Here is a 57,671-nt window from a genome sequence, read left to right on the forward strand (position 1 = left end):
CGTTGCAGCCGGGCGAGCCCAAATGCGGGTTTCTGGAAAGCGGCTGGCAGGAAGGCCTGTTTCAAACCGATCTACCCATGCAGACGGTGTGCATTATGCCGTTGGGGCAGTCGCGGGTTTGGGGGGCGCTGGCATTGGGGGCGAGCAACGAACGCTTTCATCCCGAATTGGGCACCTATTTTCTGAATGTGATGGGGCAGATGATTTCGGCCCGGCTGGCGAGGCTGTTTGCCTGATGCGGGGCGATGCGTGGTCGGCGTTTTCGGCCGTCAGTATTCGCAAAGGGCAGTCGCCCCTAACGCGCCAGAACTATGCCCGTGACCTGACCGCCTTTGTGCGTTTTTATCTGGCCTATCATGGACAGCCTTTGCCGCAAGCCCCGGCGCAGGACGCGCAAGGCAAAATGGACCAGGTCTGGTTGTTACAGACCTTTGGCGACTGGGCGCAAGTGACGGCCACCGACGTTCAGGCCTTTGTGGCCGAACGCATGACCCGTGGCATCAGCGCCCGCACGGTGGCGCGGCAGCTTTCGGCCTTGCGTGCTTTTTACCGGTTTCTGCTGGACCAAACCATTGTTACCCACAACCCCGCCGCCGACGTCAAAGCCCCCAAACAACCCAAGCCGCTGCCCAAAAGTCTGGATGTGGATCGCACCGGTCAGCTGCTGGATCAGCCTCTGGAAACCTGGCAGGACGTGCGCAATCAGGCCATTTTCGAATTGCTGTATTCGTCGGGTTTGCGTCTGGCCGAATGCGCGGCGCTGGATTTGCAGGGCGTGCTGGACAGGCTGGAAGAAGGGCTGCTGGAAGTGAACGCAGGCAAAGGCAATAAGGACCGTCTGGTGCCGGTGGGGGAAAAAGCGATTCAGGCTATCCGCCAATGGCTGGCGATCCGCGCCGATTACGCCAAACCGGATGAAACCGCGTTGTTTGTGAACCGTTTTGGCGGGCGTTTGCACGCGCGCTCGATTCAACAGCAACTGAACCAGCGTGCGCAGAAATCGGGGCTGCCGATGTCGGTTTCGCCCCACCGATTGCGCCATGCCTGCGCGACCCATGTGTTAGAATCCAGTGGCGATTTGCGCGCCGTGCAGGACCTGTTGGGCCATGCCAATCTGAGCACCACTCAGATATATACCCAGCTGGACATGCAGCACCTGACCAAGGTGTATGACCGGGCCCACCCGCGCAGCAAAAAACCGAATTGATTGAAAGTTGAGGCGATTATGAGCGAACACACCGATGCCAACACCTTTTACGGCACCACCATTTTATGCGCCAAACGCGGAGACCAGATGGTCATCGGCGGCGATGGGCAGGTGACACTGGGCCATGTGGTGATGAAAGGCAATGCCCGCAAAGTGCGCCGACTCTACCACGGCAAAATTCTGGCCGGTTTCGCCGGGGCCACCGCCGATGCGTTTACCTTGTTTGAGCGTTTTGAAGGCAAGTTGCAATCGCACAACGGGCAATTGATGCGCGCGGCGGTGGAAATGGCCAAAGACTGGCGCACCGACCGGGCCTTGCGCAAGCTGGAAGCGATGATGCTGGTAGCCGACAACGACAACATGCTGCTGATTTCCGGCACCGGCGACGTGATCGAACCGGCGCATGACTTCATCGCCATCGGTTCCGGCGGCAGCTACGCCCATTCCGCCGCACAAGCCCTGATGGACAACACCGAACTGTGTGCCAGAGACGTGGTCGAAAAAGCGCTGAACATCGCCGGCGACCTGTGCATTTACACCAACCACAACCTGACCATCGAAGTGCTCGATGGCGAATCGCATGAGTGAGCCATGAGTGCCGAATCTGAGAACCCTTTACTGACCGACACCGAATCCGGTTCCTGTGACCGCAAACGAAGCCGAGCCGAAAAAGGCTTTGAAGGCGTATTGTGGAACAGCCGTTTTGTGGTGTTGCTGGCCGTGATCGCCAGCTTGATCATGGCGTTCGGCATTTTTTACATGACCAGCATCGACGTCTATTACACTCTGGCGCACCTGACCCATTATCACGAACTGGCGGGCGCAGACAGAGCCGAACTCAAGGCGCAAACCGTGGCGCATGTGGTCGGCGCGGTCGATGGGTTTCTGCTCGGTACCATCATGCTGATCTTTTCTCTTGGGCTGTACGAACTGTTTATCAACAAAATACAGGCCGCCGAAGGCCAAATGGGCGCCAGTCAGATACTGATCATCAACACGCTGGACGACCTGAAAAACAAGCTGGCCAAAGTCATTCTGCTGATCCTGATCGTGATGTTTTTCGAACAGGCCCTGTTCCTGAAACCCACCACACCGCTGGAACTGCTCTACTACTCACTGGCCATCGTCCTGATCGCACTGGCCCTCTACTTCTCGCAGAAAGCCTACAGTAAATAGGCCCAAAACCCGACCCACTTTTCACCAGGCCTGGTGAAAAGTAAGGGAGGAATGTAACCGATGTGTGTGCGTAGACACCTATTGAGCAATATTTGTCGATCAGCGAGTTTTTTAATCAATCATCAATGGCAAAACGCATGTGTGCTTTTCTGAGTTAAGCCCATAGCTGTTTGGATTGCAATCGATCAAGTCAAAGTTTTCAATCACCTCTCTTTTTACAATCAAGCTAAAAGCCTGGTGGGTTGAGTGACTCTTGAGCATAAAATAAGGCAGCTGTTGTTCCTCCGCTTGTTTGATGCGGGTAAACCGGGTTTTTTGTGTTCGGGATTTTCTTGATGAGATTCGGTACCGGCTGTTTTTGACCCCTTGTCCTAAGAAGTTTTCGGGGACTTTCTTTGGAAAAGAAAGGCGACCAAGGTTTTCGATCTCCATTTCATGCAATTGGCTTCCAAGAGCGATCATGTCATCCATGGAGTTACCAAAAACACGAATGCACGTAAAGAGTGCCCTTGAAAAAGGAAGGTCAATGGCATAACGCCCTGCCTCTTTTTTAAAGCATGAATGCAATTTGGTTAAAATTTTTGATGATTGGTGAGGAAAGCTTGCTGCGCCTTTGTCACCCGGTTTTACATCAATGTCGATATAAACGTTTGGTTTCATGGGACAGCTCCATTATTTTTCTGAGTAAACGCCGCCGCGAATCAGGCTTGCGATCATAAACATGCCTTCTTTTGAATCCGGGTCAATCTCGTTCAGGCGTTTGGCATAACTGAACGCAGAGGTTTTTTTCGAAAGGGGGCGCATGAAGTCTTGAATATCCAAGCTGGCACCATTGGGTTCAACCGGAATCGGTCGGCCAATTTCATCAAAGTCGTCATACCATGTGTCAAATGTTCTGAGCGCGTTTCCGATTTTCTGATCTCTGATCGCTGCCTGCCCTTTTTCCGAAACACCATGTTCGTCGGTGACGACTGCGGTTTGGAGATAATAAAGTGGGCGGGCAAAGCCTTTCTCCTTGTTTTCGAGATAGTTTTGGGAAGGGTAAACTTCAAGCGCACCCTGAACTGGAAAAGTGACGCGTGCCGATACTCTGAGTTTGGGCATATGGTTTTTACCTGTCAGCGCAAGTTCGATGACACGACCAAGCACCTTTTCTTCGTCATTGACGTTTTCAAAAGACGTTAGTGGGATATCCAGTGCGTCAGCTGAACACAGCTTTTCTGAGCCATTTAATACGGTTATTTCAACGTGACTGGCCAAAGTGCGGTTGCGCCACAACCAGCGTCCATTAAGGATGTTTCGAGCGAAACGGTTCGCAATTTCCTTCATTCCATTTGATTGACAGGCACGTTCAATGAATTCTTCCAGGCTTTTCTTGAACGACTTGAACTCTTCAGGCTTTAATTCTTTTCCAGGCGAAGAAGCAAACAAGGTTTCTTTCAGTGGCAGGAAAGAAAGATCGAAATTAACGCGCATGGCAACCGAATCAGGATGCATTTTAGCGGTATCCGTTTGCTGGATATTGGAAGGGTCGCGATCAGAACTTTCGCCTTTGGCATTGGTTTTTCCGCCCTCTTTATTCACGTTTTGGGTTCCGCGAATGCCATGTCTGACCACCATCAATGGAGACGTGGTGCCATCATCAAATTCATTGAGCATGACCGCATCGGTGATAATTGTCCCGCGTTTAAATGAAAGTACTCCGGGCAGCTTTTTAAAGGTTTCTGGTTCTTTCATGGTCTGTATCCTTTATGGTTGTTTGAACGTGTTGGTTAGAGAAAAATGCGATTGATGATTTTCGAGGGCCCAAAAAGACAGGCCTTTTTCTTTAATCAGTTCACTGTTGACACTCTTGTATTGCGCAAGAGAAATCATGGGTTCACAAAAGGCATGCAGGCAGGCATCTCTGGCACCTGGTTTGTGGTTTGGTTCGCTGATGAGGGCGTAACCGGCGACGAAAGGCGTAAGCCATCCGTTATCCTTGTTTTCGTCAAAAGGTTCGGCCATAGCTTTAACAAACGCGTCGATCGATGCCTTGTCACCAAGCATGTCAGACTTATCAATCAGGCAAAATCCAGAACGAAAACGAATCTCTTTCAGCGTTTCAGCGCTTTGTATCTCGCCATGCGAAATAATTTCACCGCCAGCAAAGCGGCCCTGCCGGAAAAAATATTCAATTTCATCAAAATCGGCCAGAGAGTCACCAATATCAATAATCAGGCTTGCTCTCAAGTGCCCACTTGCGGTTGGTTGCATTGACAGGGAAGGGCCTTTTGCGTTTGCGGCATAGTCTCCCTTGTTGATGAAGGCGGCCCCTTTTCTTTGATGGGGCATGAATTTCCAGTTCTGTATTTCGCCCAAAGGTTGAATGTCATGATGAATGTAACTGACCGACTCAACATTAAGATCGCAATGGTGAGCCAGGGCCTGTCCCAATAACACGGCAGGCATGACAAAAGCCGAGTTGATGGTCAGATAGCTGGTTTGCATATTCACACGTTGAGCGCGTATATTTGGTATGTATAAATAACTCATAACGTGACGATCCCCTCTATTCGCTCTTTAAGGCCTGCTACGCTTGGCGCTTCAACCATTTGCAATTTTGCATTAATGGTTTTGGCCATAGTGCTTGCAAACTGCGATTTCCATGCATTGTCTCGAAGTTCGGATACGATTAATTTTCTTTTAAAATCATCTACGTTTGAATGCAGAAGCTCGTTTGGCTCCTGAGCTGGCTCAGGCAACGAGTCAGAATGTTCTGCCAGCGAAGACAAGGCAAGGTCCGCTTCCTGAAGGAGGGGGCTAACCATGTTTTTGATTAACCGATTTTCTTTTTCTCTCAAGGCAAGGTTGTTGCCAGGGTTCTTTTCCCGAAAAGCCGCAAACGCTTTCACTGCATCGTTTGGGATAAAGGGTTCCAGCCCTTTGTAGAAAAGACGGTAAAGCTTTTTTTTGTCAACACTGGCTTTCGGGGCCGAGGTGTAAAGCTGGTTAAGCAGCCCCCCGATGCTGATGAGATAGCCCGCGTTTTGTTTGTTTGCCCCTCCGAAACCAAGCTCTGACAATCGAAGGTATTTGTTGGATGTTTCGTTTCGATTCTTGTTGTTGTTACGAATCGACTGATTGAATTTTCTGGACAAATCTGCGCACGGGAGTGGTGTTAATGAAATGTACTCATTACAATGACCGAAGTTCACAGGCATCAGTAATTGTCTTAAGCGAGGGTCAAGGCTTGGTGTATCGCTTTCATAGGGCGATGAAAGCGCATGCAAATATGCGTCTTTATAAACCGGGTTTGTGGAATTTTCCCTTCCGGTCAAATCTTTTATCGCGATCGTAATTGGCTTGACGCCACTGTTTGTTTGATAGTCAGCCAGGATTTGTACAGTCCCTATTAAGTGCAGGCTAGAAATGTAAGGGCCACTCAGTTTCTGGTCAGGGCAGACTCGCACGCCACCTTTTTGACAATTGGAGTTTACGTATTTGAAAGAATGGGTCACTACTTCGTTGATGACACGCTGTTCTTGTTCACTGAGCTTGTTCATGACAGGAAGGGTCCTCGGTTGCTGTGATAAAACCATTAAAACACAACCAGAATGAAAAATACAATAACTTAAAATATAATGGTGTAATTTTTAATAAGCGCTCCAGAATGAGCGCCCGTCCACCTGCATGGTGGTTAATCCATAACCTCAAAAATAATTTTCTAAGCCGATCATTCAAAAATGGTCGGTTAACCGAGGCAACAGGAAAATAGCAAGGTTTCCCCATGTTTGCAATTTTTAGTTCACAGTGCAGAGGAAAATCGATCAAGCGCACCAGAAAAATTTTGGATGCTTATGCATCTCGGGTTGGTCAGTTTACTTGGCAGACACCGATTACAGAAAAAGGATTGCAAGAGATTTACCGTCAGCTAAGGAAGAGTGCCAGCAAATCCACGGCGGTCAGCTGTTTGATTAACCAAGGAAGCAAGGGGCTGAAGCTGGCTTGGACAGTCGGAAAGAAAGGCGTATTTGATCAATATGGCCGGGTTGCCATCGGCACAAAAAAAGCAAAGAAAGAGGTGCCTGAGTGGGTGTCCATCTTGTCTCTTGCGGTAAAGTCAGCGGGTCTTGTGCATGATTTAGGCAAGACCACACGTTACTTTCAGCACAAGCTTCGAGAAAACCAGATCAGTAAAGATCCGATCCGTCATGAATGGATGAGCTTGATGCTGATGCAAAACATAGCGGATCAAGTGACATTGGAGCAAGCATACAATCGTTTGCCTGCGGTGATTGGTAAAAGACAGGAACCATCATGGTTCAAAAAAGGGATTCAATCGTCCGATGAATTAATTGAGTTTTTTGTTGCAACCCATCACGGCCTGCTGGCACCGATTGATCCCGGTATTCAATTTCCAAGCGCCTCAGAGTCACACATACGCGAAAACAGTGAACGTGCTCAAAAGGCCCATAAACGTTTATTTACAGCTGATTCTGGGCTTGAGCCCGTCATCAGCCGGTTTGTGAAAACCAGGCAAAGATTGGCCGAAAGGTTAAAAAATAAGAAGGTGTCAGACCTCGATCATTATTACAGGGCGCTTGCGATCATTGGTCGTGTCGCCTTGATTTACGCTGATCATAAGGTTTCTGCGCAAAAGCCCGGGCTGGCGGTCAGTGAAAAGGAATTTTGGGCAAAGTCGAAAGGGCCACAAATCCAATCTCTTGATTGGCATCTAAAAGAGGTGGCATTTAATGCGGCAAACAATGTTTACCATTTGTCCAGACTATCAAGTCAGCTTGATCACTTAACCCCGATTGCCCAATCAAAAATCCTGAAACCTGCACCTTCGAATACAGCGTTTTCATGGCAAAATCCAGCCAGTCATTTTCTGGAAAATCTGGGGCAAGCCATTGAAAAACACACCCCCGTACTTGTTATGAACACAGCGGAAACCGGCACAGGCAAAACGCTTGGTAATGTCAAAGCGCTCTGTGCCCTGAACCAAGGCAAAGGCATGGGGTGTCGAATTTCAATTGGCCTGAACCTGAGAAGCCTGACACTGCAAACAGGTCATGCCATTTCTGGCATGACGGGCATCAATGAAAGCGAGATGGCCGTTATTATTGGTGATGATGATTATGCAGACCTTCAAAAAAAATCCGATGACACGTTTAATGATGAAGACGAGAACCCCGTTGAAGTGACTGATGACGTGCGTGGGGGCGAAGGCTTTGATTTGCCCGAATGGTTGAGCTTTATTGCAAAAGACAAAAAACAGGCCTCATTGCATGGCGCACCGTTATTGGTTTCAACCATAGATTACCTCGTGGCTTCTGGTGAGCCGTATCAGCAAGGGCGGCATGTGAGTGCATTTATTCGAATTGCTGGTAGCGATTTGATCTTGGATGAAATTGATGGTTATGAGCCGAAGGCTCTTATCGCCGTGTGTCGTGTGATCCAGATGGCGTCGCTGATGGGACGCAACGTAGTTTGTTCATCTGCTACCCTCTCAAGGCCGGTCGCCAATACGGTTTATGCCGCCTTTAAAAAAGGCGTTTTAATGCGACAAGCCATGACAGGCCAAAAAATTGATTTGACCGTGGCTATGATTGATAACCGGTTGGAACCGAGACTGCTTCCATTGAAAAAGGACGCATTTCCTGATCTGTATGAAAATTATTTGAAACACTTTCTATCCAAGATACCGGCCCCGAACAAGAAACCCATGCTGGTTGATATGAAAAAATCCGCGCAGGGATTTCTGGATGCCATCGATACGGCTGTCGAAGCATTGCATAGCAATCAATGTCATGAAGTGGCAGGTAAAAAATTGTCAGTGGGGCTAGTACGCATTGCAAATGTCAAGCCAGCTATAAAAGTAGCCAGAATGCTGGCAAAAAACAATAAAAACAGTCTGGTTGCCTGTTATCACGCAAATGATTTTGTGATCAATCGTTATCACAAAGAGCAGGTTTTGGATGAAATCTTGACCCGAAAGGGGAAAGAACCAAATCAAAAGCTCCATGAAAACACTGTCATAAAAAGCTTGTTGGCGCAGACAGAACATGACCATGTAAGGCTTATTGTGGTGGCCACGCCTGTTGAAGAAATCGGGCGGGACCATGACTTTGATTGGGCTGTTATCGAGCCTTCCAGCACTTCCTCGATCATTCAGACAGCCGGGCGCGTAAATCGACACCGCAATGTGCTAACGGAAAAGGCAAATATTGGTATTTTGCGTTTTAACTATGCCACTTGTGTCAATCGGTCAGAGGTCTTTGTCATGCCAGGGCTGGAGCAGGAAGGTTCACACCCCAATCATGATTTGCTAGAGATATTGAACTGGAAAAAACTTGATTGCATCTCAACCAGAATGCGGTTTGACCAAAGCCATAAATTCAGCAAATATGATGACTGGTCGATTGAAAGAACAACGAATCCACACTTGAGTAAAGGGGTGTTTTCTGACAAGACGCCCTATATGACACAGGGTGCCTACAAAGCAGCAAAGCTTAGGGAACAGAACGAAAAGGTTCGCTACCGGCTGGATGAGAATGCCGTTTGGTTGCAATGGCGTATTGTCGATAACAAATTTGGCAAGCCATATTTTGGCTGGCAAAAAGATGCGGCCTCTCAGCCGGCAGAAGTGATTGAAAAAACAAGCAATGATTGGCTCTCTTTGTCATTTTCACAAATGAAAGATTTATGTGCCGAACTTGATGTCCCGCTTGAATACGGCCTGTCAATCGAGCTTGCTGAATACAATCCCACAGATGAAATTGTGTTTGACGAAAGCTTTGGTTGTTTTAGACGACGTGTTGGAGAAGCAGAATGAAAAGTCAGCAGAAACCCAAAGAAATCTTGCTCTCAAAAAGAGCGAACATTTTTTATCTTGAGCATTGCAAGATCATTCAAAAGGATGAAAGGCTTGTCATTCTGGGGGAAACAGGGGCCGAGGTCGAGCACTATTATAATTTGCCGGACAGGAATACCATGTTCTTACTGCTTGGGATCGGCACCTCCATTACAAACTCAGCTGCCAGAAGGCTTTCCGAGTCAAATGTGATTTTTGGCTTCGTTGGTAATGGAGGAAGTCCGGCGTTTACATTTTCCGATTTTGTTTTTATGCCGACTGCAAGTGAATACAGGCCTACAAAATACATGCAGGATTGGGCAACGATTTTTTTTAACGAAGAGAGGCGCTTAGCCGTGGCCAAAAAGCTGCTTGAAGATCGCTTGTCTCTGGTCGGTCAATATTGGCAGAGTTTTTTGAGTGACAGTGAGGCCCAACAGCTCAAGCAATATGTAAGCTCAATCTCAGCATCTGAAACAAATGAAAAGCTTTTGCTGACCGAAGCAAAAATTGCCAAAAATCTTTATAAAACCATCTCGCAACACCATGGCATGAACGGATTTAGAAGAAAGTCCAGGCTTCCTGAAAATGATTTCGATGAGTTTTCTTTGGTTAACGGCATGATTGACCAAGGAAACTACATTGCTTATGGGTTTGCTGCAGCCGCGCTGCACACACTTGGAATCAGTTTCGCTTTTCCGATTCTGCACGGAAAAACAAGAAGAGGTGGTCTCGTTTTTGATGTGGCAGACCTTGTCAAAGACGCAATGGTATTACCAAAGTCATTTGAGCATGGCATGGCCGGTTCGAGCAACCAAGAATTTCGTGAAGATTTGATGAGGTTTATGCACGAAAATCAAGTGATGGACCTGATGATGGATTTTGTGATGGACTCCGCTAAAGTGTTGCACTAACCCTTTTTATATTGGTTTTTTGAGATCTTTAAAAATCAGCAACTTATGACTCCATGCCTAGAAGATGGTGTTTTGCCATAAAGATATCAAAACTTCTTTTTTATCAAAGTTTTGTTTAAACTAAGGAACTGTTAACCGTCACGCAGGCGGCTTAGAAAAAGGTTATTTTAATGCCGCCTTTATGATAAACGTTAACCGTCACGCAGGCGGCTTAGAAAGGTATGGCCCTGTTTATCCTCTTTTTTATCTTGTTAACCGTCACGCAGGCGGCTTAGAAATTTTGCGCGCGCGCCCACTCTTGCCCTGCATCGTTAACCGTCACGCAGGCGGCTTAGAAAATGCGCAGACGAAACCGCAAACGAAAAAAACCGTTAACCGTCACGCAGGCGGCTTAGAAAACCGGCGGCGACACCTCCACCGGCGGCGATACGTTAACCGTCACGCAGGCGGCTTAGAAAATGCCGATGATGATCTGTACAGCCTTCATTGTGTTAACCGTCACGCAGGCGGCTTAGAAAACCAGGCCTGGTTAAAAGTGCCGACGAAATGGTTAACCGTCACGCAGGCGGCTTAGAAAATGCCGACGATGATCTGAACCGCTTTCAATGTGTTAACCGTCACGCAGGCGGCTTAGAAAAATCATAGCCGTTTGGCACCTCGGCAAAAATCGGTTAACCGTCACGCAGGCGGCTTAGAAAACGACAAACACCAGCACCGCCGCAATCGTCGCGTTAACCGTCACGCAGGCGGCTTAGAAAAAATCGTCCAGCCTTGCAAAGCATCACGATGAGTTAACCGCCACGCAGGCGGCTTAGAAAAAGGCGTTCACCATCCTTTTCAATTGATGATCGTTAACCGCCACGCAGGCGGCTTAGAAAAATCGGAACGAGCGCAAGACATTGACCCCGCCGTTAACCGCCACGCAGGCGGCTTAGAAAAAAGCGATATGCGAACGGCGATGCAAGAGCTTGTTAACCGCCACGCAGGCGGCTTAGAAAATCTGCACCAACGCCGCCGAAACTTCAACGGTGTTAACCGCCACGCAGGCGGCTTAGAAAATATACATCTTAGTGCCGTCAGGCTTAAAGAAGTTAACTGTAATGGTCAAGTTTTTTTGGAAGCGTTCTAAGCCGCATTGGCCATTTCCTGCCGCTTCATGTTTGGCGTCAAGTAACCTATGGCGGAATTTAATCTGCGATAGTTGTAAAATCGAATGTATTGCTCAACAGCCGTCACGACAGATTGGTGGTTGATAAAACTCAGATCGTTTAAACGCTCGGTTTTCAGGTTGCGAAAGAATCGTTCCTGAACGGCATTATCCCAACAGTTGCCCCGTCGGCTCATGCTGGGGGTAATTTCGTGCCATGCCAAAGCATTGGTAAAGATTGTGGCGCTGTATTGCACGCCCTGATCTGAGTGAAACATCAGGTTTCTGGTATTAGGCTGTATTCGGGTAATGGCATCCGTCAATGCCTGTTTGGCCAGATGAGCATCTGGCGTTGTCGACAGAGCGTGACCGACAACTTCTCTGCTGCCCAGATCCATCACAGTAGCCAGGTAACTCCAGCCTTGATGCGTTCGAATGTAGGTGATGTCACCAACCCAGTGGGTGTTCACGGTGCCGGGATTAAATTGACGGTCTAAAAGGTTGGCGGTCGTCGGGTGTGCATTGCCGCCGCGGTAGTAATGGGGCTTTTTAGGTGCCTTGGCAACCAGTCCCTGTTCTTTCATCAACCGACTGATTTTAAAGTGCCCCACCTGCATCCCGTCCAGCGCCAGAGCGATTTTCATGCGTCGGCGACCATAGGTGCCATGGGTCTGTTCATGAAGCCTGTGCATCGCTTGGATGACCTCTTGATCTGATCGGTTGGCGGGTTTCGTTTGCATCTGGTAATAGTAGGTCGAGATCGCCACGTCAAACAGCCTGCACAGCTGGTGAGTGGTCAGTTTTGGGTCTGCCTTTTTCATCTGCCCAATCACTGTAATGCTGGATTGTCGCGAATGAAAAAGGCGGTGGCCTTTTTTAACAGGGCATTGTCCCGCTTGGCGTCAGCCAGTTGCTGTTCCAACTCCTGAATGCGTCGATGCTCTTCGGTCAGCGCGGTTTTGCCTTCAGGGATCTCGCCGTTAAGCTCCTGACGGTATTGTCGTTTCCAGCGAGTCACCGCCGAGGCACAGGCACCGGACAATTCCATGATCTGTTTGTTGGTATAACCATCCTCGATCATGAGCTTGGCATATTCCAGTTTTTGTTTTGGACTGATGTTGAGTCGTCCTTTGCGTTTAGATCCTGTTTTTGACATTGTGGTCTCCTGAATAACAGTTTGGGAAGGCTATCACAACTTCCAACTTTATTAGACCATTACAAACCGCCACGCAGGCGGCTTAGAAAACGATGTGCTGCTGGAAGTCAAATATTTCATCGTTAACCGCCACGCAGGCGGCTTAGAAATGACCTTCCGAGTCGCAAAAGCGTTCCAGAATGTTAACCGCCACGCAGGCGGCATAGAACTTGAGCGCAAATGGCCTGAGGGCGGGCAATGCGTTCATTGCTACGCGGGGTAGTAAGATTGGACGTTACCTTTGTAATGCTTTTATTTTGATATGATCGTTTGTATTGTTTTTTGTCCGTATAAATTGCCATAATGTTTACCCATGATTTTTTGGGGAGATGGGTTTGATATTTGTTCACTGCGATGATTCCAGAGAGGAAGAGATAAGTTGGCTTGAAACCAAACTGGCTGAAAAAGCCATTGCGCCGAAATACATTGAAAAGGCGAAGCGTCAGTTATACATGCTTCAGAAAGGCCTTCAGGGCGAGAAGGAGGTGGAGTATATCCTCAGGCACACATTTTCAGATCGTTGGGTGTGCATCAATAATTTGAGTTTGTTTTTGGAGGATGGTCGCCAAAGTCAGATTGATCATGTGGTTATCAGTCCGTTAAAAGAAGTTTACTTGATTGAAACAAAAAACTTTACCAATGATGTAAAGGTGGACGTTGACGGGCACTTTTCCTATAAAGATAAAAAGACACGGACTTGGAGAGGTTTTCCGTCTCCACTGGCCCAAACCGAACGGCATGAGGGAGTGTTTCGAACGGTTTTGGACGATGCCGGGATTCAGATGGATGCGTTTTATCATTACGTCGTGGTCGGTTTTGGCGCAAATTTGTCTAAGCCCAGAAAAGGGTTTGAAAATGTTTGCCGAGCTGAAGATCTGAAAAAACTCTTTGTCGATCAGAAAACGGGATTGGTGAATTTGATGAAGAGCGTTGGAACCCTGGCGAAATCTACGGTGTCGCCACTTTCTTTTGAAGGAGAAGCCAGGCTGCTTGCGCAAGAATTAGAAGCAATGGTAAAAAAACATCACAAGACAACGGTGAAAGATTTGTCTTTTATGCTGAAACCTCAGCCAAAGATTGAGAAGGCCGAATCTGAGTCGGTCAAATCAGTTGAACGGCTGTCCATGTCCAAGTTATTAAGGGAGCTGAAATTACCGAAAGAGGCTTTTATCCAGAAACTGACCGATTTGGGCTACATTGCCATGCAGGACAATGGGTTTATTGAGCCTACCGTTGCTGGCAAGGCGTTTGGCATAAAGCTGAGTAAAAATAAATACGGTTGGTATTGTTTGTACCCAGTACAAGAAACCGTAGAGATTTTTAAATAATCACCGTTTCATGCCTTGTTTAAAGGCATCGTTTATCGGTATCAAATTCACCAGGCCTGGTAAAAAATACCCCGGGGTTGCCGGGGCGAATGAGGAAATCAAATGTTTCGAGTGAGTGTCACTCTGTTTGGTTTTCGAATTCGATCAGGTCGTTGAAGGCGTGCCAGCTGGCGTAACCCAGCAGGGGCATGATCACGACCATGAGCAACCCCATTGTTGCCAAGCCCAAGGCGACCAGCACACCGATGGTCAGTGCCCATGCGGCCATAGCGGCTTTGTTTTCTTTCACGACTTGATAACTGAGGATCATGGCGGAGATCGCGCTGACTTTTGAGTCTTTGAGCATCAGCGGTATGGTGACGACGCTGATGGTAAAGACAATGGCGGCAGCGATGAGGGCCAGAATCAGAAAATAGCCGCTAAAGGCAATGCCAGCCTCAGAGCCGATGAAGCCCATGATTCCGGTGCTGGTGTCAACAATCATTAAGTTGCCGGATTGGGCAACGGCGGTGATCATGGGAACGAAGTTGATAAAAACGACCACAAGCACAGCCAGCGATAATGCAAACAGCACAAAGTTGGCTGTGTTATGACGCCAGGCTATCATCGATTTCAGCAGGTTGGGTTTGTGGCCTTCTTGTAATTGTTGGGAAATGGCATACAAGCCTGTGGCCAAAAACGGTGAAACCATCAAAAATAAGGTACCCGTTTGAAAGATCATGATCGGTTCGGCTTGATAAGCTGCGTACACAAGCATGACGGCCAGCGTCATGACCAGTCCGTAAAACAGTGAGGCGACTGGTGCGTGTGCCATGTCCGTCCAGCCCTGCTTGAGCCAGCTTCCGATGTCGCGCATTTCACGGTCTTTGGAAACGAGGTGTTCGCCGTTTTCGGTAATGTGGTGATGCACGTTTGGATGAGAAAGTGTGTGTGCCATCGTAACCTCCTTGCCTGTTTAAGGCGTTGAAAGACCAGATGATTCAGAAAAACAACCTGGTAATTTCCGACTGGCCATTGGGGTTACTTTTATTTGTACGGATTGCCGGGCGGTTTTAAAAATCGAATTTTTTTATAAGATGCATAGATGTTTTTTGGGCTTTTTTGGGGGCTGTGATTTTGCTGAGATTTTCATGTGTTAGTTTATACCTTTGGCGAGAAGGCTGGATGCTCTGACTGGTGTTGACCTGTTTTTCCGGCTTAAGAAAGCATATTTTTTGATCTCAATGCAGGACTTTCTTGTATCGTTCGAGTTTCGTGTGTTTGAGGGTATAAGCCGTTCCTGATTAACTTGTTGTTTTTTGGTGCCTAAGAGATGATTTTGATAAGATGGTTTACAAAACCATAAGGATCTTATGTGATGTCTGGTCGAATATTTTTTCTCATTTTTGTGTTTCTTGTCCCCGGGCTGGTTAAGGCCAGTGTGGGTCAACTGACGTTGGTGACTGGGTCGGTATCGGTTGAACGAGCGCAGGACACGCGAGTCGCGGAAACGGGCATGTCACTGCAAGAGCAGGATTTTGTGGTGACAAAATCAGGCGGCCGAGCTCAGATTCGGTTTAAAGACGACACAGTGATTACGTTGAACGGCCAGACCCGCTTTGGCATTGAATCGTTTCTGTACGAGGAAGAGGGGCGTGAAGACGATGCGAAATTCAATGTTGCGAAAGGGGCTTTCAAGGCGATTACCGGTAAAATCGGCGAGCGGTCGCCGGATCGTTTTAAGGTAAACACCCGCACTGCCACCATTGGGATTCGCGGTACCATCTTTACCGCAAAAATTCGGCCCGAGCGTGAAACCATCGCCACGTTGGATGGCCAAATCATTGTCACAGAGACCCAAACCGGAGGCATTGTAGAAATTCCATCCGGACAGTATGTAGAAGTCATGCCCGGTCAGCCGCCACAGCCGCCTCAGCCGCTTGATGATGCGGTGCTGGATGACATCAATTCAGAAGATCCACCTCCGGCAGGCGATGATGAGACCGCTGGTGATCAAAATAATGAGACTGACTCGACAGAGTCTAATACTGTGCCTGAAGACAATGCAGTTGGTGGTAATGAGCCTGTTGGTGAGCCTAGTGACACTATGGCAGAATCCAGCGATCTACCTTCTCCAGCAACAGCACAAAATCTGCAAGAAAACGCATTACCAGTGGAAGCCGTGGAGCCAGAATCGGTAAATGATGCTCAGCGATCAAGTGCAAATGAATTAAAACAGCCTGAGCCTGAACCAGAGCCACAGCCTGAACCAGAGCCACAGCCTGAACCAGAGCCACAGCCTGAACCAGAACCACAGCCTGAACCTCCCTCCGAACCCGCAGAAGGTTACAACTTTAACCAGGGTGAGTGGCAGTTTAACCAAGACCAGTTTGAATACGAATGGTTAGCGTATGACCAACCGGCGGCACCTACCGACCCGGCGGACGGGTACAACTTTAACCAAGGTGAGTGGCAGTTTAACCAAGACCAGTTTGAGTACGAATGGGTTGCTTACGACCAACCTGAAATGCCATCAGAACCCGCTGAGGGCTACACAGCCAGTCAAGGGGCATGGGTGTTTAACGAAACGCAATGGGTTTATGAATGGGAGGCCATTGCCAATGCATTGCGTGAGCAAACCATGCGAGGGGTGTACGTGAAAACCTTTGAGCCGATAATAGACGATGGGACGCGGACGGTGAACTGGAACAAGGCATATTTGCTTTCTGATAATACTTTAAAAGACGGGCTTGATGGTACGGGCACAGAATTAGTGCACAGTCAGGATTGTTTTGGGTGTCAGGAGCCAATTGAAAATCCACAAACACTGGCGCGTGAGTGGGTATTTTCTTTGCCGGAAGCCTCGAATAGCTACACCGGTTTCAGTGACTTTACTCAGTCAAAAACCTTTTGGGACTATAACGGTGAACAAGTCGCCACCGCCGATGTCGATGTGTATGTAGATTCAATGCAGGAATTTTTTATAACCTATTACGAGTCAGGCGACATCCACTATGCCGAAGCCTTTGGCGTGCCCACAGAGATCGGTCAGAAGCCTGCTTCTGGCATTGTGCGTTATCAGTCGCCTGTGAGTGATGAACAAGTGACTGTGAATTTTGATCGTGATCAGCTGATGAGTTTTTCGATGGATCAAGCGTCAGGCATGCAAGAGGTGAGCATTCGTTATGGTTCAATAGAAGAAGGCCTTGCACTGGTGGTCGGAGAGGCTGAGTATGATTACAGCCCTGAGTTTTCAAATACTAATGCGTCCACATCTATGGTCGAGGGTGTCAACCATGGCCTGTACGGGCAGGAAGCTCAGGGTTTGGTGATTGTGACGGCATCAGAAATGGATTATTCCCTGATGGGTTCTGCGCCAGAACGCAATCTGTTTTTAGGGTTTAAGGCGACGGATGCTCCGCCAGTCGGCACCGATGACAACAGTTCAGTGCTGACACTCTCGGGGCTGGCAAACAGCCGTCTTGGGGGTGATGACTATGGTGAAATCACGATCAATATGACCAAATCCAATGGGCGAGTTGAAAACACAGAGGTGGCTATTTCGGACACGATTAATGAACCGATGGACTATCAGTTTCATGATGAGGGGGACTATGCAAACGGTGCCTATATTCATGATGATCGGTTTGTTACGACATCAAAATCCAACTCGATAGACCCTGCTACTTATGATTTTGATGGCTGGATTGCTGCTTTGGATGATGAAAGTATTTTAGATAACGAGTATGTTTCTTGGGGCTACTGGGGAGCGTCTCAAGCGACGACGACAAATGGAAGTCGTGACCCTGTCCCCCCAAGCCCATGGGTGGCGGGCAAGCAGGTGAGCGAGGCGCTTGATCATTTAAATAGCCTGTCTGACACGGTTGCATATAGCTATACGGGCACACTGATGGGCATGACCACGGATGCGTCCAATGCGGTGTATCCGATTGAGAATGGGGTGGTGACTATGGATTTCACTTTTGGCGGCGCTTCCGATTCTCTGGATGCAGCCAGCATTGAATTTGATTCCAATGGTCAGTCATGGGCATTGAATTTGGGGTCGGGGACCGGACAAGTGTCACTGGACACGGATGCACGTTTTGGTGGTGACCTTGAAGGCACCGTTGGCGGTCAGGCCATTGACAGCGGCGCGTTTGAGGGGTTGTTTTATGGCGATGAAGCCCAGGCCATTGGGGGTCGCTTTGAGGCCATTGCCGATGAGTTAGGGGCGATGGGCGTTTTCGAAGGCAAGCGCTAACAGGAGCGGGTCATGATCAAATACAAACCAAACCATGCACCAGGCCTGGTGAAAGCGCCATTTCATTGGGGCGGGTCTCTGTTGTGCGCCGCTTTGTCTGTCACGACCGTGCAGGCGCAAACGCCCAATGCGGATACTCAGGCCGCGACCTATTCGCAACAGCACACCGAACCGGTCGCGCTTAAGACATTGTTTCAAAATGCCAAAGCCCTGTACGATCAAAAGGCCTTTGAGCAGGCTTATCCGTTGTTTGATCAACTGGTGCAAAAGGCCCCGCAAAGCAGAACCTTTAACTTTTATCTGGGGCGTTCGGCCTTTGAAACACAGCGTTTTGATGCGGCGATGGCGGCGTTTGATCGGGTATTGATGCTTGAGCCCAACCATCTGCGGACGCGTTTGGAGATGGCCCGAGTCTATTTTGCACTCAAACAATTTGATATGGCGGCCATGGAAGTGCAGGCGGTTTTGGCCTCATCAGAGGATTTGCCGCCAGCGGTCAAACAGAATGCTGAAAGGTTTGCTCAACGCATTCAAGCCGAAATGAATTACAGTCCTCATTCGCACCAATTCACGTTGGTGCTGGGAGGCGAATACGACAGCAACGTCAATAACGATTTGGGCGGGTCCGGCAGCTTTGAATTACCAGGCCTGGACGGAGTGACACTGGATAAGCGTGACGAGGTTGAGGATTATGCGCTGAGCCAGACCCTGTTGTATGAGCATGATTACGATCTAGGCGGTCGTGGCGGCTGGCACTGGCAAACAACGGCCCTGGGGTTGAATAAAAACCACCGCGAAGCACCGGAAAACGATTTGCAGTATGTGTCGTTGGAAACCGGGCCAGGATTGCGGCAGGCCAGGGGACGCTGGTCGTTTCCGTTGACGGTTGACCGTGTGTATCTGGATGGAGAAACCTATGTTTCCAATCTGTCTTTGGGAGTGGAGTACGAACACTCGCTGGAATCAAAAGTCCTGTTGACCGCTGGCTACACGGGGCGCATCAGTGAGTACGAATCGGATAACGAGGCTCGCAACGCACGCTCGCATATTGTTGATCTGTCAGCAAAGAAATTCTGGGGCGATGAAACACCGTGGGCTTTAGGGGTGGAAGCCAGAGGCGAATCACGCACTCAGAGAGAAACGCATCCGACCGATCCGGCCTCAATGAAGGAATATACGTTGCGCGCGTCGCTGTCAAAAGTGATAGATGACCACTGGCGAGTCGACAGTGGCCTGATGCGCCGCTGGAGCGATTATGATTATGAGAGCGCTTTGTTTGAAAACCAGCGTTCGGACCGGATCAACCGTTTCAGTCTGGGGGTGAGTTATAAGGTCAATGCGTCATCACTGTTGTCACTGACCGCCTCGCGTGCGATTCACGATTCCAATCAGGGCATTTATCATTATGATAAAGACCGTGCGGCCCTGCGTTACATCCTGCAGTTCTAGAGCGCATCTGTGTCACGTATTTTCCTACAGATCATCCTGTTGATTGTTTTGCTTCTCACCAGTGGCGTCGTTTTATTGACCCAGCAGGACTGGTATCAGCCGTTTGAATACAAGCTCAATGACCAGATGTTGGTGTTTCGTGGTGAGCAGCCGGTCGATCCCAATATTGTCATTGTCGATATCGATGAAAAAAGCCTGAGCGAACTGGGGCAATGGCCCTGGCCACGTGATCAGGTGGCCCAGCTGCTGGATGCCCTGACCCAGATGGGCGCAGGCATGATCGGGCTGGATGTGGTCTTTGCCGAACCGGACAACAGTTCGCCCAAACGGGTGTTTGAACGACTGGGCCGGGATGCAGACGATCTGCCCGATTTTGATCGGATGCTGGCCGAGACCATTGCCCGTACCCCGACGATTACCGGTTATGTGTTTATTCAAAACCCGGATGGGATAAATCCCGGGCGCTTGCCGACCAGTCGGGCCACGATTCTGGAACGCAACAAGCCTGAGCAAAGTTACCTGTTTCAACCTTATCGGGCCGTTCTCAATTTACCCGTGATCCAAGACAATGCCTACGCCAGCGGTTATTTCAACTCGGTGCCGGACGCCGATGGCGTGGTACGCAGTGTGCCGTTGGTGATGCAATATGAGCAGATGCTGTTTCCGGCGTTGAGCCTGGAGATGATGCGGGTCATGACCGAAAGCCGCCGCATTGAAGTCAACTATGAAAACAATGGTGTCAGCCATGTTTCATTGGGTGGTTTGGCGATTCCCACCGATGCCAATGGCCAGATGCTGATCAACTTTCGTGGACCGGCGTTTTCTTACCCATACATTTCGGCCGCAGATATTTTAAACGGCGACGTTGCAGAGGGGACACTGGCCGGAAAAATTGTGTTGCTGGGCACATCTGCATCAGGTCTGATGGATTTGCGGGCGACGCCGTTTGACAGTGTTTATCCGGGCGTTGAAGTGCATGCCACCGCGATTGACAACATGCTTAATCAGGATTTTCTGGCTCAACCGATGTGGACATTGGGCGCGGATGTGTTGACCTTGCTGGTCGGGTTGGTGTTGATTGGGCTTGCGTTGATGTTCACCGGCTCGGTGGTCAGTTTTGCCGCGGCTTTTACGTTGATTGTCGGGTTGATGGTCGGGCATTATTATTTGCTGATCACGCAAGGACTGATCTTGAATACCGTGGTGCCGTGGGTGAGTTTTGTGATGCTGTTCGGATTGGGCACGGTGCTCAATTACTTTTTTGAGAGTCGGCAAAAAGCACGGATTCGAAAACGGTTTGCGCAGAAAGTCTCGTCTGCGGTGGTCGATGAGCTGATCAATCACGCCGACGATGTGTCGCTGGAAGGAAAAGAGCAGGAAGTGACCCTCTTTTTCAGCGACATTCGGGGCTTTACCACTTTGTCTGAAAAAATGGGCTCGGCACGTGCGTTAATTGACTTGCTGAACCGGTACATGACACCGATGGTGGACATTATCACAAAGCATCAAGGCACAGTGGACAAGTTCATTGGCGATGCCATCATGGCTTATTGGAATGCGCCGGTGGAGATTGATCAGCATGCCGATGAAGCACTGACCGCTTCGGTCGAGCAGATTCTGGCGCTTGAAGATTTGAACCAGACGCTTGCTCGGGACGACTTGCCTCGGATTGACATTGGTATTGGGTTGAACACCGGCGTGGCGGTGGTGGGTGAAATGGGGTCTGTGGGTCGTTCGGATTATACCTGTATTGGCGATCCGGTGAATCTGGCGTCCCGGGCCGAAGGTTTGTGCAAACCCTACAGCGCCAAAATTGTTTTGACCGAATTCACGGTATCGGCTCTGGCGCATCCTGATCGTTTTCAGATGCGTTTTCTGGACAAGGTTCGGGTCAAAGGCAAAAGCCAACCGGTATCGATTTATGAATGTTTGGGCTTTGCTCAAAATGACCAGGCCTGGTATACAATGAGTACAGAAGAAAACAAACTGTTTGACCAGGCGCAAACGGACTACCATCAGGGACGCTTTTCACAAGCGCTAGAGGCGTTTCGACAGTTACAGACACGCTGGCCACAGCCTTTGTATGACATGTATCAATCCCGGTGTGAACATTATGTCGCGCATCCACCCGAGTCGTTTGATGGGGTCTTTACGCTTGAAAGCAAATAATCAGCAGGAGAAACGCGCATGAGTCGGATTCGATTTTTGGGTGCCCATGGCGGACGCGCGCAATCAGCGAAAACCACTTGCTTACAGGTGACGCCCACGACCCTGATTGATGCAGGGCACATTCTGGGCGGCCTGACCGAAGACGAGGCACTGGCGATTGAGCGCGTGTTTCTGACCCATGCGCATCTGGACCATATTCTGGATATCGCTTTTTACATTGATCATTTTTTTGCTAGGCGTCAAACCCCTTTAAAGATTTATGGGTTGCCTGAAACCTTGCAGGCGCTCAAAGATCATTTGTTCAATGAAGCCATTTGGCCCGATTTCACCCTGATTGCACTGCCCGGTCAGGCCCACCGTGCGATTGAACTGATTGAACTGACCCCTGACTTGCCGATTGGAATTGATCAGGGCATGACATTGACGCCGATTCTAAGCCACCATACGGTGGCCTGCTGTGGTTATTTGATTGAGAATGACCAAGGAGGGGTGGCGTTTGGTGGCGATGGCTGGAAAAACCCCGAACTCTGGGAAAGGGTGAATGCCAATGCCAACATCAAATCGGTGGTCATGGACGTGTCTTTTCCAGATCGGTTGCGTTTTGTGGCAGAACAAAGCCGTCACTTGACGCCGACACTTCTGGCCGAAGAAATGCAGGCGTTGACCCGTTCCGATGTGGCCGTATACGCCTGGCACATCAAGCCGGCGTTTTCCGATGAAATCTTCCAAGAATGGATTGGACTGGGTCTGTCCCTCTCACAGATTTTGACCGAAGGCGATGAACTGGATTTGGCGACAGGCGAAAAGACGTCGTCGCTCTCCAGTGTTGATGCCAGTTCAGACGATCACATGGATCGGGTCGAACGCCTCAATCAGATCGGTGTGGCCTTGTCGGCAGAAAAAGATCTGGATGTGTTGCTGGAAAAAATTGTGACCGAAGCCAAAAGCCTGACCGAGGCCGATGGGGGGACATTGTATTTGCTGAAAGAGGACGCATTGCACTTTACGGTCGCGCAAACCGATTCCCTGGGCATTCGGATGGGTGGCACCAGCGAACCCATCAGTTGGCCCCCTTTGCCTCTGACTCTGGATGACGGTTCGCCCAACAAAAAAATGGTGGCGGCCACCTGCGCTCTGGAAGACCGTGTGGTCAATATCGAAGACGTGTATCAGGCGAAAGGTTTTTCGTTTGAAGGCGCAAAAAAATTCGACGATGCCATGAATTACCGCTCGCAATCGATGCTGGTGATTCCGCTTCGAAATTATGAGGAGCGCGTCATCGGTGTACTGCAATTGCTGAATCGGCGCGACGCGACAGGGCAAACCGTGGCGTTTGGTCAGGAAGATGAACAGATCACTCTGTCCCTGGCTTCTCAGGCGGCTGTGGCCTTGACCAACGCCCGTTTGATTGACGACTTGGAGAATTTGCTGGAGTCGTTTTTGAACAGCATCATTTACACCATGGGACGTAAGTCGGCTTATACCGCCGGCCATATCAATCGCATGGTGGCGCTCAGTGAAATGATGGCGGCGGCGGTGCATGAAGACCAAACGTTTTTCCCCGAGAAGGCGTATTCCCCAGAGGAATCCCAGGCGATTCGCATTGCTGCCTTGATGCACGATATCGGCAAGCTGGCCACACCTGAAACTGTGATGGACAAGGCCACCAAACTGGACGGGCATTTTGATCGCATTGAACTGGTGGCGCAACGGGCGCAAACCATCCGTGCCGAACTGAAAAATGCCCATTTGGCTCAGAAGCTGGCAAGGGTTGCAGGAGAGTCAGACGCTGTTGAAAACCTGTTGGATAAAGAAGGTTTTGAGGCGGCGCTGGCTCGGTTGGATGAAGGGTTGGCACTGGTGCAAAAAAGCAATGTGGGTGGCGAATTTTTGCCCACAGAACAGGCGCAAGCCATTCAGCGCCTGGCCGATGAACCTTTTCCTGTTCGTGAGGGGCCGACAACGCTTCTGACCCAGGAAGAAGCGGACTACCTGAAAGTGCAAAAAGGCACACTGACCGAAGAAGAACGCCAGATCATTATGGAACATGCGCAGATTGGTCTCGACGTGCTGGAACAGTTGCCTTTCCCGGAAAAATACAAAGACATCCCCCATGTCGCCGGTGCGCATCATGAAAAACTCAATGGCCAGGGCTATCCGCTGGGCTTGAAAGGCGATGAGATTTCATTTGATGCACGTATTCTGGCGGTCGCCGATATATTTGAAGCGCTGACGGCATTTGATCGGCCTTACAAAAAAGCCAACCCGTTGTCCATGGCAATGAAAATCATGAGTTTTATGGTCAAAGATGGCGAGCTGGACCCCTCACTGGTGCGTTTCTTTTATGAGTCCGGGTTGTATAAAGAATACGCCGAACGTTATTTGCCAAAAGAGTCCATTGATGAGGTCACCATGGATTTCAGTGACTGGCCGCAAAGCTGAAAATGACTATTTAACCAGGCCTGGTCAAAATGACCTTACTCAGGGGCTGGAAACCAGCTTTTTGAGCGCCCGGTGAGGGCGTACGCGGTCAGACCCAACCATTCCCGCCAGCCGGTTTCCAGGGTGCTGAGATGGCTGTTGAATTGATAATCTGCATAGCGGTATGGCGGTTGTCCGCTGCGATAATCGGTGGGCCAGGGAACGACTTTGACCCCGGTTTGGCGGGCAATGCCGACCGATCTGGGCATGTGAAATGCGGATGTGACCAGCAGGTAGCGTCCTTTGGGTTTCGGTAAGATCGAACGCAAAGCGACGAAGTTTTCATAGGTGTTGCGGGATTCGGATTCAATGATCAGGCGGCTGGGATCCAGCCCGAGGCGGGTGAGCAGGGTTTTGGCAAAATGCCCTTCGCCCTCCGTGCCTTGCAGTTGCAGCGAGCCGCTGCCCCCGGTGAAAATCACCGGTGTGTTGGGGTATTGGCCAGCCAGATAACGCGCATCGGTGTAACGATCGCCTCCAGCGCCAAGCTGCGGGGTTTGCCAACTCAGGCTGACGCGCAGGTCTTCGCCTCCGCCCAGAATAATGATGCCGTCTATGTCTTCAGGCAGAGTGGCGGGGCGTTCAAAGCGTTTTTCCAGCGGGGAGATCAGCCAGTCGCCCACCGGATAAATGAACACGGTCAGGGCGCTGACACTGAGCAGGGTGAGCAGCGTTTTGGCAAAGCCGCGTTTGCCCAGCCACAGCAGCAGGGTGGCCAGAGCCAACAGCAGCACAAACAGATTGCCGGGGGTCAGGAGTATCCAGGCCAGTTTGGAGAGGGTAAAAAAGCTTTGGTCCATGTGGCGTCTTCCTGCTGGGGTTAGCGGGCTGGCGTTGGGTCGTCTTTGCTGGGTGTTGGCGCGATCACGGTTTGGTTCCGACCTTTGTCTTTGGCCTGATAGGCTGCGTTGTCGGCGTGTTTGAGCAGCTCGTCAAGCTTGTGTCCGTGTGGCCCCAGGATGCTGATGCCGATGCTCAGGGTCAAGGCATCAATGCCATGTGCCTGCCAGTCTGTTTCGGCAAAGCGCTGGTGAAGGATTTCGGCACGTTTTTCTGCGGCACTTTCTGACAGCCCGTTCAGCAGAATCACAAATTCTTCGCCGCCCCAGCGGTAGATGCAGTCATTTTGATTCAGACCTTTTGCCAGTAACTGAGCGCCTTGCTTGAGAACATCGTCGCCGGTTTGGTGCCCATGCAGATCATTGATGCGTTTGAAATTGTCAAAATCCACCACCAGTAGGCAGGCGCCGGTTTGGTTGAATTTGGCGGCCTGGAGTTGCGCCTGAACCTGGCGCATGCCTTCACGTCGGTTGGCCACGCCGGTGAGAATGTCGTAGTGCGCCAGTTGTTCCAGCTGGGCCTGCATGGTTTTGTGGTCGGTGATGTCATGCACCATGCCGACCACACGCGTTGGCCGGCCGTTGTCGTCGCGAGAGGAGACTTTGCCCCGGTCATGCACCCACAGATAGTGGCCGTTGCGGTTGCGCAGGCGATACTGGGCTTCGTATCGGCTGCGATGGCCTTTTAAATGATTGTCGAGCACGCTCCAGACATAGTCGAGATCCTCTGGGTGGACATTGCGAACCCAGGTGTCTACGTGCGGTGCCATCTCGTCCGGGCCGTAACCCAGCATTTTTTTCAATTGCGGGCTGAAAAACACATAGTCTGTGTCCAGCTCCCATTCCCAAATGCCGTCTGATGCTTCATTGATGGCAAACCAGACACTGTCTTCCCGTGTGTGCAGAGACTGCTCATAGGCCATGCGTCTGGTGATGTCGCGCGCGACCGACAGGAAATAGGTCTGGTCGTTCTCGGTCAGCACGGTGGTCACCACTTCGACTGCGGTTTCGTCGCCGTTTTTGTGTTGATGGCGACCCACGAAGGTGTAGCCGTCCGGGCTGTTGTGGATCACCTGGGCAATGTCGTCCCATTGTGGCAGACCGGCCATGTCTTTTTGCAGGCTCAAGACCGAGTGATTGATGATTTCGTCTTTTTGATAGCCCAGTGATGCGTAACCGGCCTGGTTGCACCACAAAATGCGAGAGGTGTCAGGGTCAATCACATACACACTGTCTTGAAAGTGTTCGATGATTTGATGGATTGACGGTAGAGGCATAAAGACAGAAGGGCGTTCGGCAAATTTAATTGAATGATATTACCGAATAGTGATCTGATTTTCTAGTCTTTTTTTCGTAAAAAACCCGGTTTTTTTCCGGTGCGCAAGCATTGAGATTTTGATGGGATGTTGCAAACGTTCTGGCCGAAACCTTGAAAAAAATGCGTTTCCCCTTATTAACTCTTTAATAGAAAACACTCTGCTCTGTCAAGAAGCTCGGCAGACAGTTTTAAAGGAGATTGTTAAGTATGATGGATAAATTTACCACTCAGTTTCAGACGGCGTTGTCGGAAGCCCAATCCATTGCGTTGGGGCAGGACAACCAGTTTATTGAACCGCTGCATATTCTGGCCGCGCTGTTGGCGGATCAGAGTTCGCTGTTGCAGTTGGCAGGCGTGCAAGTACCGCAACTGAAAAAATCGGTCAATGAAAAACTGACCACTTTGCCCAAGGTGTCGGGCACTGGCGGGGATGTGCAGTTGTCGCAGAACGCCGGAAAATTGTTGAATGTGATGAATCAACTGGCACAAAAACGCGGAGACGCCTACATTGCCAGCGAGTTGTTTTACCTGGCCGCGTTGCAGTCCAATGACCCGGTGAAGGACCTTTTGAAAAATGCCGGTGCGTCTGAGAAAGCGATTGAAGCCGCGATTGAGCAAGTGCGAGGAGGGGAAACCGTGCAGGATCAAAACGCCGAAGAAAACCGAGAAGCGCTGGACAAGTACACGATGGACCTGACCGAGCGTGCGCGCAATGGCAAGTTGGATCCGGTTATTGGGCGGGACGATGAAATTCGTCGTGCGGTGCAGGTTTTGCAGCGACGCACCAAAAACAACCCGGTGCTGATCGGCGAACCGGGTGTGGGCAAAACCGCGATTGTGGAGGGGTTGGCGCAGCGTATTGTCAATGGCGAAGTACCCGAAGGACTGAAGAACAAACGCCTGTTGTCGCTGGATCTGGCCGGTCTTCTGGCCGGGGCCAAATACCGGGGCGAATTCGAGGAGCGTCTGAAAGCGCTGTTAAAAGACCTGGAAAAGCAGGAAGGCCAGGTCATTCTGTTTATCGACGAAATCCACACCATGGTCGGCGCGGGCAAAACCGAAGGTTCGATGGACGCGGGCAATATGCTCAAACCGGCGCTGGCGCGTGGTGAACTGCACTGCATTGGCGCGACCACGCTCAATGAATACCGTGAAAACATCGAAAAGGATGCGGCGCTGGAACGCCGTTTCCAAAAAGTGATTGTGGACGAGCCTTCCGAGGAAGACACCATCGCCATTCTGCGCGGGCTGAAGGAACGTTACGAAGTGCACCACGGGGTGGCGATTTCCGATCCGGCGATCATTGCGGCGGCGCATTTGTCGCAGCGTTACATCACCGACCGTCAGTTGCCGGACAAGGCGATTGACCTGATCGACGAAGCCGCGTCGCGCATTCGCATGGAAATCGATTCCAAACCGGAAGAAATGGACAAGCTGGAACGGCGTTTGATTCAGCTGAAAATTGAGCGTGAAGCCCTGAAAAAGGAAAAGGACGAAGCGACCAAAAAACGTCTGGAAATCCTGCAGACGTCCATTGATGAACTGGAGAAGGAATACGCCGATCTGGAAGAAATCTGGAAAAAAGACAAGGCCGCACTCCAGGGCGCGAAACAGCACAAGGAAGAACTCGACAAGGCACGCGTGGAAATGGAGGCCGCACACCGTGAAGGCAATCTTGGGCGGATGTCGGAGTTGCAATACGGTGTGATTCCGGAACTGGAGCGCAAAATCGCCGAGGCCGAAGCCGCCGAAGGCGAAGATGATGGGACCATGCACCTGTTGCGTAACAAAGTCAGCGAAGAAGAAATCGCCGAAGTGGTGGCGCGCTGGACCGGGATTCCGGTGGCCAAAATGCTGGAAGGCGAACGCGACAAGTTGTTGCGCATGGAAGAGGCGCTGGGCAAGCAGGTGATCGGGCAAAAAGAAGCCGTGACCGCCGTGTCCGATGCGATTCGACGTTCGCGGGCCGGGCTGTCCGATCCCAATCGCCCCAATGGTTCATTCCTGTTTCTGGGGCCGACCGGGGTGGGCAAAACCGAGCTGACCAAAGCACTGGCGGACTTTTTATTTGATACCACCGATGCGATTGTGCGTCTGGACATGTCCGAGTTTATGGAAAAACATTCGGTCGCACGCTTGATTGGCGCGCCTCCGGGCTATGTCGGTTATGAGCAGGGCGGTTACCTGACCGAAGCGGTGCGGCGCAAGCCTTATTCGGTGATTTTGCTGGATGAGGTGGAAAAGGCGCACCCGGAAGTGTTCAACATTCTGTTGCAGGTGCTCGATGATGGACGTCTGACCGACGGCCAGGGACGCACGGTCGATTTCAAAAACACCGTGATTGTGATGACCTCCAATCTGGGCTCGCAACTGATTCAGGAGAAAGCCGGTCAGGCCGATTACGATGAAATGAAAAAGGATGTGATGGAAGTGGTCAGCGGCCATTTCCGGCCTGAGTTCATCAACCGGATTGATGACATGGTGGTGTTTCATCCGTTGGATCGTGAGCAGATTCGAGCGATTGCCGACATTCAGCTCAACCATTTGCGCAAGCGTCTGGCCGATCATGAGTTGACGTTTGAGTTGAGCGAAGCGGTGCTGGATAAAATCGGTGAAGCCGGGTTTGATCCGGTCTATGGCGCACGGCCTCTGAAGCGGGCAGTGCAGCAACTGGTGGAAAACCCACTGGCGCAGAGACTGCTTCGTGGCGACTTCAAGGCCGGTGACACCGTTCATGTCGGGCTCACGGATGGTGAAATCGACTTTCACTGACATTTTGACCAGGCCTGGTAAGGTCTGGATCTGTGTCGTGTCCTAAACTGCATGATGCATTGAGACACCCGCGAAAGCGGGTGTTTTTGTTTTTGCGCAAAGGCTTTGTTGTATTTCAAACCGACTGGCTGCTAAAATAAGAAGCATTATCATTAAAATTCAGTTATGGAACTTGATCAGGAACATTTATGCAGGCAAGCAGGGACGAGGCCACGAACAATCCGCTGTCCATTTCAATGGATGAGCCAGTGACGGTGAGCCTTTCGCTGGAAAAAATTGTGGCGTTGATGCGTGCGGGGTATCTGTGTGGGGCCGATTTGCATGCTTCGGACCCCAAAACCCGTGCACTGGTGCATCAGGCCTGTTTGCAAAGCTGTCAGCAGAAGATGTGCGAGCAGTGTGAGCATGTGGATGTGTGCCCCACACATCAGGTGGACTGGCCTTTGCCTGACAAAATGCCGATTGCCTGACACGCCCGAAATGCGCTGTTTTGACTCTGATTCAGCGCTGACCACTCGCCCGCAGAAGACCCAATCCGATTCGACTGCCGCCCAGCGCGGCCACCGCCCAGAGCCAGCCGTGCAAGCTGCCGGACGCAATGCCGCTGAAAAACGCGCCGATGTTGCAGCCATAGGCAATCAACGCGCCGTACCCCATCAGCACGCCGCCGATCAATGCCAGACCATGCGCCAAACGCCATTTGAAAGGGTGCGCTGAAAACCGTTTGCCGGGCGCGTGAATCAGGCTGACCAATAGCGCCCCGGCAATCAGGCCCAGGGCGACCAGACTGACGTCATCGCTCAGAATCGGTTGCGACAAGCGCTGTTGGTGAGCGATGGCGTACGACCAGAATGGCCAGTCCCATTGCAGCCAGCTTGCCAGCCCGCTGGCGTCGGCGATGGACAGTCCCCAGTAGGGAAACACATTGGCCAGCGTCCAGGGGCGTCCCGTGGTGTACAGAATCCAGGCGTTGAGGCAGGCCAGGCTCACGGCGGCCAAAAGCCAGGGATGCCAGTGCGTGACCTGCCAGATGCGCCGGTGGATCAAGGGTTGCACTTGCCCGCTTCGGCGGCGTTCCAGCCGGGTAACCCAGGCATAAAGCAGTGCCAGCAAAGTCAGCTGTGTGAGCAGACTCCCTATCGGCGCGTCGGCCCGGAACAGGGTGATGGGGGCCAGTGCCGGCAGGCTGCGCCAGAAGTCGATCTGCCAGGCGGCAAGGGTGCCACCGATCAGCAGACCGAGAAAGCTCCACATCGACAACGGCTGAAATTGCCCCAGCTTGTTCAGTGTGCCTGAGGTACAGCCGTGTCCCAGTTGCATGCCGATACCAAAGGCAAAAGCACCGATCACCACGGCCAGACTCAGTGGCTGGATCATGCCTGTCATGGGCTCGGGGCCTGGTTGCCAGGCCAGCAGCCCAAAAAACAAGACACTGGCCAGCGCCAGCATCCAGAGCAGGGTGCGCAATCCCAGGGTGTGACCGCCCTGAAGCAAGGCGTGGGAGCAGCTGCGAAACCCATAGTGCATGGCATGCAGGGTCATGCCCAGCAACACGCCGGTGACAAAAGTGACCAGGCCTGGTAATAATTGCGATAAATGCAGGCCGAGGCTCAGTGCGACCAGAGCCAGAAACAGCCATAAGGTCACCCGGGTGGTCAGAGAAAGGGATCGACGAGGGTCTTGCATTTCTGTTTATGCCTTAGGATTAACAAAACTTATTACTAGTGTAGAGCAAGGCCCTTGCGCTGTGAAATGAAAGCCGCTGATTTGGGTATGAGAGGATGTTATGAGCCCCATCGGACGACGGTGCTCGCGGAAACTGGGCCTGCTGGCAGCCTGTCGGACTTAAGCCAATCGGCTGCTAGCCGTCCTGGCTGCGCAAAATGGCTTTCTCAGCCTGCTCGGCATTGTCAACGGTGACTTTGAGGTCGTGCAACCGGCCGTCGCAGATGTCGTAAATGGTGCCGTGAATTGACAGTGGCTGCCCCTTGTCCCAGGCTTTGCGCACGGCGGGCACATGGCAGACATTGCGCACCTGTTCCTGCACGTTGATTTCGCATAACCGGTTCACGCGGGCTTCATAGTCCAGCGCATCCAGTTCCACCTGGTTGCGGCGGTAAAATTTGCGAATCGGACGAATCCAGTGTTCGACCAGGTCCAGATTGTCTTTTTCCAGCGCCGCCATCACCCCGCCACAGCGGTAATGCCCATTGACGATGATGTGTTTGACTTTCAATACTTCCACCGCGTATTGAATGACGGTGAGCACATTCATGTCGGAGGAATTGACCAGGTTGGCGATGTTGCGGTGGACAAAGATGGTGCCCGGGTCCATTTTCACCAGCTCATTGGCCGGGACACGACTGTCAGAGCAACCGATCCACAGGAATTCCGGTTTCTGCTGGTTGGCCAGACTCTGAAAAAAATCGGGGCGCTCGGCGTTGATTTCGTTCACCCAGGCCTGGTTATTTTCGAATAACTGATCCATTTCCTTCTGGCAGTCGCAGTTCTGACACATGTTCAATCCCCCTGAAAAAGCTGGTGTTGCTCTGCCTTCTCACACAGTTGCGGTTCAAATTTGACTGTATTATAGCGAGTTAACAATGGATTTCAGCAATAATCCGGGAGAAAGGCAATGGATTGAAAGCGTAAGGCATTCGCCTTCCGGTCATTGCTGCGAAAGCAGGCATCTTTTAAAACGTGGTGAAATGATCGGGTCAAACCCCAAAATGGCGGAGGCTCAAATGGACCGTGTTGATGGATTGAGAGGGAAACGGTTCAAGCGCTTCAGGCCTGGTGAGAACCTTCGATCCGACCGGCTTCATAGGCCTGGCGCATGGCCGCAAGCAGGGCCGGGGACGGCGATTCGACATGCTGTGCCACTATGGCGTCCAGCAGGTCCTGACGGGTGATGGTTCGGCAAGTTTCCACAAAAGCCGACAGGGAAACCGGGGCATCGTTCAGCCATTGGGACACAAACCCGCGTGCGCCGATCACTTCGATCTCGGCGGTTTCCATCATTTCAAACAGGTACGAATAGGGATCGACCTGATTGCGTTCCGCCAGCTTGCGCGGCAGAGAGGCCACAAAGTCCTGCAGGTCCAGATAAGGCGGGGGCATTTTTACTTCCGCTTCAAAGCGGTGGTTCTGCCCCTGAAAGGGCACCAGCATGCGCAGGGTAATGCGGTTTTCGATGAAATCGTCCATGCTCATAGGGGGTTGGGTTACCGGGTCAGTTTCATAAAAACCTGAGGCAATTGCTCGGGCAGTTTTTCAACATGATCCACTACAGTGTAATGGTTATCAAAAATGTCTGCCACATAATCGTCCGCTTTGGGGTCAAGGGTAATGCAGTAGGAATACATGCCCTGGCTGTGCAATTCTTCCACCGCTTTATGGGTGTCCCGAATCAACACTTGTGGGTCCTTGGTGTCGATGTCGGCCGGTTCGCCATCGGTCAAAACCAGCATCAATTTCTTTTCCGCTTCCTGGGATGCCAGATAATGGGCCGCGTGACGCATGGCCGCGCCCATTCGGGTGGAATAGGACGCCTCCATTGCGCTGATGCGTGCCTTGACCTCGTCGCCGTAGTGTTCGCTGAACCCCTTGATGTGCTGGTAGCGCACTTCGTGGCGGGTGTCGGAACTGAACCCGGCAATGGCGAATTTGTCGCCCAGCTGTTCCACCGTCCAGGCGGTGATGGCCAGGGCCTCCTGTGACAACGACAGCAGGGTCTGGCCGGTTTCCGGATTGCGTTCGTTCAACGATTGCGACATGTCGACCAGTAACATGACCGCAATATTGCGGCTGTCGGTGGTGTGACTGTAATTGATCCGCGGGTCCGGGGCGTGACCGCTTCGGAAGTCGATCAGGGATCGGATCGCCACATCCAGATCCAGTTCTTCGCCTTCTTCCTGGAAACGAATCCGCTTTTTGTTCTGTGGCTTGAGCATTTCGATCATTTTTTTCAATCGCTTGGCCAGATCGTTGTGCTTGTCCATCAAACGATCGACCTTGCTTGCGTCCGTGCTGGGATGAAGGCGCTCGTACACAGTGGCCCAGTCGGGACGGTAGGATTCGGATATGTAATCCCATTCGTCGTAATGGCGGGGCGGCAGACTGTTGGCGTCGTCCACGATTTTTTCTTCGGCTTCGTATTCGTTTTGATGAAAATCTTCTGATTCATCGTTTTCTTCGTGGTGAAACCAGATGTATCGGTTGTCGTCGCGATAGGAAACTTCGGTGTTGTCAAAGAAGATGTCGGGCAAACTGTCCGAGGATTGCTTGCGGGTTTTGACATAAAAATCAATGCCGAGTTTGGCCATGTCCTGGGTGGTGGAGTGTTCCCCCTTTTCCGACATCACGGCCTGAAAACGCTCACGAAAATTTTCCAGCAGCGGGTTTTCGGGATCGAAGTCCTGATCCAGTAGTGCACGGGACAAGCGCGTGGCCCGATAGCGCAGACAGGACTGTTTGGCATCGTCACAGGCCCCTTTTTCCGGGTAAGGGTGCAGGGCCAGAAACAGACGTTTCAGACCGGGGTATTTTTGCATTGCCAGATATTCGACCCGAGCGTCTTCAAACACCGACACAAACAATTGCATGTGAGGCGCAAAGTTGTCCGCCATCAACTTGGTGGACCAGCGTTTGTGCGCCATCATATGGGCCAACATGGCCCGGTAACGGTCCAGGCCGCTGACACCGTGTTCCTGATCGTACACATCCGGTACCGCAATCAGCTCTTCGTCCAGATAGGGAATCGGCTTGCGCAGTTGGTCAAAGGCGGTGGCAAACACCGAAAACGGCAGGTCGCATCCCCACAGGCAGGATTTGAGCATGTCCATGTGACGCTCGACGTCCTTGAAGGTGGTGCCATGGCGCTCGCGGGTGATGATGCTCTTGGCATCGTTGGAGCTCAGCTTGAAATAGGCAATCTGCTCATCCGGCGCATTGACGTAGTTACGCGCCCCGTAATCAATGAAGTTGCGAATGCCGTTCAGGCACAGTCGGGAAATCAACTGCGGCATGCTTTCCAGTAATGGCACCATGCCCGGGCTTTCGTACATGGATTGATGGCCGTGAATCACCGTCTGGGTTTTATCGACGAATTCATCGATGATGTCGAGATAGTGTTGCAAATCGTCAAACGTATCAATCCGGCGGCAGACGCTGCTCAGGGAAGATAAAAACGGGATCAGGGCCTTTTTGTTGGGGCTGCGCGCCAGTTTGTAGGCGTAATCGGCGACCAGTTTGTTGGTGCCCTGACCAAAGTGTGAGGCGATGTCCGGCATCACTTCCATAAACACCAGAACCGGCTCCATGCCCTGACCAATCATGCACAGAAAGTTGGCCCCGTCCAGATACGCATTGACCCCTTGCGGCGACAGCTTGTTGACGGCATCGGCCAGGCAATGCGGGAACACTTCCCTGGCCTGGGGGAAGTTGCAGGTAAACTTGGCTTCGTATTCGGCCAATAATGCGTCATTCATACGTTAACGACCTAAAGGGTGAAAGGGTGGGTATCAGAGCATGAGCGCCGGATTAACCGAAAACCATTTCAATGGCGTTGTCCAGCGTTTTGCGAATGTCCAAGTCATCGGTGATCGGGCGTACCAGCGCCATTTTGCACGCTTCCACCGGGGTAATGCCCTGGTTGATCAATACCGCTGCATAGACCATCAGGCGCGTGGAAATGCCTTCGTCCAGACCGTGGCCCTTGAGGTTGCGCGCGGTTTCACCGATCTGCACCAGTTTGGCAGCGGTGTCGGCATCCACAGAACCTTCCTGTTGCAGGATGTGGGCTTCGATCTCGGCTGACGCATAGTCAAAATCCATGGCGCAGAAGCGTTGTTTGGTCGATTGTTTCAGGTCTTTCATCAGTGACTGATAACCGGGGTTGTAGGAGATGACCAGCTGGAAATCCGGGTGGGCCTTGATCAGTTCGCCCTTTTTGTCCAGGGACAGTTCGCGGCGGTGATCGGTCAAGGCGTGAATGACGACCATGGTGTCCTGGCGCGCTTCCACGATTTCATCCAGATAACAGATGGCGCCATAGCGGGCGGCCAATGTCAGAGGGCCGTCGACCCAGCGCGTACCTTGTGCATCCAGCAGATAGCGGCCGACCAAATCCGCGGCGGTAATGTCTTCGTTGCAGGAAACGGTAATAATGGGCTTGTCCAATTTCCAGGCCATGTGTTCAATGAATCGCGATTTGCCGCAACCGGTCGGGCCTTTGACCATGACCGGCAAACGCGCGGCATAGGCGGCTTCGTACAGTTCAATCTCGTTGGATTGGGCATCATAAAACGGTTCCCGGTCGATTTTGTATTGCGAAATGTCCATGGTGTCGTGTCTCCTGCCTGTGTTTTGGCGTTACTTTGCCTGCATCAAAGTGCTCAGTTTTAAACTCCGAATGGCGGGGCCATAAAGCTCAAAGATCAGCACTCTCAATGATGAATTGAGAAAGAAAAAACCCCAGCGTTTGCCGGGGTTTTTGCTGAAAATGAACGCTTATTTATGCACGCCCAGTTTTTCTCTCCACTCTGGGAAGATTTTGTCTGCATCACCCGGGAAGGATTCGAACGCGCGAGCGAATTCTTTGTGCTCTTTCGCGAATTCGATTGGATCTGCACCGGATTTCCAGCACTCGTAAGATTGACGCAGTGACGTGGCACCGGCCGCTGGAGAGTCGATGTGACCGTAAGAACCACCACCAGAGGTGTTGATGACGTTACCGTGACCCAGGTTCTCAAAGAAGCCTGGCAGACGCAGTGCGTTCATACCACCGGAGATGATTGGCGTGGTTGGCTTCATGCCATTCCACTTCTGGTAGAACGCCGGTCCTTGACACTCATCACGCTCGATCATGTAAGCAATGATTTTGTCAGACGCGTCGCCTTCCATTTTGCCGTAACCCATTGTGCCGACGTGGATACCTGACGCCCCTTGCAGACGAGACATCTTGGCCAGAACAAACGCGGTGTAACCACGCTTGGCCGACGGTGAAGTCACGGCACCGTGACCGGCACGGTGATAGTGCAGGTACTGTGATGCATAGTTGCGACGAGCAGTGGTGACCATGCCTGGTCCACCTACGTAGCCGTCTACCAGGAACGCGACCTTGGGAGCGTCTTCACCAAAGGTTTCCAGGATGTAGTCTGCGCGGTAGCACATTTCGTGGTGGTCGTCGGCGGTGATGTTGGCGGAGAACAATTTCGCTTCACCGGTTTCATCCTGCGCACGCTTCATGGCATCGGCCACCAGCGGGATCACTTTTTTCATTGGGCAGAAAGTCTGGTTGCCTTGTGGCTCATCGTTTTTGATGAAGTCGCCGCCCAACCAGAACTGGTAGGCCGCATCCGCAAACGGTTCCGGACGCAGACCCAGTTTTGGCTTGATGATGGTGCCGGCCACATAACCGCCGTTTTCAACCGGACGACCCAGCATGCGCCACATGTCGGAAATGTCGGTCGCAGGTCCGTCAAACAGGTAAAGCTTGGATTCCGGTACCCAGAAGTCATACATCTGCAGGTTTTTGACGTCGCCCATGCCCTGGTTGTTGCCGATCGCCAGAGTCAGGAAAGACACCAGCATGGTTTTGCCGTCTGTGCCATTGCGGTCGAACAGGTCAAAAGGGTAGGCAATGCGGATTTCGTGATTGGCTTCGTCAATGTGATAGACCAAAGCGTCAACGCCTTTGGTGAAGTCGTCCGTGGTGCTGACTTCGACGTTGGTCCCGGTGGACGATTCCGCAGCGATGTGCGCGGCCACTTCCAGATAGCCGTAACCGGCGGCCGGTTCCATTGTGTAAGCCACCAGAATGTGATTCTGACCGGCAATCAGGTCTTCTTCTTTCAATGATAAGTCAGCATAACGATTGGACTGATCCATGGTTTTACCTCTGTTGATCGGACAAGAAATGCGTCTTGTCAGGTGATGGCGTGCGCTGGAGCGCATGCCTCTTTGTTGAACGATGCCGAGCGAGCTGTGAGCTCGAACGGGTTCAACCCCGAAACTTGAAAGGGCATTGTAGAGGCAAAGATAGATTGATGAAAATCAATCATTTTGATATTTAGTATAGCTTTAAATCGATACTAAAGCAGGGGCAGGGTTTAGGGGTTCAGCTTTCGGAAAACGTCCTGGCTGAGCTTTTTGCCTTCGGCCTGTAGCAGCTGAATCAGCTCTTCGGCGGCAATCGACAGAATCTTGCCCTTTGGGTAGGCCAGATACCAGTGTCGGTTAATGGGGAAGCCTTCGACGTCCAACACACAAATCCGTCCCTGGTTGATTTCATCCATCAGGGTGGCCACGGAGGCGACGGTAATGCCCAGATTTTGCAGCAGCCCCAGGCGGATGGCTTCGTTGCCGCCCAACACCATTTTGATCTGCGGGGTAAAGTCGAATTCGTGAAACACCTTCTCGATCTGGGCACGGATGCCGGAGCCGGTTTCCCGCATCAAAAAGGCTTCATTGGCCAGGTCGTCCGTGGTGAGCTTTTTCCCCACCAGTGGGTGGGCGCTGTTGGCGACAAAGGCCAGCGGGTTGATGGCCAGTTGAGACGAATCGAGATTCAATCCTTCCGGTGGCTGGCCGAGCAGATAAAAATCGTCCTTGTTTTGCTGAATCCGTTCCAGAAGGGTTTCGCGGTTGCCGACGCGCATGATCACGGAAATGTCGGGGTGGGCACGAGTGAACCGGTCAATCACTTTGGGAACAAAGTATTGGGCCGTGGAAATGACCGTGAACTTGACGTTGCCGCCGGAAAAGCCCTTGAGGTGGTTGATCTTTTGTTCCGCAATCGAAAGCTGATCCAGAATGTTCCTTGCGGCTTCGTAGAGTTTTTCTCCGGTGCTGGTGAGGTAGACCTTGCGCCCGATCTGTTCAAACAGAGGGGTTTCCAGTACGTCTGACAGCTTCTTGACCTGCATGGAGACAGTGGGTTGTGTCAGGTGCAGCTCTTCTGCCGCTTTGGAAAAACTGTTCACACGGGCGATGCACTCAAACACCTGAAGTTGTCTGAGGGTGGCGCTTCTGGCGAGGAGTGAGATTTTTTCCGGCATGATGGGGTCCTGTTAACGGGTGTCGGACATGGCCAGCAGCCGGTTGATGTCCACCTCTTTGAGGAAATCCATAAACGCCTGTGCCGGTGGCAGCATGACTTTGTCTTTGGGTTTGGCCACGTACCAGTCGCGGTTCAATGGAAAGCCTTCCACATCTAGTATTTTCAGATGGTCGTATTTGGCTTCAATCCGCACCGCCTGTCTGGGTACCACGGCCAGACCCAGACCGGCCATGACTGCCTGCTTGGTGGCCTCAGTGCTGCCCAGTTCCATATAAGGCTGGAGGCGAATGCCTTTTTGCGAAAACAGTTCTTCGGCGGCGATGCGAATGCCGGAACCGACTTCCCGGGTCATGAATTTTTCATCGGCCAGCTCGACAATCGGGATTTGGCCTTTGATTGGTGGTTTGTAGGTCGGCGGTGCGACCACGACCAGCTCGTTTTTGAAAAAGGGGTAGGCATCCATCTGCAGTTCCGGCGGCACGCGGCCCATGATCGACAGATGGTATTGGTTGTTTTTGAGTTCGCCCAGAATGCGGCGGCGATTGACCACGGTGATATTGGGATGCACTTCGGGGTATTTGTTTAAAAACGCTTTGAGCACATAAGGAATGAAGTATTTGGCCGGGGTGACCATGGCAATTTTAAGCTCGCCTTTGACCACAGTCTGTTCTGATTTGATGTTTTCGTTCAAGTCCTGAAGCTGCTGCAGAATGTTGTCACAGACCTGGCACATTTTTTCCCCGGCCGGAGTCAGGAACAATTTTTTGCCTATGAATTCGACCAGTTTGATCTCGTTATTGTCCTCAATGCGTTTGACTTGCACCGAGACCGCTGGTTGTGACAGGTCCAATTCTTCAGCGGCATTGGTGTAGCTTTTATGGCGACAGACCGCATTGAAGATGCGAATTTGTTGGGCCGTGACGTGAAAAGGTAAGGCGTGTTCGTTCATCTGAAAAAATTAACCTATTGATAAAACTCTATTTTATCCATAAACATAACAAAATGTAATGCACATTATAACAAACACCTTATTTTCATTCGGGTTGATTCCAATAAGATAGCACCACTGCAGACGAAATCAGCAGGCGACGATTCCACATCAGAATTGTGCCGGTGACGGATTTTCGTTTCAGACTCATTTTTACTATCCAACGACAACGAAGAGGTAAAAGATGGCTAAGACTTATAACGCGGGTGTAAAAGAATACCGCGAAACGTATTGGATGCCAGAATATCAGCCGAAAGAATCGGACTTTTTGGCGTGTTTTAAAGTGGTTCCTCAGCCAGGCGTACCACGTGAAGAGATCGCCGCTGCGGTAGCAGCCGAATCTTCCACCGGTACCTGGACCACCGTTTGGACCGATCTTTTGACCGATCTGGACTACTACAAAGGCCGTGCTTACAAAATCGAAGACGTGCCAGGTGACGACGAAGCGTTCTACGCGTTCATCGCTTACCCGATCGATCTGTTCGAAGAAGGGTCTGTGGTCAACGTCTTTACGTCTTTGGTTGGTAACGTATTCGGCTTTAAGGCGCTGCGTTCCCTGCGCCTGGAAGACGTTCGCATTCCGCTGGCTTACGTGATGACCTGTGGTGGGCCACCACACGGTATCCATGTTGAGCGTGACAAGATGGACAAGTATGGTCGTCCGATGCTGGGTTGTACCATCAAGCCGAAGCTGGGTCTGTCTGCGAAGAACTATGGTCGTGCTGTGTACGAATGTCTGCGCGGCGGTCTGGACTTCACCAAGGATGACGAAAACGTCAACTCTCAGCCGTTCATGCGCTGGCGTGACCGCTTCCTGTTCTGTCAGGATGCGATTGAAAAGTCCGAAGCGGAAACCGGTGAGCGCAAAGGTCACTACCTGAACGTGACGGCTCCGACGCCTGAAGAAATGTATAAGCGTGCCGAGTTCGCAAAAGAACTGGGTTCACCGATCATCATGCACGATTACCTGACTGGTGGCTTCACGGCCAACACAGGTCTGGCGAACTGGTGTCGTGAAAACGGCGTTCTGCTGCACATTCACCGCGCCATGCACGGTGTGATCGACCGTAACCCACACCACGGTATCCACTTCCGTGTTCTGGCCAAAGCGCTGCGTTTGTCTGGTGGTGATCACCTGCACTCCGGTACCGTTGTTGGTAAGCTGGAAGGCGATCGTGACGCGACTCTGGGCTGGATCGATCTGATGCGTGACAGCTTCATCGAAGAAGACCGTTCACGTGGCATCATGTTTGATCAGGACTTTGGCGCGATGCCTGGTGTTCTGCCCGTAGCTTCCGGTGGTATCCACGTTTGGCACATGCCTGCGTTGGTTGCGATCTTCGGTGACGACTCCGTTCTGCAGTTCGGTGGTGGTACTTTGGGTCACCCATGGGGCAACGCAGCGGGTGCAGCGGCAAACCGCGTCGCACTGGAAGCTTGTGTGCAAGCTCGTAACGAAGGCAAAGAAGTCGAGAAGATTGGTAAAGAAGTGCTGACCGAAGCGGCCAAGCACAGCCCTGAGTTGAAAGTGGCGATGGAAACTTGGAAAGAAATCAAGTTTGAATTCGACACTGTTGACAAGCTTGACGTCAGCCACAAGTAATCGAAACCAGTTTATTAGGAGTTTAAATCATGAGTGAAGTACAAGATTATCCTTCGCGTCTGTCCGACCCGAAGTCGCGTAAGGCAGAAACGTTTTCTTACCTGCCAAAGATGAACGAAGAGCAGCTTCGCAAGCAGGTTCAGTACATCATCGATCAAGGCTGGAACCCAGCGATCGAACACACTGAGCCAGAGCACGCTTTCCAGTACTTCTGGTATATGTGGAAACTGCCAATGTTTGGTGAAACTTCGGTGGATCGTGTGATGGAAGAGCTGGATGCCTGCATCAAAGCCAATCCAAACAACCACGTTCGCCTGATCGGGTATAACAACTATACCCAGTCGCAAGGTGCGAACATGCTGATCAAGCGTGGTGACATGTAAGCGATCCGCTTTCATGCTTCCGCCGGTTTTCCGGCGGAGCGGTCGGTCCACAAGGCCGACCGTCATTTCCGATTCGTAAGCCGTTGTCTTTGAATGGCGACCGCTTATCAATCTGAAATGCCTATCTCAAGCCTGTTGCAGGCAAACAACCAGGGAGTCGATTATGTCTGAAGTCAATGCGTTGGACCCATCTCAATATCTGATTAAAGAAGAACCTTTCTATCAGTCGGTTGCGGACGAAGTGGACGTGTTTGAATCGGCCTATGCCACGCGCATGCCGATCATGCTGAAAGGGCCGACCGGTTGTGGTAAGTCGCGATTTGTGGAATACATGGCGCACAAGCTGAACAAGCCGCTGATTACCGTGTCCTGTAACGAAGACATGACCGCCTCCGACCTGGTCGGGCGCTACCTGATTGACGTCAATGGTACCCGTTGGCAGGACGGTCCTTTGACTGTGGCGGCGCGCATCGGCGCCATCTGTTATCTGGACGAAGTGGTGGAAGCGCGTCAGGACACCACGGTTGTGATTCACCCTTTGACCGACCACCGTCGGGTGTTGCCGCTGGACAAAAAAGGGGAGCTGGTGGAAGCGCATCCCGATTTCCAGCTGGTGATTTCCTACAACCCCGGTTATCAGTCGATGATGAAAGATTTGAAGCAATCGACCAAACAGCGTTTTGGCGGTTTCAAATTCGATTACCCGGAAGAAGCGGTGGAAGCCGAAATCGTGTCCAAAGAAGCGGGCATTGATAAGGCGACGGCGGAGAAGCTGGTGCAGATCGCACAGCGTTCGCGTAACCTGAAAGGGCACGGCCTGGATGAGGGGATTTCCACCCGTTTGCTGGTGTATGCGGCGCAGTTGATCAACAAGGGCGTTCCGGCCAAACAGGCCTGTACCGTGGCGTTGATCACTCCGCTGACCGACGATGACGACATTCTGGATACCTTGTTGACAACGGTCGACACCTTCTTCGAGTAAGGCGTTCGTAAAGTCCTTTTCAAGGCAGGCAAACACCAAAAAACAACCAGGCCTGGTTGTTTTGGACTTTGCTTGCTGCGTGTGTGTTATTCGAAACAGGGTATGTCGCTATGAGTTCGGAAATCGAAGAAATCAAAGCCTCGTTGATTGAATCCGTACCTCAGCTGGAGGAAATGCTGGATTCATTGATGCATGAGGCGGCCCATTCCATGAATGAGGCCACACGCAAAACCTGGCTGCAGAATGCTCAGGGCATTGCTTATCTGGGCAAAGGCAAGGATGTGGTCGTCAGCTTTCTGGAAGCGGTGCCTCAGGTGGTCGCCCGGGTCGAAGATGAAATCCTGGGCGACATCGTTGAAACCACCATGAAACTGTCGTCGGTGACGTCAGGCGAAGTGGTGGGGTTGATGCTGGATTCTCTGCCGTTGGCGGCAGAGCGCACCGGTGACATTACCCTGCTGCGCACCTATCTGTCGCTGGTCTACCAGATCGGGTCCAAGTCGCCTCGCGGATTGCGTCCGATGTTGCAGAACATCGACGAATTGCTGTCCAAGCTGACTGTCTCCGGACTGCGTCGCTGGGCCCAGTGGGGCGCGCAAGCCCATGCCCGCGATTTCAAGGCCCAGATTGCTTATTTCTCACTGGAAGCGGCCGATTCCAAAGCGGTGTTCCAGCAGCAACGCAAAGGCACCTTGTTCATCGACCATCACCGGTCGCTCAACTTCTTTCTGCGCGCTTTCTGGGGGCGGGATTTCTTTATCCGTCCGGCTGCGGCCGACTTCGAAGACTTCAAACCCTATTTTGAAAACATGGCCATGCATCTGCCGGATGCGTTGGACGATTTGGGTGGGATCAAAGGCCTGGAAATCTATCGGGCCATGGCCGCGCACCAGGCCGCGCACCTGATGTACAGCAGTCAGGCGATCTCGATGGAACAGCTCAACCCGCAACAGATGTTCTTTATTGAACTGATCGAAGACGCGCGGGTGGAATACAACGCGATCAAAAAATTCCCCGGACTCAAAAAGCTGTGGCTGAAGGTGTTTGACGCCAACCGAGAAGCGGTTGAATTGCCGGAAGGCTCCACCGCCTGGCGTCTGGAGCAACTGGCCTTGTCGCTGATGGACCCGGATTACGACCTTTCCGCCTTGAATGACAATGCCCTGAATCTGGTGCACGAGCGTTTTTACAACGAGATCGATGACCATCTGGAAGACGAAAAATGGTCCTGGGACATGGGGCTGACGCTCTACAACGCCCTGAATCAGGCGGTGACCAAGTGGGAATCCCTGACCGACATCAGCCGAACCCGTTTTGGCTACCGCGATGACAATCGTCTGGTCTGGGCCAGTGAAGAGTGGGGCGAAATGGCCGGCATGGGCGCCGCCCAGCAGGAAACCGTCCGCAAGCATGTGTCCCTGATGGAAATGGTCAACGAAATCGATTCCGAACTGGAAGACGTGGACCACGATGAAGTCTGGGTGCTGGGCACGGAACTGTTCCCTTACGAAGACCACGGTCAGTCCTACAATGAGTTGGAAGGGGTGGAGCCTGTTTCCGACCCATACCATTACCACGAATGGGATTACCGGGTTCAGTTGGCGCGGCCCAGCTGGGTGACGCTGTATGAGCATCGGGCTCAAAAAGGCGATCCGATGCTGTACGACGAAATTCTGGACAAGAACAAAGGCATTGCCCATCGCATCCGCCAGATCGTGGACAAGCTTCAGTCGGTCGGGTTGCAACGAATTCGCCGGATCGAAGACGGGGACGAGCTGGATCTGAATGCCTGTGTGGAAGCGATCACCTCCTTGCGCATGGGACAGGAACCGGACCCGCGGATCACCATGAAAAACGTGATCCGTTCGCGTGAAGTCTCGGTGGTGATTCTGCTGGATCTGTCGGAATCCACCAATGAATACGTGGCCGGGGAAGACAAGACCGTACTCGATGTGACCCGTGAGGCGGCGATTCTGGTATCGCATGCGATCAATGGCATTGGTGATCAGTTTGCGGTGCACGGTTTTGCCTCGGACGGGCGTCATGACGTGCAATACACCCGCTTCAAGCAGTTTGAAGAACCCTTTGATGCGGATGTGAAGGCCAAACTGGCGGGCATGCAGGGCGGCCTGTCCACACGGATGGGCGCGGCCATGCGCCACGCCGGACATTATCTGGACCAACAGCCGAGCAAACAGAAGTTGCTGCTGACCATCACCGATGGCGAGCCGTCGGACATCGATGAGCAGGACACGCAATACCTGAAGCAGGATGCCAAAAAAGCGGTGGATGAACTGGGCGCACGCGGCATCTATTCCTACTGCCTGACCATCGACCAGTTTGCCGACAAGTACGTGCAGCACATCTTCGGGCACAACCGTTATGCCATTGTCGATAATGTGATGCGCCTGCCGGAAAAACTGCCGGCGTTGTTTGCCAATTTGACCAGCTGATGGTGGTTTTGTCCGTTCTGGCAGACTGCATGGCGGGCAAACGCAAGGCAGAATAACGATGGCATCGTTGAGAAACCGACCTGAGTAAGCTATGCTCAGAGTCGGTTTTTTTATTCCCTGATCATACACAGGACTGGCTGGAGTTTTTATGTCCCATAATCATATTCATGCCCATGGCGATCCGTCCAAAATCGGCGAAGTGCGTCTGATCTGGGCGGTGGCCGCCAATATGCTGCTGACGCTGGCGCAAGTGATTGGTGGGCTGATTTCCGGCAGTCTGTCGCTGATGGCGGATGCGCTGCACAATTTCAGCGACGCGGCGTCTCTGCTGATCGCTTTGGTGGCGATCCGTTTGGGGCGGCGTCCGGCCGATGCTCAGAAGACGTTTGGCTACAAGCGTACTGAGACCCTGGCGGCGTTTGTCAATCTGTTGCTGTTGTTGATGATCGGCTTTTATCTGATGGTCGAAGCGTTCAAACGGTTTTATGCGCCCGAGCCGATTACGGGTTGGATTGTGGTGGTGGTGGCCGGGATCGCCCTGATAGTGGACGTGTTTACCGTACTCCTGACCTGGGGACCGTCCAAAAACAGCATGAATATGAAAGCGGCGTTCCTGCACAATCTGGGGGACTCACTGGCCTCGGTCGGGGTGATGATTTCCGGTACCTTGATTCTGCTGTATGGCTGGGTCTGGGTGGATGCCCTGATTACCCTGGCCATTGCCGGGTACATTCTCTGGCAGGCGGTGGTGCAATTGCCCAAGGTCGCGCATCTGTTGATGGACGGTGCGCCCAGTCAGATCAGTCTGGCCAGGGTACGGGGTTTGCTCGCCGAGAGTCCCGGTGTGGTCAATGTGCATCACCTGCACCTGTGGCAGATTGATGAGCATCAGATTGCGATGGAAGCGCATATTGTGCTGGACGATCTTGAGCAAATGGAACAGATCAAATCGCCATTAAAGCAGGCTCTGTCCGACAAGCTCGGGATCAAGCACGCGACGCTGGAGTTTGAAAGCCGCGATTACCCTTGCCCAGACCGAAATGAACCCTAGCAGCCGATTGGCTTAAGTCCGACAGGCTGCTAGCCCGCGTTTGGCTCAAAACACCGATTTTCTAGAGAATTTGAACAAGGATAGCAACGACATGAACGCAACCGAAATGAAGCAGGCTTTAGAGCAGTTGACCGATCAGGATTATCAGGCCATTGTGGACGGCGCGGGTCTGGTAATCGAAAACGACGAAACCTTGGTCATTGGTCGACCGGATCAGGCCTTTGTGATTTTTGAAATGGGCGACGAATCGTTTGATTCGACCGAGGCCTTGAAAGCGTCATTAATGTCGCGCGCAGAAGGGTTGATTCAGGAATATTACCAGTACAACCCGGTCAGCAAGGCTTACTTTAACCGTGCGTTGCAGGCTTTTGTTCAGGAGCACGGCCCGGAGGCTTTTGTGTCCATGCCGGGCAAGACGGCCACGGTGGCGGTGTTTGCGGAAAAGGGCGAAATGGTGTGTGAAGACGCCAGCAGCACGCGTTTTGAGTATGGTCTGAATCTGACGCTGGAAGAAGCGATGCCGGCACTGGCGATTCGCAATAAGGTCAAAAACTGGGTCCAGTCCGGTGGGGCTTACGAGGACTACATCAGCGTCAATGTGTGCCGTTTCAGCTGCATCGAATAGTCTCCGACAGATCAGAGAGGCTGCAAGTCAGCTTCTCTGGCATCTCTGACCGAATCAAACCTCGTCCAGTTTCCGGATCTTTTTGAACGCCTTCTTGACCGCTTTGGCCACGGTGTCATCCACTTCGATGTGTTCCTGCCCGGACATGTAAAACGACATGTCAATGTCGTAGCGGATGTAACGGGGAGGAATGCGGTTGAGCGCCATACAGGCCAAATCGGCCAGTTGCTCTTCGTTCAGACCGCTTTGGAGGTAGTTTTCATTGATGTGATCGAAAACCCTGCGTTCATAATAATTATGAACGGACTCTAATGTGGACATAACCGGCTCCTGTTTGCGCGTGTCAAACCATCAATATAGCCGATTCGCACACAGAAAAAAACCGCTTTTTTATTAACCCGAATATTTCACAAATTTGCACCGACCTTGCTTGCCCCTTGATTCCACAAGCAATATTTCCTCAGTCGGTCGTAATCATGGATACGACGCTTCTTCGGAAACGAAGAACTCGACGCCCGAAGGGGTAAGTCGAGAAATTTCCTTGTGAAAATAAGTTCCTGCGCAATCTCAGCACAAATTCATGAAACATTCGGGTTAGGCCTGGTAGTTTTTACGTCGGTTTATTGCTTTCGCGGGCCAGGGCGCGGTGACCGATGTCGGTGCGGTAATAGGCATTGTCCCATTGAATCTGTTTGACCGCCTGATACGCCCGCGCCTGGGCATCGGTGACGTTCTCGCCCAGGGCGGTCACACAAAGCACCCGGCCGCCGGCGGTGACCAGATCCCCCTTGTCATTGGTGGCGGTTCCGGCATGGAACACTTTGGTGTTGGCCGAGTTGGCCCGGTCAATGCCCTGAATCACATCGCCCTTGTGATAGCTTTCCGGGTAGCCGCCTGCGGCCATGACCACGCCCAGCGCCGCACGGTCATCCCATTGGGCATCCACCTGGTGCAAACGTTGTTCGACCGCGGCCAGACACATTTTGGGCAGGCTGGATTGCAGTCGCATCATAATCGGCTGGGTTTCCGGGTCGCCAAAACGGCAATTGTATTCCAATACCTTGGGCGTGCCGTCCTCGGTAATCATGATCCCGGCATACAGAAAACCGGTGTAGGGATGGCCGTCTGCGGCCATGCCGTCAATGGTCGGCTGGATCACTTCGCTCATAATCCGCTTGTAAATCTCGCGGGTGACCACCGGAGCCGGGGTGTAAGCGCCCATGCCGCCGGTATTGGGGCCGGTGTCGCCATTGTCACGGGCTTTGTGGTCCTGAGAGGTGGCCATCGACAGAATGTGTTCGCCGTCGGCCATGACAATGAAGCTGGCTTCCTCGCCCTGCAGGAATTCCTCGATCACCACGCGGGCACCGGCTTCGCCGAACTTGTTGCCCGAGAGCATGTCGTCCACGGCCGCTTTGGCCTGTTCCAGCGTTTCAGCCAGAATCACGCCCTTGCCCGCGGCCAGACCGTCGGCCTTGACCACAATGGGCGCGCCGACCTTGTCCAGATAGGCGTGGGCCGGGGCCACTTCGGTAAACACCTGATAGTCAGCAGTGGGAATCCGGTGCCGCGCCAGAAAGTCCTTGGAAAAGGCCTTGGAGCCTTCCAGCTGGGCGGCGGCCTTGCTCGGCCCGAAGCACTTGAGACTGGCCTCGGCAAAGGCATCCACCACGCCCTCGACCAATGGGGCTTCGGGGCCGACAATGGTGATGTCGATCCGTTCGTCCTGAGCAAATTTGACCAGGCCTGGTAAATTGTCCACCGCAATGTCGACATTGGTCAGGCCGGGTTCCAGCGCGGTGCCGGCATTGCCGGGCGCCACAAAGGTGGTTTGGACATCCTTGTCCTGCGCACATTGCCAGGCCAGAGCGTGTTCGCGTCCGCCGCTTCCAATCACTAATACGTTCATATCAAATCCATTCAATTTTGTAAGTTCGTCCGTTCTGCTAAGTCCGACAGGCTGCCGGATAAAAAATAAGCGTTTTGCTCAAGGTCAAGGCGGGTAATGCAGGCCATAGCAACGCTATGGCCAAATTTCCCAACGCAGAGATTGAGCAAACAAGCTATTTTTTCATTTTTAATGGCGGAAATGGCGCATGCCGGTGAACACCATCGCAATCCCATGTTCGTTGGCCGCATCGATCACTTCCTGATCGCGCATGGAACCGCCGGGATGAATCACCGCGGTAATGCCGGCTTCGGCGGCCGCGTCAATGCCATCCCGGAAAGGGAAAAACGCGTCCGAAGCCATGACCGATCCGGGCACTTCCAGTCCTTCGTCGGCGGCTTTGATCCCGGCAATTTTGGCGGAATAGACCCGGCTCATTTGCCCGGCGCCCACGCCAATGGTCTGGCCGTCTTTGACGTAGACAATGGCGTTGGATTTGACAAATTTGCCCACCTTCCAGGCAAACAGCAGATCGGCCATTTCCTTGTCGGTCGGAGTCCGTTCGGTGACCACGCTCAGGTCGGCGGCGGTGATCATGCCCAGATCCCGGTCCTGGACCAGCAATCCGCCGGTGACCCGTTTGAAGTCGTGTCCCGGCTGGGCTTCCGCCAGTTCGCCACAGGTCAGCAGGCGCACGTTTTTCTTGGCGGCTACGGCCTGTTCGGCTTCGGCGGTGACCGTGGGGGCGATGATCACTTCCACAAACTGCTGGTCGACAATGGCTTGCGCGGTTTTGCCGTCCAGAGCGCGGTTGAAAGCGATGATGCCGCCAAAGGCCGAGGTTGGATCGGTTTCGAAAGCGCGCTGATAAGCGTCCTGCAAGTCGGTGCCCATGGCCACGCCACACGGGTTGGCGTGTTTGACGATCACACAGGCGGTTTCATTAAAGGTCTTGACCAGTTCCAGCGCGGCATCGGTGTCGGCAATGTTATTGAACGACAGTGCCTTGCCCTGAAGCTGTCTGGCCGTGGACACACTGGCTTCGGTCGCATTGCGCTCGGTGTAAAACGCGGCTTTCTGGTGCGGGTTTTCGCCATAGCGCATGCTTTGTTTTTTCACAAACTGGGTGTTGTAGGTGCGCGGGAAGGTGTCGCTGGCGTCTTCGCTGAAGCGCTGGCCGAAATAATTGGCAATCGCGCCGTCATAGCGGGCGGTCAGTTCAAAGGTTTTGATCGACAGATCAAAACGGGTGGCATCGGACAGCGCCCCCTGACTGGCTTGCATTTCCTTGAGCACACGCACATAGTCGTCCGGGTCGGTCACCACGGCCACATCGGCGTGGTTTTTGGCCGCGGAGCGCAGCATGGTGGGACCGCCAATGTCGATGTTTTCGATCGCGTCTTCCAGCGTGCAATCGGGGTTGGCCACCGTGGCTTCAAACGGGTAGAGATTGACCACGACCATGTCGATCGGATCAATGCCGTGTTCGGCCATGACCGCGTCGTCGGTACCGCGGCGTCCCAGCAGGCCGCCGTGAATTTTCGGGTGCAGGGTTTTGACCCGTCCGGCCATCATTTCCGGAAAACCGGTGTGTTCCGACACTTCGGTCACATCCAGCCCGGCCTGCGTCAGCGCTTTGTAAGTGCCGCCCGTGGACAACAGGGCCACGTCCATCTCGGCCAGGGATTTGGCAAAATCGACAATGCCGGATTTATCGGAAACACTGAGCAGTGCGCGACGAACGGGTTTCATAAAGCTTCTCCAAAAGGTGGTTTAAGACGGTTGGGTAATCTGGTAATGCTGCATTTTCTTGCGCAGGGTGTTGCGGTTGATGCCCAGGATGGCGGCGGCGCGGCTTTGATTGAATTCGGTTCGCGCCAGCACATACTCCAGCAGAGGCTTTTCCACTTGGCTGATCACCATCTGGTAGACATCGGTCGGGGTTTCCTGCTCCAGTGTCTGAAAGTAGTGCGCCAGTGTCTGGGTGACGTGCTCGTTCAAAGGCGCCGGTGTCTGCTGGGCCTGATTGGGCGAGTCGGTGACAGGCATGTCCGTCATTTGGGTGTTGTGTGAATGGTTCATGTCAAAAAACGGTCGATCAGTTCCAGTTGCTGGTCCGTCTGGTCCAGTCGGTTAAAGGCTTGCCGCAATTGGGTGCCCCGGGGCAGATGCCGGCTGTACCAGCCAATGTGTTTGCGCGCGATTCTGGCCGCCTGAAGCTCGCCGTAAAGCGGGATCAGGGCCTGAATGTGGCGACGCATGACCTGGCGAAACGTCTCGGTCCCGGGTGGGGGCAGGGTTTCACCGGTGTTCAGAAAGTGTCGGATTTCCCGGAAAATCCAGGGGTATCCCTGGGCCGCCCGGCCAATCAACAGGCCATCGGCGTCGGTGTATTTTAATACATCCTGCGCCTGTTTTGGGGTGCAAATATCGCCGTTGGCCATCACTGGCAAAGTGATCGCCTGTTTGACCTGACGGATGGTGTCGTATTCGGCCTGTCCCTGAAATCGGTCGGCCCGGGTGCGGCCATGAACGGCCACGGCCTGAAGACCGCAGGCTTCCGCCAGTTGGGCGATTTCGACGGCATTGCGCTGATCGGTCCGGACGCCGGTGCGCAGTTTGACCGTCACCGGCACCGAAACGGCGGCCACCAGCGCATCGAAAATGGCGGCCACGCGTCCGGGGTCGGCCATCAAAGCCGAGCCGGCGGCGACGGCACAGACCTTTTTCGCGGGGCAGCCCATGTTCAGGTCAATGACTTGCGCCCCGCGGGCCACCTGGAAACGGGCGGCCCGGGCCAGGTCTTCCGGCTCGGTGCCCAGTAGCTGGACGATGCGCGGCTCGGTTTCATCGGCCTGAGCATGACGGGTCTGGGATTTGCGTGAGGCTTCCAGACCGGGTTTGGACGCGACCATCTCCGACACTGTGTAGTCGGCGCCTTCCGATCGGCACAGATCGCGCATGGCCCGATCGGTCACCCCGGCCATGGGGGCCAGGGCCAGAATGGGGCCGGTTTGGGCAAAAGGCCAGCTCATGCCGGGGCAAGCAGTGTCAGTTGCGACCAGTCCTCAAGGCTGCGATGTTCGCGGCAGACAAAGCCCTGCTGTGCATAGTGCGCAATCAGGTCATCGGCCTGAGTGGTCAACAGGCCGGAAAGCACCAGAGTGGCTCCCGGTTGGAGCAAGGCGCGGAAATTGGGCAGCAGGCTTTTTAGCGGGCCGGCGAGGATGTTGGCGATCACCAGATCGGCGCGAGCCGGTTGGCGGGCTTCGAAATCGGCCACCAGATCAAATGCGATGTCGGCCTGATTGCGCTCGGCATTGTCGCGACTGGCGCGAATGGCCTGGGGATCAATGTCGGTACCGGAAACCTGTTTGGCCCCCAGTTTTTTGGCGGCCAATGCCAGCACGCCCGAGCCACAGCCGTAGTCGATCACGGTCAGGTTTTGGGGTGGCTGGGCGTCCAGCCACTGCAGACACAGCGCGGTGGTCGGATGGGTGCCGGTGCCAAACGCCATGCCCGGATCCAGCATCAAGTTCACCGCGTCGGGCTGGGGTGGCTGGTGCCAGCTGGGCACGATCCACAGACGCTCACCGAAACGCATGGGTTCAAACGCGTCCATCCAGGCCCGAACCCAGTCCTTGTCTTCCAGAGGTTCAATCGAAAACCCGTTTTTGACCAGGCCTGGTGATTCCGGCAGGGCCGGATCGGCCAGAACCTGATCCAGAATCGCCTCTGGGATCACATCGGCGTCAAACAAGGCGACCACTTCGGTATTGGCCCAAATGGGTGTGGTACCGAGTTCGGGTTCGAAAATGGGCTGGTCGGCGGCATCGGCAAAGGTAACCGAGGCCGCACCCGCTTCGGAAAAGGCGTCGGACAGGGGTTCGGCCAGGCTCTCTTGAACCGTGGTTTTGATCTGAATCCAGGCCATGTCAGATCAGGTGTTCCAGCCGGTGCTCCAGATAATGGATATTGGGGCCGCCTTCGCGGAAACCGAGATCGCTCATGATTTCTTCCTGCATGGCGACATTGGTGTCAATGCCTTGAATGATCAATTCGTGCAGGGCGGTTTCCATGCGGGCAATCGCCGATTCACGCGTGGCCCCAGTGCAGATCAGCTTGCCGATCATGGAGTCGTAATAGGGCGGCACGGTATAGCCGGTGTAAATGTGTGAATCCCAGCGCACGCCGGGGCCGCCGGGCAGGTGCAGACGCTCGATTTTGCCGGGCGAAGGCACAAAGTTTTTGGACGGGTTTTCGGCGTTGATGCGGCATTCGATCGCATGGCCCTGGATTTTGACGTCTTCCTGCTTGATGCTCAGAGGATGGCCGGTGGCGATTTCAATTTGCGCCGCGACCAGATCGATGCCGGTGACCTGTTCGGTGACCGGATGCTCTACCTGCAGGCGGGTGTTCATTTCGATGAAATAAAATTCGCCGTTCTCATACAGGAATTCAAAGGTGCCGGCCCCACGGTAATTGATTTCCAGACAGGCATTGACGCAGGCCTGGCCGATGCGATCACGCTCTTCCTGGGTGATGCCGGGCGCAGGCGCTTCTTCAATCACTTTCTGGTGGCGGCGCTGCATCGAGCAGTCGCGTTCACCCAGATGAATGGCGTTGCCCTGACCGTCTGAGAGCACTTGTACCTCGACGTGACGCGGGGTTTCCAGGAATTTTTCCATGTAGACTTCCGGGTTGCCGAAAAAATTGCCGGCTTCGGATTTGGTCAGTTGGATCGATTTGATCAGGTTGGATTCGGTGTGGACCACGCGCATGCCGCGTCCGCCACCGCCACCGGAGGCTTTGATGATGATCGGATAGCCGATTTCACGCGCCATCCGTTTGTTTTCCTCTTCGTCCTCGCCCAGGGGGCCGCCGGAACCCGGCACGGTGGGCACGCCCGCCGCTTTCATAGCGCGGATGGCCGAGACCTTGTCGCCCATAATGCGGATGGTTTCGGCTTTGGGGCCCATAAAAATGAAGCCGCTTTCTTCCACGCGCTCGGCAAAGTCGGCGTTCTCGGACAAAAAGCCGTATCCCGGATGAATGGCTTCGGCGTCGGTGATTTCGGCCGCCGAAATGATGCTCGGAATGTGCAGGTAACTCTCGCTGGAAGAGGCCGGGCCAATGCAGACGGACTCATCGGCCAGCAGGACGTGTTTGAGGTTGGCATCGGCGGCGGAATGCACGGCCACGGTTTTGATGCCCTGTTCCCGGCAGGCGCGCAGAATTCTTAGCGCGATTTCGCCGCGGTTGGCAATAAGGATTTTTTCAATCATGGGTTGTCTCATGTGTGACTGGCTGTTGGCAGAAAATCGGTTTCGCCCCTTTGGGGGCGGGCTTGTTCCGGTTTATTCAATGATAAACAGAGTCTGGCCGTACTCGACCGGTTCGGCGTTCTGTGCCAGAATTTTCTTGACGGTGCCGGACACTTCCGCTTCGATCGGGTTCATGATTTTCATCGCTTCGATGATGCACAGCGTGTCGCCTGGGTTGACCTTGTCGCCGACCTGTACGAACGGCGCCGCGTCCGGCGAAGAGGCTTCGTAAAAGGTTCCGACCATCGGTGAAGGGATTTTTTGACCGCTGGGTTCGGCGTCGGCCTGAGGCGCGCTCTGTTCCGGTGCGGCCTGAGGCGCTGGTTCGGCATTCTGGGCGGGCATGGTGTTGACCGGCGCGGCCATGTGTTGTGGGGCCTGCATCATCACCGGCTCTTTGGAGCGGGTGATGCGAATATTATGCTCGCCTTCCTTGATTTCGATTTCGGCAATGTCGGAGTGTTCCACGATTTCGATCAGTTTGCGAATTGAGCGAATGTCCATAATAAAAAAGTCCTTTGCGGGTGAAATATACGTCTATTTGAGTTTTTCGACAGCGGCGGTCAGGGCCAGCTGATAGCCGATGGTACCCAGCCCGGCAATGACGCCTTCGGCCAGGTCGGAAAAATACGAGTGGGCGCGAAAAGGTTCACGCCGATGAATATTGGATAAATGCACTTCGATAAACGGGATTTTGACCGTGGCCAGCGCATCGCGAATGGCCACGCTGGTGTGGGTGAAGGCCGCCGGATTGATGATGATAAAGGCCGCCTCGTCCATGGCATCGTGAATGCGTTCGATGATCTCGGTTTCGCTGTTGCTCTGAAAATGCAGCAAGCGTACTTCGTAGTCGTCGGCCAGTGCTTCAAGGTCTTCAATCACATTGGCCAGTGTCTGGCGCCCGTAAATTTCGGGTTCACGTTTGCCCAGCATGTTCAGGTTGGGACCGTTGATGACCAGAATGTTTGCCATGACGTACCGCCTTCACCCATTGCGTGAAAATAATGAAAATTATACCCGATTAGAACCGGCTTGAATACGCAGGCAAAACAAAAACATTCACGAATTGTTATGAACGGTCCTGAAAAGCTGTGTTTCGTAAATACTTCGGAGAGTAAGCTTTTAAACTTGGCCTGCCTGCTGGGTTTGCAGAAGATAGTGGTCAAAGGCTTTTCTGTCCAGAGGGCGGGAGAAATAATAGCCCTGATAATGGAAGCAGCCCAGCCGGATCAGTTTGTCTTTCTGGGCTTCGGTTTCGACCCCTTCGGCCAGCACTTCCAGCTTGAGCGCACGGCCCATGGCAATAATGGTTTCCGTCAGCACCTTGTCATTCTGGTTGCTTTCCAGGTCGGTGATAAAGCTTTTGTCGATTTTGACCTGACTGATCGGCAGCTGCTTGATGCTGGACAGAGAGGAATAGCCGGTACCGAAATCGTCCATGGAAAAGATGATCCCCGCTTCGCGCAAGGCCTGCATTTTTTCCAGAGTGTCCAGCATGTTGTCCAGCGCGACCGATTCGGTGATTTCCAGTTTCAGGCGTTCAGGCGGAATCTGATAATGGTGCACAATGTCGAGCACTTCGCGCACAAAATTCTGCTGGCGGATCTGACGGCCGCTGACATTGACCGACAAAGTGAGGTGACTCAGAACCGGGGTTTTCTGCCAGGCACAAAGCATTTCGCAGGCCTGTTGCAATACCCAGTGCCCAATCTGGATGATCAGATGGCTTTCTTCGGCCAAGGGGATGAAGTCAACCGGGGACACCATGCCTCTCTGCGGATGCTGCCAGCGTATCAATGCCTCGGCACCCAGCAAATGGCCCTGTTGGTCCACCTGAGGCTGAAAATGCAGTTGCAGTTCGTCTTTTTCCAGCGCCCGCCGCAGGTCCTTTTCCAATAGCAGGCGGTCTTCCAGCTCTTTCTGCATGGTGGGATTGAACAGTCGAATGGTATTGCGCCCGGCATTTTTGGCCTGGTACATGGCGTTATCGGCCTGCTTGAGCAGTTCGTCCAGATCGTTCAACCCATCACGGAACAGAGCGATGCCGATACTGGGGCTGTTGTAATGCTCGATGGTGTCCAGATGATAGGGTTGGGTCAGGGAGTCACGGATCTTTTCGGCAATCTTTTCGGCGTCTCGGGCGGCCAGGCGTTCGTCATTGCTCATGGCTTCGCAGATCACCACAAATTCATCCCCTCCCAGGCGCACGATGGTGTCGGCGTCCCGTGACACGTCCTTCAGCCGTTCCGACACCTCGATCAACAACTGGTCGCCGACATCGTGCCCACGGGTGTCGTTGAGGTGCTTGAAATTGTCCAGATCAATAAACAGCACGGCCCCATAGGTGTGGTGGCGTTCGCTCATGGCGATCGCGTGTTCCAGGCGTTCAATCATCAAGCGCCGATTCGGCAGGCCGGTCAGTGGGTCATAAAAGGCGAGTTTGCGAATTTGTTCTTCATCTTCCTTGCGTTGGGTGATGTCGACAAAGGCGCCGATGTAATGCGAGATTTTGCCTCGGTCATTATAGACGGCGGTGATGGTCAGGTATTCGGCATAGACCTCGCCGTTCTTGCGTCGGTTCCAGATCTCGCCCTGCCAGCGGCCCTGTTTTTTCAGATCGCGCCACATGGTTTCGTAAAATTTTGAGCTCTGCTGACCGGAGCTGAGCACCGCCGGGGTTTTGCCGATGACTTCATGCGGCGCATAGCCGGTCAGGCGGGTGAAAGAGTGATTGACCTTGAGAATGTGGCCGTCGGGATCGGTGATCACGATGCCTTCCTGCACATTGAACGCGGTGGCGGCAATTTTGAGTTCCTGACGGTTTTGGTTGATCAGGTGTATGGCCGCGCCGAGCAACACTACCAGCAGAGTGATGAAAATCAGGCTGGCGCTTAAGCGGTCGTCCAGCTGACCAAGGAAGGGTGCTTCGGCCAACGCTATCATATAAGCCGCAGGTTTGTTTTCCAGGTCGCGAATGCTTAAAAAACTGGCCAGGTACGGTTGGCCGTTTAACTTGTAACCGATGGCAAAGGAGTCTCCCTGACGCATGTTTTTGGTCACGACCGGCATCTGGCTCAGAATCTGGCCGCTTCGGTCGGAAAAACTGGAGGCTCTCGGCGGTGAGTTTGGCAGGTCCTTGCTGGTGTCGGTTTCAATCCAGTCCGGGTTGAAGCGGCTCTGGGTGTAATAGTTTTTGAAATGCTGAAACAGGGCATGTTTTACCCGCGGGTGCAGGATCAGGCTGTATTCCCGGCTGGAATCGATAAAGGCCATGTCTTGGCGCAGGGCTTCAAAGGCGTGACTGAACTCAACGGCACCCAGGTGCTCGCCCTCGTCAATGATCGGAAACACATTGCGAAAACCGGGCAATACCCGGCCCAGACCGAAACCGGAAACCGGTTTGAGCGTTTCATTGGCAATGCGAAAGGAATCGCGCAGACCGGACAGGTCATCGCCATAAAAATCCGGTCGATGCATGCGCAGCAGGCTGGTATTGTCCGGCAGGGTAAACTGAAACTGATAGATGTCGGACGCCTTGAGCTGAGCGTAAACCGGATTCATTTTGCGCTCAAGCCGCTTGCGCGCCTGATTGCGTTTGGCCGGGTCCTGGGCCTGGTGCAACAGGGCCAGCACATCCGGCTGCATGATGTAGGTGTTCAGAAATGCGCGCTTGCTTTTTTTCTGCAAATGCTGGACCGAGCGCCAGGCCAGCGTCAGGTCGGAGAGTTTTTTGTCAATGTATTGCTGTTTCTGTTGGTCGCTCTGGTGATTGAGAAAGCTCATGCCCCCCAGCCACACGGAAACCAAAAGCAGAAACAGCCACAGAAAGTTGAATTGGGCAGTGGTCAGCCAGCGCATAAAAAACCGCCCTTGTGAAACCGGATAAGCATTCCGGCATTATAACGCATGCCGGGCTTGAGAATGGAAATGTGTCTTGCTCGTATTTGTTCGTAGAGATTGGCCCGTTGAGGCCGCATTCAGCGACCGCAATCAAAAGACTGTCGGGAAAGGGCTATTTACCCAGAGCCTGTTGAATGTTGCCGGTGAACTTTTCGGCGTTCTGAAAACCGACCACACGCTGTGCCTTTTGTTCCTGTCCGTTTTGAAAGAACAGAATCGCCGGCGGTCCGACAATGTTGAAGTGCTTCATCAGAGCTTTATGCACATCGGTGTTGTCGGTGACATCGGCCTTCAGCAGTGTGACGCCATCCAGTGCCTGTTGAACGCCGGGATCGGTAAA

General features: G+C 52.7%; 46 protein-coding genes and 1 CRISPR repeat array (2 of these 47 running past the window's edge). Of the genes, 19 read left to right on the forward strand and 27 right to left on the reverse strand.

Translation table 11 applies throughout. The features are described 5' to 3' along the window. The 4 genes in view from A377_RS0107280 to A377_RS0107295 are tightly spaced (at most 18 nt apart) and all read left to right on the forward strand, a layout consistent with a single transcriptional unit that may run on beyond the window. Positions 1 to 236: the final stretch of a DUF484 family protein gene (locus A377_RS0107280; RefSeq protein WP_019895595.1), read on the forward strand. Its footprint begins 439 nt before the window's first position; the window shows 236 of its 675 coding nt (coding positions 440-675); the start codon falls outside the window, past its left edge; the stop codon is at positions 234 to 236. Further along, positions 236 to 1,207: a tyrosine recombinase XerC gene (locus tag A377_RS0107285; RefSeq protein ID WP_019895596.1), complete on the forward strand. Its 972-nt coding sequence runs from the start codon at positions 236 to 238 to the stop codon at positions 1,205 to 1,207. Before A377_RS0107280 ends, A377_RS0107285 begins: the two co-directional genes overlap by 1 nt. An 18-nt stretch (positions 1,208 to 1,225) precedes the next feature. Beyond that, entirely contained in the window at positions 1,226 to 1,795 is a 570-nt protein-coding gene (gene hslV / locus A377_RS0107290; protein WP_028485353.1) for an ATP-dependent protease subunit HslV, read from the forward strand. Positions 1,796 to 1,798: 3 nt separating this feature from the next. After that, positions 1,799 to 2,383: a YqhA family protein gene (locus A377_RS0107295; protein WP_019895598.1), complete on the forward strand. Its 585-nt coding sequence runs from the start codon at positions 1,799 to 1,801 to the stop codon at positions 2,381 to 2,383. Positions 2,384 to 2,494: 111 nt separating this feature from the next. On the opposite strand, the gene A377_RS0107300 is transcribed toward A377_RS0107295, so the two are convergent. The 4 genes from A377_RS0107300 to A377_RS0107315 are packed head-to-tail and all read right to left on the reverse strand — an operon-like array spanning position 2,495 to position 5,928. Beyond that, positions 2,495 to 3,043, reverse strand: a complete 549-nt coding sequence (locus A377_RS0107300; RefSeq protein ID WP_019895599.1) for a type I-F CRISPR-associated endoribonuclease Cas6/Csy4 — start codon at positions 3,041 to 3,043, stop codon at positions 2,495 to 2,497. Positions 3,044 to 3,055: 12 nt separating this feature from the next. Further along, positions 3,056 to 4,120: a type I-F CRISPR-associated protein Csy3 gene (csy3, locus tag A377_RS0107305; RefSeq protein WP_019895600.1), complete on the reverse strand. Its 1,065-nt coding sequence runs from the start codon at positions 4,118 to 4,120 to the stop codon at positions 3,056 to 3,058. 12 nt (positions 4,121 to 4,132) lie between these two features. Further along, positions 4,133 to 4,873, reverse strand: coding sequence for a type I-F CRISPR-associated protein Csy2 (locus A377_RS0107310; protein ID WP_019895601.1), 741 nt, complete (start codon positions 4,871 to 4,873; stop codon positions 4,133 to 4,135). 41 nt (positions 4,874 to 4,914) lie between these two features. Then, positions 4,915 to 5,928, reverse strand: coding sequence for a type I-F CRISPR-associated protein Csy1 (locus tag A377_RS0107315; RefSeq protein ID WP_019895602.1), 1,014 nt, complete (start codon positions 5,926 to 5,928; stop codon positions 4,915 to 4,917). A gap of 224 nt (positions 5,929 to 6,152) precedes the next feature. On the opposite strand from A377_RS0107315, the gene A377_RS0107320 reads away from it, so the two are divergent. After that, a complete protein-coding gene (locus A377_RS0107320) occupies positions 6,153 to 9,203 on the forward strand; it encodes a P-loop NTPase family protein (protein ID WP_019895603.1) in 3,051 nt (1,016 codons plus the stop codon). After that, positions 9,200 to 10,135 (forward strand): type I-F CRISPR-associated endonuclease Cas1f, encoded by a 936-nt coding sequence (gene cas1f / locus A377_RS0107325; RefSeq protein ID WP_019895604.1) that lies wholly within the window; start codon positions 9,200 to 9,202, stop codon positions 10,133 to 10,135. The genes A377_RS0107320 and cas1f overlap by 4 nt, the downstream gene beginning before the upstream one ends. 130 nt (positions 10,136 to 10,265) lie before the next feature. Then, positions 10,266 to 11,195: a CRISPR direct-repeat array (repeat unit 29 nt; unit sequence GTTAACCGTCACGCAGGCGGCTTAGAAAA). Between the two features lie 65 nt (positions 11,196 to 11,260). Here the strand turns inward: cas1f and A377_RS0107330 are convergent. Then, a protein-coding gene (locus A377_RS0107330; protein ID WP_096777466.1) for an IS3 family transposase occupies positions 11,261 to 12,438 on the reverse strand; the annotation gives its coding sequence in 2 pieces (ribosomal slippage) (positions 11,261 to 12,141 and positions 12,141 to 12,438; 1,179 coding nt in all). A gap of 368 nt (positions 12,439 to 12,806) precedes the next feature. Between A377_RS0107330 and A377_RS0107340 the strand changes: the two genes are divergently transcribed. Then, a complete protein-coding gene (locus tag A377_RS0107340; RefSeq protein ID WP_019895605.1) occupies positions 12,807 to 13,805 on the forward strand; it encodes a nuclease-related domain-containing protein in 999 nt (332 codons plus the stop codon). Positions 13,806 to 13,923: 118 nt separating this feature from the next. Here the strand turns inward: A377_RS0107340 and A377_RS0107345 are convergent, their stop codons facing one another. Continuing rightward, a complete protein-coding gene (locus A377_RS0107345; RefSeq protein ID WP_033422851.1) occupies positions 13,924 to 14,742 on the reverse strand; it encodes a DUF2189 domain-containing protein in 819 nt (272 codons plus the stop codon). 558 nt (positions 14,743 to 15,300) lie between these two features. Here A377_RS0107345 and A377_RS12760 point away from each other — a divergent pair. Genes A377_RS12760 through A377_RS12180 form a run of 4 tightly spaced genes read left to right on the forward strand, consistent with a single transcriptional unit; the run spans position 15,301 to position 24,105 of the window. Then, positions 15,301 to 18,045 carry a FecR domain-containing protein gene (locus A377_RS12760; protein WP_169338013.1) on the forward strand — a complete coding sequence of 915 codons (2,745 nt, stop codon included), beginning with the start codon at positions 15,301 to 15,303 and terminating at the stop codon, positions 18,043 to 18,045. 12 nt (positions 18,046 to 18,057) lie between these two features. Beyond that, positions 18,058 to 19,494, forward strand: coding sequence for a tetratricopeptide repeat protein (locus A377_RS0107355; protein ID WP_019895608.1), 1,437 nt, complete (start codon positions 18,058 to 18,060; stop codon positions 19,492 to 19,494). 9 nt (positions 19,495 to 19,503) lie between these two features. After that, positions 19,504 to 21,663: a CHASE2 domain-containing protein gene (locus A377_RS0107360; RefSeq protein WP_028485355.1), complete on the forward strand. Its 2,160-nt coding sequence runs from the start codon at positions 19,504 to 19,506 to the stop codon at positions 21,661 to 21,663. Positions 21,664 to 21,681: 18 nt separating this feature from the next. Next, positions 21,682 to 24,105: an HD domain-containing phosphohydrolase gene (locus A377_RS12180; RefSeq protein WP_019895610.1), complete on the forward strand. Its 2,424-nt coding sequence runs from the start codon at positions 21,682 to 21,684 to the stop codon at positions 24,103 to 24,105. A 35-nt stretch (positions 24,106 to 24,140) separates the two neighbouring features. On the opposite strand, the gene A377_RS0107370 is transcribed toward A377_RS12180, so the two are convergent. Both A377_RS0107370 and A377_RS0107375 read right to left on the reverse strand, forming a co-directional pair. After that, entirely contained in the window at positions 24,141 to 24,944 is an 804-nt protein-coding gene (locus A377_RS0107370) for a YdcF family protein (RefSeq protein ID WP_019895611.1), read from the reverse strand. Positions 24,945 to 24,964: 20 nt separating this feature from the next. Then, positions 24,965 to 26,260, reverse strand: a complete 1,296-nt coding sequence (locus A377_RS0107375; protein WP_096777470.1) for a sensor domain-containing diguanylate cyclase — start codon at positions 26,258 to 26,260, stop codon at positions 24,965 to 24,967. Between the two features lie 248 nt (positions 26,261 to 26,508). On the opposite strand from A377_RS0107375, the gene clpB reads away from it, so the two are divergent. Next, positions 26,509 to 29,073, forward strand: a complete 2,565-nt coding sequence (gene clpB / locus A377_RS0107380) for an ATP-dependent chaperone ClpB (RefSeq protein WP_019895613.1) — start codon at positions 26,509 to 26,511, stop codon at positions 29,071 to 29,073. Between the two features lie 188 nt (positions 29,074 to 29,261). Next, positions 29,262 to 29,543, forward strand: coding sequence for a hypothetical protein (locus A377_RS12185; protein ID WP_157760790.1), 282 nt, complete (start codon positions 29,262 to 29,264; stop codon positions 29,541 to 29,543). Positions 29,544 to 29,574: 31 nt separating this feature from the next. Here A377_RS12185 and A377_RS0107390 read toward each other — a convergent pair whose 3' ends face one another. From A377_RS0107390 to A377_RS0107425, 8 genes are all read right to left on the reverse strand, one after another. After that, positions 29,575 to 30,759, reverse strand: a complete 1,185-nt coding sequence (locus A377_RS0107390) for a YeeE/YedE family protein (protein ID WP_019895615.1) — start codon at positions 30,757 to 30,759, stop codon at positions 29,575 to 29,577. A 175-nt stretch (positions 30,760 to 30,934) separates the two neighbouring features. Beyond that, positions 30,935 to 31,591, reverse strand: a complete 657-nt coding sequence (locus tag A377_RS0107395) for a carbonic anhydrase (RefSeq protein ID WP_033422852.1) — start codon at positions 31,589 to 31,591, stop codon at positions 30,935 to 30,937. A gap of 269 nt (positions 31,592 to 31,860) precedes the next feature. Further along, positions 31,861 to 32,286: a hypothetical protein gene (locus A377_RS0107400; protein ID WP_157760792.1), complete on the reverse strand. Its 426-nt coding sequence runs from the start codon at positions 32,284 to 32,286 to the stop codon at positions 31,861 to 31,863. Positions 32,287 to 32,297: 11 nt separating this feature from the next. Further along, entirely contained in the window at positions 32,298 to 34,562 is a 2,265-nt protein-coding gene (locus A377_RS0107405) for a nitric oxide reductase activation protein NorD (protein WP_028485358.1), read from the reverse strand. A gap of 52 nt (positions 34,563 to 34,614) precedes the next feature. Next, complete coding sequence (locus tag A377_RS0107410; RefSeq protein ID WP_019895619.1) at positions 34,615 to 35,415, reverse strand: CbbQ/NirQ/NorQ/GpvN family protein; 801 nt, start codon at positions 35,413 to 35,415, stop codon at positions 34,615 to 34,617. A 168-nt stretch (positions 35,416 to 35,583) separates the two neighbouring features. After that, a complete protein-coding gene (locus A377_RS0107415) occupies positions 35,584 to 36,963 on the reverse strand; it encodes a ribulose-bisphosphate carboxylase (RefSeq protein ID WP_019895620.1) in 1,380 nt (459 codons plus the stop codon). 221 nt (positions 36,964 to 37,184) lie between these two features. Then, complete coding sequence (locus A377_RS0107420; RefSeq protein WP_019895621.1) at positions 37,185 to 38,132, reverse strand: LysR family transcriptional regulator; 948 nt, start codon at positions 38,130 to 38,132, stop codon at positions 37,185 to 37,187. Between the two features lie 12 nt (positions 38,133 to 38,144). Beyond that, the gene (locus tag A377_RS0107425) at positions 38,145 to 39,083 is read right to left on the reverse strand and encodes a LysR family transcriptional regulator (protein ID WP_019895623.1); all 939 of its coding nucleotides are present in this window, start codon (positions 39,081 to 39,083) and stop codon (positions 38,145 to 38,147) included. A gap of 223 nt (positions 39,084 to 39,306) precedes the next feature. Between A377_RS0107425 and A377_RS0107430 the strand changes: the two genes are divergently transcribed. The 6 genes from A377_RS0107430 (at position 39,307) to A377_RS0107455 (ending at position 46,219) form a co-directional block, all read left to right on the forward strand. Next, complete coding sequence (locus A377_RS0107430) at positions 39,307 to 40,725, forward strand: form I ribulose bisphosphate carboxylase large subunit (RefSeq protein WP_028485359.1); 1,419 nt, start codon at positions 39,307 to 39,309, stop codon at positions 40,723 to 40,725. Positions 40,726 to 40,754: 29 nt separating this feature from the next. Further along, positions 40,755 to 41,108 carry a ribulose bisphosphate carboxylase small subunit gene (locus A377_RS0107435; RefSeq protein ID WP_019895626.1) on the forward strand — a complete coding sequence of 118 codons (354 nt, stop codon included), beginning with the start codon at positions 40,755 to 40,757 and terminating at the stop codon, positions 41,106 to 41,108. 163 nt (positions 41,109 to 41,271) lie between these two features. Next, entirely contained in the window at positions 41,272 to 42,090 is an 819-nt protein-coding gene (locus tag A377_RS0107440; protein ID WP_019895627.1) for a CbbQ/NirQ/NorQ/GpvN family protein, read from the forward strand. Between the two features lie 110 nt (positions 42,091 to 42,200). Further along, positions 42,201 to 44,543 carry a nitric oxide reductase activation protein NorD gene (locus A377_RS0107445; RefSeq protein ID WP_019895628.1) on the forward strand — a complete coding sequence of 781 codons (2,343 nt, stop codon included), beginning with the start codon at positions 42,201 to 42,203 and terminating at the stop codon, positions 44,541 to 44,543. Positions 44,544 to 44,691: 148 nt separating this feature from the next. Next, complete coding sequence (locus A377_RS0107450; RefSeq protein ID WP_019895629.1) at positions 44,692 to 45,594, forward strand: cation diffusion facilitator family transporter; 903 nt, start codon at positions 44,692 to 44,694, stop codon at positions 45,592 to 45,594. A 91-nt stretch (positions 45,595 to 45,685) separates the two neighbouring features. After that, complete coding sequence (locus tag A377_RS0107455) at positions 45,686 to 46,219, forward strand: hypothetical protein (RefSeq protein WP_019895630.1); 534 nt, start codon at positions 45,686 to 45,688, stop codon at positions 46,217 to 46,219. A gap of 54 nt (positions 46,220 to 46,273) precedes the next feature. Here A377_RS0107455 and A377_RS0107460 read toward each other — a convergent pair whose 3' ends face one another. The 11 genes from A377_RS0107460 to dsbD form a co-directional block, all read right to left on the reverse strand. After that, positions 46,274 to 46,540, reverse strand: coding sequence for a late competence development ComFB family protein (locus tag A377_RS0107460; protein ID WP_019895631.1), 267 nt, complete (start codon positions 46,538 to 46,540; stop codon positions 46,274 to 46,276). 289 nt (positions 46,541 to 46,829) lie between these two features. Next, entirely contained in the window at positions 46,830 to 48,128 is a 1,299-nt protein-coding gene (gene purD / locus A377_RS0107465; RefSeq protein WP_019895632.1) for a phosphoribosylamine--glycine ligase, read from the reverse strand. 168 nt (positions 48,129 to 48,296) lie between these two features. After that, on the reverse strand, positions 48,297 to 49,859 hold the full coding sequence (purH, locus tag A377_RS0107470; protein ID WP_019895633.1) for a bifunctional phosphoribosylaminoimidazolecarboxamide formyltransferase/IMP cyclohydrolase: 1,563 nt from the start codon (positions 49,857 to 49,859) through the stop codon (positions 48,297 to 48,299). 21 nt (positions 49,860 to 49,880) lie between these two features. Beyond that, positions 49,881 to 50,156, reverse strand: coding sequence for a helix-turn-helix domain-containing protein (locus A377_RS0107475; protein ID WP_051083174.1), 276 nt, complete (start codon positions 50,154 to 50,156; stop codon positions 49,881 to 49,883). Between the two features lie 29 nt (positions 50,157 to 50,185). Beyond that, positions 50,186 to 51,142, reverse strand: a complete 957-nt coding sequence (gene dusB, locus A377_RS0107480) for a tRNA dihydrouridine synthase DusB (protein ID WP_019895636.1) — start codon at positions 51,140 to 51,142, stop codon at positions 50,186 to 50,188. Beyond that, a complete protein-coding gene (gene prmA, locus A377_RS0107485) occupies positions 51,139 to 52,041 on the reverse strand; it encodes a 50S ribosomal protein L11 methyltransferase (protein WP_019895637.1) in 903 nt (300 codons plus the stop codon). Before prmA ends, dusB begins: the two co-directional genes overlap by 4 nt. Before the next feature lies 1 nt (position 52,042). Continuing rightward, on the reverse strand, positions 52,043 to 53,392 hold the full coding sequence (gene accC, locus A377_RS0107490) for an acetyl-CoA carboxylase biotin carboxylase subunit (RefSeq protein WP_028485360.1): 1,350 nt from the start codon (positions 53,390 to 53,392) through the stop codon (positions 52,043 to 52,045). Positions 53,393 to 53,464: 72 nt separating this feature from the next. Further along, positions 53,465 to 53,935, reverse strand: coding sequence for an acetyl-CoA carboxylase biotin carboxyl carrier protein (gene accB / locus A377_RS0107495; RefSeq protein ID WP_019895639.1), 471 nt, complete (start codon positions 53,933 to 53,935; stop codon positions 53,465 to 53,467). Between the two features lie 33 nt (positions 53,936 to 53,968). Then, entirely contained in the window at positions 53,969 to 54,403 is a 435-nt protein-coding gene (aroQ, locus tag A377_RS0107500; protein ID WP_019895641.1) for a type II 3-dehydroquinate dehydratase, read from the reverse strand. 150 nt (positions 54,404 to 54,553) lie between these two features. Beyond that, on the reverse strand, positions 54,554 to 57,289 hold the full coding sequence (locus A377_RS12765) for a bifunctional diguanylate cyclase/phosphodiesterase (RefSeq protein WP_019895642.1): 2,736 nt from the start codon (positions 57,287 to 57,289) through the stop codon (positions 54,554 to 54,556). A 154-nt stretch (positions 57,290 to 57,443) separates the two neighbouring features. After that, positions 57,444 to 57,671, reverse strand: partial view of a protein-disulfide reductase DsbD gene (dsbD, locus tag A377_RS0107510; protein ID WP_019895643.1) — the 3' portion only. The gene runs 2,046 nt beyond the window's last position; only the last 228 of its 2,274 coding nucleotides appear in the window; the start codon falls outside the window, past its right edge; it ends in the stop codon at positions 57,444 to 57,446.

This window comes from Hydrogenovibrio halophilus DSM 15072, from assembly GCF_000384235.1.
Taxonomy (GTDB): Bacteria; Pseudomonadota; Gammaproteobacteria; order Thiomicrospirales; family Thiomicrospiraceae; genus Hydrogenovibrio; species Hydrogenovibrio halophilus.

What these genes read in the sequence shown, in the direction of transcription:
- A377_RS12760 (WP_169338013.1), top strand. Translation starts at nt 15,301, where the DNA reads ATGTCACTGCAAGAGCAGGATTTTGTGGTGACAAAATCAGGCGGCCGA.
- prmA (WP_019895637.1), bottom strand. Translation starts at nt 52,041, where the DNA reads ATGGCCTGGATTCAGATCAAAACCACGGTTCAAGAGAGCCTGGCCGAA.
- aroQ (WP_019895641.1), bottom strand. Translation starts at nt 54,403, where the DNA reads ATGGCAAACATTCTGGTCATCAACGGTCCCAACCTGAACATGCTGGGC.
- A377_RS0107430 (WP_028485359.1), top strand. Translation starts at nt 39,307, where the DNA reads ATGGCTAAGACTTATAACGCGGGTGTAAAAGAATACCGCGAAACGTAT.
- A377_RS0107400 (WP_157760792.1), bottom strand. Translation starts at nt 32,286, where the DNA reads ATGAGCATGGACGATTTCATCGAAAACCGCATTACCCTGCGCATGCTG.
- A377_RS0107405 (WP_028485358.1), bottom strand. Translation starts at nt 34,562, where the DNA reads ATGAATGACGCATTATTGGCCGAATACGAAGCCAAGTTTACCTGCAAC.
- cas1f (WP_019895604.1), top strand. Translation starts at nt 9,200, where the DNA reads ATGAAAAGTCAGCAGAAACCCAAAGAAATCTTGCTCTCAAAAAGAGCG.
- purD (WP_019895632.1), bottom strand. Translation starts at nt 48,128, where the DNA reads ATGAACGTATTAGTGATTGGAAGCGGCGGACGCGAACACGCTCTGGCC.
- A377_RS0107315 (WP_019895602.1), bottom strand. Translation starts at nt 5,928, where the DNA reads ATGAACAAGCTCAGTGAACAAGAACAGCGTGTCATCAACGAAGTAGTG.
- A377_RS0107285 (WP_019895596.1), top strand. Translation starts at nt 236, where the DNA reads ATGCGGGGCGATGCGTGGTCGGCGTTTTCGGCCGTCAGTATTCGCAAA.
- A377_RS12765 (WP_019895642.1), bottom strand. Translation starts at nt 57,289, where the DNA reads ATGCGCTGGCTGACCACTGCCCAATTCAACTTTCTGTGGCTGTTTCTG.
- A377_RS0107415 (WP_019895620.1), bottom strand. Translation starts at nt 36,963, where the DNA reads ATGGATCAGTCCAATCGTTATGCTGACTTATCATTGAAAGAAGAAGAC.
- A377_RS12185 (WP_157760790.1), top strand. Translation starts at nt 29,262, where the DNA reads ATGCAGGCAAGCAGGGACGAGGCCACGAACAATCCGCTGTCCATTTCA.
- A377_RS0107370 (WP_019895611.1), bottom strand. Translation starts at nt 24,944, where the DNA reads ATGGACCAAAGCTTTTTTACCCTCTCCAAACTGGCCTGGATACTCCTG.
- accB (WP_019895639.1), bottom strand. Translation starts at nt 53,935, where the DNA reads ATGGACATTCGCTCAATTCGCAAACTGATCGAAATCGTGGAACACTCC.
- A377_RS0107420 (WP_019895621.1), bottom strand. Translation starts at nt 38,132, where the DNA reads ATGCCGGAAAAAATCTCACTCCTCGCCAGAAGCGCCACCCTCAGACAA.
- A377_RS0107455 (WP_019895630.1), top strand. Translation starts at nt 45,686, where the DNA reads ATGAACGCAACCGAAATGAAGCAGGCTTTAGAGCAGTTGACCGATCAG.
- A377_RS0107320 (WP_019895603.1), top strand. Translation starts at nt 6,153, where the DNA reads ATGTTTGCAATTTTTAGTTCACAGTGCAGAGGAAAATCGATCAAGCGC.
- A377_RS0107435 (WP_019895626.1), top strand. Translation starts at nt 40,755, where the DNA reads ATGAGTGAAGTACAAGATTATCCTTCGCGTCTGTCCGACCCGAAGTCG.
- A377_RS0107475 (WP_051083174.1), bottom strand. Translation starts at nt 50,156, where the DNA reads ATGCCTGTCACCGACTCGCCCAATCAGGCCCAGCAGACACCGGCGCCT.
- purH (WP_019895633.1), bottom strand. Translation starts at nt 49,859, where the DNA reads ATGAAACCCGTTCGTCGCGCACTGCTCAGTGTTTCCGATAAATCCGGC.
- clpB (WP_019895613.1), top strand. Translation starts at nt 26,509, where the DNA reads ATGATGGATAAATTTACCACTCAGTTTCAGACGGCGTTGTCGGAAGCC.
- A377_RS0107440 (WP_019895627.1), top strand. Translation starts at nt 41,272, where the DNA reads ATGTCTGAAGTCAATGCGTTGGACCCATCTCAATATCTGATTAAAGAA.
- A377_RS0107295 (WP_019895598.1), top strand. Translation starts at nt 1,799, where the DNA reads ATGAGTGCCGAATCTGAGAACCCTTTACTGACCGACACCGAATCCGGT.
- A377_RS0107450 (WP_019895629.1), top strand. Translation starts at nt 44,692, where the DNA reads ATGTCCCATAATCATATTCATGCCCATGGCGATCCGTCCAAAATCGGC.
- A377_RS0107310 (WP_019895601.1), bottom strand. Translation starts at nt 4,873, where the DNA reads ATGCAAACCAGCTATCTGACCATCAACTCGGCTTTTGTCATGCCTGCC.
- A377_RS0107390 (WP_019895615.1), bottom strand. Translation starts at nt 30,759, where the DNA reads ATGCAAGACCCTCGTCGATCCCTTTCTCTGACCACCCGGGTGACCTTA.
- A377_RS0107355 (WP_019895608.1), top strand. Translation starts at nt 18,058, where the DNA reads ATGATCAAATACAAACCAAACCATGCACCAGGCCTGGTGAAAGCGCCA.
- A377_RS0107460 (WP_019895631.1), bottom strand. Translation starts at nt 46,540, where the DNA reads ATGTCCACATTAGAGTCCGTTCATAATTATTATGAACGCAGGGTTTTC.
- A377_RS0107375 (WP_096777470.1), bottom strand. Translation starts at nt 26,260, where the DNA reads ATGCCTCTACCGTCAATCCATCAAATCATCGAACACTTTCAAGACAGT.
- A377_RS12180 (WP_019895610.1), top strand. Translation starts at nt 21,682, where the DNA reads ATGAGTCGGATTCGATTTTTGGGTGCCCATGGCGGACGCGCGCAATCA.
- A377_RS0107340 (WP_019895605.1), top strand. Translation starts at nt 12,807, where the DNA reads ATGGGTTTGATATTTGTTCACTGCGATGATTCCAGAGAGGAAGAGATA.
- A377_RS0107345 (WP_033422851.1), bottom strand. Translation starts at nt 14,742, where the DNA reads ATGGCACACACACTTTCTCATCCAAACGTGCATCACCACATTACCGAA.
- A377_RS0107410 (WP_019895619.1), bottom strand. Translation starts at nt 35,415, where the DNA reads ATGGACATTTCGCAATACAAAATCGACCGGGAACCGTTTTATGATGCC.
- accC (WP_028485360.1), bottom strand. Translation starts at nt 53,392, where the DNA reads ATGATTGAAAAAATCCTTATTGCCAACCGCGGCGAAATCGCGCTAAGA.
- dusB (WP_019895636.1), bottom strand. Translation starts at nt 51,142, where the DNA reads ATGAGCTGGCCTTTTGCCCAAACCGGCCCCATTCTGGCCCTGGCCCCC.
- A377_RS0107425 (WP_019895623.1), bottom strand. Translation starts at nt 39,083, where the DNA reads ATGAACGAACACGCCTTACCTTTTCACGTCACGGCCCAACAAATTCGC.
- A377_RS0107445 (WP_019895628.1), top strand. Translation starts at nt 42,201, where the DNA reads ATGAGTTCGGAAATCGAAGAAATCAAAGCCTCGTTGATTGAATCCGTA.
- A377_RS0107395 (WP_033422852.1), bottom strand. Translation starts at nt 31,591, where the DNA reads ATGTGTCAGAACTGCGACTGCCAGAAGGAAATGGATCAGTTATTCGAA.
- hslV (WP_028485353.1), top strand. Translation starts at nt 1,226, where the DNA reads ATGAGCGAACACACCGATGCCAACACCTTTTACGGCACCACCATTTTA.
- A377_RS0107300 (WP_019895599.1), bottom strand. Translation starts at nt 3,043, where the DNA reads ATGAAACCAAACGTTTATATCGACATTGATGTAAAACCGGGTGACAAA.
- csy3 (WP_019895600.1), bottom strand. Translation starts at nt 4,120, where the DNA reads ATGAAAGAACCAGAAACCTTTAAAAAGCTGCCCGGAGTACTTTCATTT.